The sequence below is a fragment of the Maricaulis sp. D1M11 genome, from assembly GCF_047308265.1.
In the GTDB taxonomy this organism is placed as follows: Bacteria; Pseudomonadota; Alphaproteobacteria; order Caulobacterales; family Maricaulaceae; genus Maricaulis.
Map to the genome: position 1 here is coordinate 167,631 of NZ_JBKQWY010000005.1, position 56,423 is coordinate 224,053.

General features: G+C 60.5%; 56 protein-coding genes (2 of these 56 cut by a window edge). 27 read left to right on the forward strand and 29 right to left on the reverse strand.

Annotated elements, in window-relative coordinates:
- Both fliR and fliQ read right to left on the reverse strand, forming a co-directional pair.
- Positions 1-47, reverse strand: the start of a protein-coding gene (fliR, locus tag RMQ97_RS09925) for a flagellar biosynthetic protein FliR (protein ID WP_413660719.1). The gene continues 706 nt to the left of window position 1, outside the view; the window shows 47 of its 753 coding nt (coding positions 1-47); its start codon is at positions 45-47; its stop codon lies beyond the left edge, outside the window.
- Positions 44-307 (reverse strand): flagellar biosynthesis protein FliQ, encoded by a 264-nt coding sequence (gene fliQ / locus RMQ97_RS09930; RefSeq protein WP_413660720.1) that lies wholly within the window; start codon positions 305-307, stop codon positions 44-46. Before fliQ ends, fliR begins: the two co-directional genes overlap by 4 nt.
- Positions 308-419: 112 nt before the next feature.
- Here fliQ and RMQ97_RS09935 point away from each other — a divergent pair, with 112 nt between their 5' ends.
- The 3 genes from RMQ97_RS09935 (at position 420) to RMQ97_RS09945 (ending at position 6,046) form a co-directional block, all read left to right on the forward strand.
- A complete protein-coding gene (locus RMQ97_RS09935; protein WP_413660721.1) occupies positions 420-2,330 on the forward strand; it encodes a DUF885 domain-containing protein in 1,911 nt (636 codons plus the stop codon).
- Between the two features lie 238 nt (positions 2,331-2,568).
- Positions 2,569-4,467: a DUF885 domain-containing protein gene (locus RMQ97_RS09940; RefSeq protein WP_413660722.1), complete on the forward strand. Its 1,899-nt coding sequence runs from the start codon at positions 2,569-2,571 to the stop codon at positions 4,465-4,467.
- Positions 4,468-4,711: 244 nt separating this feature from the next.
- Positions 4,712-6,046: a hypothetical protein gene (locus tag RMQ97_RS09945; protein ID WP_413660723.1), complete on the forward strand. Its 1,335-nt coding sequence runs from the start codon at positions 4,712-4,714 to the stop codon at positions 6,044-6,046.
- Positions 6,047-6,135: 89 nt separating this feature from the next.
- Here the strand turns inward: RMQ97_RS09945 and RMQ97_RS09950 are convergent, their stop codons facing one another.
- The 4 genes from RMQ97_RS09950 to RMQ97_RS09965 all read right to left on the reverse strand — a co-directional run bounded on the left by RMQ97_RS09950 (position 6,136) and on the right by RMQ97_RS09965 (position 9,226).
- Complete coding sequence (locus RMQ97_RS09950) at positions 6,136-7,929, reverse strand: cytochrome c peroxidase (protein ID WP_413660724.1); 1,794 nt, start codon at positions 7,927-7,929, stop codon at positions 6,136-6,138.
- Positions 7,930-8,069: 140 nt separating this feature from the next.
- Positions 8,070-8,384 carry a flagellar hook-basal body complex protein FliE gene (gene fliE, locus RMQ97_RS09955; RefSeq protein ID WP_413660725.1) on the reverse strand — a complete coding sequence of 105 codons (315 nt, stop codon included), beginning with the start codon at positions 8,382-8,384 and terminating at the stop codon, positions 8,070-8,072.
- A gap of 25 nt (positions 8,385-8,409) precedes the next feature.
- Positions 8,410-8,823, reverse strand: a complete 414-nt coding sequence (flgC, locus tag RMQ97_RS09960) for a flagellar basal body rod protein FlgC (protein ID WP_413660726.1) — start codon at positions 8,821-8,823, stop codon at positions 8,410-8,412.
- Between the two features lie 13 nt (positions 8,824-8,836).
- Positions 8,837-9,226: a flagellar basal body protein gene (locus tag RMQ97_RS09965; RefSeq protein WP_413660727.1), complete on the reverse strand. Its 390-nt coding sequence runs from the start codon at positions 9,224-9,226 to the stop codon at positions 8,837-8,839.
- A gap of 108 nt (positions 9,227-9,334) precedes the next feature.
- On the opposite strand from RMQ97_RS09965, the gene RMQ97_RS09970 reads away from it, so the two are divergent.
- A complete protein-coding gene (locus RMQ97_RS09970) occupies positions 9,335-9,706 on the forward strand; it encodes a flagellar biosynthetic protein FliO (RefSeq protein ID WP_413660728.1) in 372 nt (123 codons plus the stop codon).
- The gene (gene fliP, locus RMQ97_RS09975; protein WP_413660729.1) at positions 9,703-10,458 is read left to right on the forward strand and encodes a flagellar type III secretion system pore protein FliP; all 756 of its coding nucleotides are present in this window, start codon (positions 9,703-9,705) and stop codon (positions 10,456-10,458) included. The genes RMQ97_RS09970 and fliP overlap by 4 nt, the downstream gene beginning before the upstream one ends.
- Positions 10,459-10,488: 30 nt before the next feature.
- On the opposite strand, the gene RMQ97_RS09980 is transcribed toward fliP, so the two are convergent.
- From RMQ97_RS09980 to fliL, 5 genes are read right to left on the reverse strand one after another with little or no spacing between them, the layout of a single operon-like run.
- Positions 10,489-13,782, reverse strand: a complete 3,294-nt coding sequence (locus RMQ97_RS09980) for a tetratricopeptide repeat protein (protein ID WP_413660730.1) — start codon at positions 13,780-13,782, stop codon at positions 10,489-10,491.
- On the reverse strand, positions 13,766-14,488 hold the full coding sequence (locus RMQ97_RS09985; protein ID WP_413660731.1) for a MotE family protein: 723 nt from the start codon (positions 14,486-14,488) through the stop codon (positions 13,766-13,768). Before RMQ97_RS09985 ends, RMQ97_RS09980 begins: the two co-directional genes overlap by 17 nt.
- A gap of 8 nt (positions 14,489-14,496) precedes the next feature.
- Positions 14,497-14,889 carry a DUF6468 domain-containing protein gene (locus tag RMQ97_RS09990; RefSeq protein WP_413660732.1) on the reverse strand — a complete coding sequence of 131 codons (393 nt, stop codon included), beginning with the start codon at positions 14,887-14,889 and terminating at the stop codon, positions 14,497-14,499.
- Entirely contained in the window at positions 14,886-16,019 is a 1,134-nt protein-coding gene (gene fliM / locus RMQ97_RS09995; RefSeq protein WP_413660733.1) for a flagellar motor switch protein FliM, read from the reverse strand. Before fliM ends, RMQ97_RS09990 begins: the two co-directional genes overlap by 4 nt.
- A 9-nt stretch (positions 16,020-16,028) precedes the next feature.
- Positions 16,029-16,610 (reverse strand): flagellar basal body-associated protein FliL, encoded by a 582-nt coding sequence (gene fliL / locus RMQ97_RS10000; protein ID WP_413660734.1) that lies wholly within the window; start codon positions 16,608-16,610, stop codon positions 16,029-16,031.
- A 259-nt stretch (positions 16,611-16,869) separates the two neighbouring features.
- On the opposite strand from fliL, the gene RMQ97_RS10005 reads away from it, so the two are divergent.
- Genes RMQ97_RS10005 through flgH form a run of 4 tightly spaced genes read left to right on the forward strand, consistent with a single transcriptional unit; the run spans position 16,870 to position 20,131 of the window.
- A complete protein-coding gene (locus RMQ97_RS10005) occupies positions 16,870-17,619 on the forward strand; it encodes a flagellar hook-basal body complex protein (RefSeq protein ID WP_413660735.1) in 750 nt (249 codons plus the stop codon).
- Positions 17,620-17,633: 14 nt separating this feature from the next.
- Positions 17,634-18,419, forward strand: a complete 786-nt coding sequence (gene flgG / locus RMQ97_RS10010; protein WP_413660736.1) for a flagellar basal-body rod protein FlgG — start codon at positions 17,634-17,636, stop codon at positions 18,417-18,419.
- Between the two features lie 12 nt (positions 18,420-18,431).
- Positions 18,432-19,370, forward strand: a complete 939-nt coding sequence (flgA, locus tag RMQ97_RS10015) for a flagellar basal body P-ring formation chaperone FlgA (RefSeq protein WP_413660737.1) — start codon at positions 18,432-18,434, stop codon at positions 19,368-19,370.
- A 17-nt stretch (positions 19,371-19,387) separates the two neighbouring features.
- Positions 19,388-20,131, forward strand: a complete 744-nt coding sequence (gene flgH / locus RMQ97_RS10020) for a flagellar basal body L-ring protein FlgH (protein ID WP_413660738.1) — start codon at positions 19,388-19,390, stop codon at positions 20,129-20,131.
- A gap of 90 nt (positions 20,132-20,221) precedes the next feature.
- Here the strand turns inward: flgH and dksA are convergent, their stop codons facing one another.
- Positions 20,222-20,650: an RNA polymerase-binding protein DksA gene (gene dksA / locus RMQ97_RS10025; protein WP_413660739.1), complete on the reverse strand. Its 429-nt coding sequence runs from the start codon at positions 20,648-20,650 to the stop codon at positions 20,222-20,224.
- A gap of 167 nt (positions 20,651-20,817) precedes the next feature.
- Positions 20,818-21,240 (reverse strand): flagellar assembly protein FliX, encoded by a 423-nt coding sequence (locus RMQ97_RS10030; RefSeq protein WP_413660740.1) that lies wholly within the window; start codon positions 21,238-21,240, stop codon positions 20,818-20,820.
- Positions 21,241-21,521: 281 nt separating this feature from the next.
- Here RMQ97_RS10030 and RMQ97_RS10035 point away from each other — a divergent pair, with 281 nt between their 5' ends.
- From RMQ97_RS10035 to RMQ97_RS10045, 3 genes are read left to right on the forward strand one after another with little or no spacing between them, the layout of a single operon-like run.
- Entirely contained in the window at positions 21,522-22,640 is a 1,119-nt protein-coding gene (locus RMQ97_RS10035; RefSeq protein ID WP_413660741.1) for a flagellar basal body P-ring protein FlgI, read from the forward strand.
- A complete protein-coding gene (locus tag RMQ97_RS10040) occupies positions 22,640-22,978 on the forward strand; it encodes a rod-binding protein (RefSeq protein WP_413660742.1) in 339 nt (112 codons plus the stop codon). The genes RMQ97_RS10035 and RMQ97_RS10040 overlap by 1 nt, the downstream gene beginning before the upstream one ends.
- A gap of 11 nt (positions 22,979-22,989) precedes the next feature.
- Complete coding sequence (locus RMQ97_RS10045; protein ID WP_413660743.1) at positions 22,990-23,439, forward strand: flagellar basal-body protein FlbY; 450 nt, start codon at positions 22,990-22,992, stop codon at positions 23,437-23,439.
- A gap of 122 nt (positions 23,440-23,561) precedes the next feature.
- On the opposite strand, the gene RMQ97_RS10050 is transcribed toward RMQ97_RS10045, so the two are convergent.
- Complete coding sequence (locus tag RMQ97_RS10050; protein ID WP_413660744.1) at positions 23,562-26,333, reverse strand: SBBP repeat-containing protein; 2,772 nt, start codon at positions 26,331-26,333, stop codon at positions 23,562-23,564.
- 194 nt (positions 26,334-26,527) lie between these two features.
- Between RMQ97_RS10050 and pseB the strand changes: the two genes are divergently transcribed.
- A complete protein-coding gene (gene pseB, locus RMQ97_RS10055; protein ID WP_413660745.1) occupies positions 26,528-27,601 on the forward strand; it encodes a UDP-N-acetylglucosamine 4,6-dehydratase (inverting) in 1,074 nt (357 codons plus the stop codon).
- Entirely contained in the window at positions 27,601-28,629 is a 1,029-nt protein-coding gene (pseG, locus tag RMQ97_RS10060; protein WP_413660746.1) for a UDP-2,4-diacetamido-2,4,6-trideoxy-beta-L-altropyranose hydrolase, read from the forward strand. Before pseB ends, pseG begins: the two co-directional genes overlap by 1 nt.
- Positions 28,630-28,636: 7 nt before the next feature.
- Here pseG and pseC read toward each other — a convergent pair whose 3' ends face one another.
- The 7 genes from pseC to flbT all read right to left on the reverse strand — a co-directional run bounded on the left by pseC (position 28,637) and on the right by flbT (position 34,385).
- On the reverse strand, positions 28,637-29,809 hold the full coding sequence (pseC, locus tag RMQ97_RS10065) for a UDP-4-amino-4,6-dideoxy-N-acetyl-beta-L-altrosamine transaminase (protein WP_413660747.1): 1,173 nt from the start codon (positions 29,807-29,809) through the stop codon (positions 28,637-28,639).
- A gap of 97 nt (positions 29,810-29,906) precedes the next feature.
- Entirely contained in the window at positions 29,907-30,740 is an 834-nt protein-coding gene (locus RMQ97_RS10070; protein WP_413660748.1) for a flagellin, read from the reverse strand.
- 201 nt (positions 30,741-30,941) lie between these two features.
- A complete protein-coding gene (locus RMQ97_RS10075) occupies positions 30,942-31,310 on the reverse strand; it encodes a flagellar protein FlaG (RefSeq protein ID WP_413660749.1) in 369 nt (122 codons plus the stop codon).
- Between the two features lie 111 nt (positions 31,311-31,421).
- Positions 31,422-32,246, reverse strand: coding sequence for a flagellin (locus tag RMQ97_RS10080; protein ID WP_413660750.1), 825 nt, complete (start codon positions 32,244-32,246; stop codon positions 31,422-31,424).
- Positions 32,247-32,592: 346 nt separating this feature from the next.
- Positions 32,593-33,435, reverse strand: coding sequence for a flagellin (locus RMQ97_RS10085; RefSeq protein WP_413660751.1), 843 nt, complete (start codon positions 33,433-33,435; stop codon positions 32,593-32,595).
- A gap of 194 nt (positions 33,436-33,629) precedes the next feature.
- Positions 33,630-33,998, reverse strand: coding sequence for a flagellar biosynthesis regulator FlaF (gene flaF / locus RMQ97_RS10090; protein WP_413660752.1), 369 nt, complete (start codon positions 33,996-33,998; stop codon positions 33,630-33,632).
- The gene (gene flbT / locus RMQ97_RS10095) at positions 33,999-34,385 is read right to left on the reverse strand and encodes a flagellar biosynthesis repressor FlbT (protein ID WP_413660753.1); all 387 of its coding nucleotides are present in this window, start codon (positions 34,383-34,385) and stop codon (positions 33,999-34,001) included.
- A gap of 165 nt (positions 34,386-34,550) precedes the next feature.
- Here flbT and RMQ97_RS10100 point away from each other — a divergent pair, with 165 nt between their 5' ends.
- The 6 genes from RMQ97_RS10100 (at position 34,551) to RMQ97_RS10125 (ending at position 41,050) form a co-directional block, all read left to right on the forward strand.
- A complete protein-coding gene (locus tag RMQ97_RS10100; protein ID WP_413660754.1) occupies positions 34,551-36,341 on the forward strand; it encodes a tetratricopeptide repeat protein in 1,791 nt (596 codons plus the stop codon).
- On the forward strand, positions 36,342-37,271 hold the full coding sequence (locus RMQ97_RS10105; RefSeq protein WP_413660755.1) for a hypothetical protein: 930 nt from the start codon (positions 36,342-36,344) through the stop codon (positions 37,269-37,271).
- 110 nt (positions 37,272-37,381) lie between these two features.
- Entirely contained in the window at positions 37,382-38,362 is a 981-nt protein-coding gene (locus RMQ97_RS10110; RefSeq protein WP_413660756.1) for a sulfotransferase family protein, read from the forward strand.
- On the forward strand, positions 38,359-39,402 hold the full coding sequence (locus tag RMQ97_RS10115) for a hypothetical protein (protein WP_413660757.1): 1,044 nt from the start codon (positions 38,359-38,361) through the stop codon (positions 39,400-39,402). Before RMQ97_RS10110 ends, RMQ97_RS10115 begins: the two co-directional genes overlap by 4 nt.
- Positions 39,399-40,127, forward strand: coding sequence for a cytidylyltransferase domain-containing protein (locus RMQ97_RS10120; RefSeq protein ID WP_413660758.1), 729 nt, complete (start codon positions 39,399-39,401; stop codon positions 40,125-40,127). The genes RMQ97_RS10115 and RMQ97_RS10120 overlap by 4 nt, the downstream gene beginning before the upstream one ends.
- Positions 40,124-41,050: an N-acetylneuraminate synthase family protein gene (locus RMQ97_RS10125; RefSeq protein ID WP_413660759.1), complete on the forward strand. Its 927-nt coding sequence runs from the start codon at positions 40,124-40,126 to the stop codon at positions 41,048-41,050. Before RMQ97_RS10120 ends, RMQ97_RS10125 begins: the two co-directional genes overlap by 4 nt.
- A 67-nt stretch (positions 41,051-41,117) precedes the next feature.
- Here the strand turns inward: RMQ97_RS10125 and RMQ97_RS10130 are convergent, their stop codons facing one another.
- Positions 41,118-41,831, reverse strand: a complete 714-nt coding sequence (locus RMQ97_RS10130) for a cupin domain-containing protein (protein ID WP_413660760.1) — start codon at positions 41,829-41,831, stop codon at positions 41,118-41,120.
- A gap of 153 nt (positions 41,832-41,984) precedes the next feature.
- On the opposite strand from RMQ97_RS10130, the gene RMQ97_RS10135 reads away from it, so the two are divergent.
- From RMQ97_RS10135 to RMQ97_RS10155, 5 genes are all read left to right on the forward strand, one after another.
- Complete coding sequence (locus RMQ97_RS10135; RefSeq protein ID WP_413660761.1) at positions 41,985-42,893, forward strand: AAA family ATPase; 909 nt, start codon at positions 41,985-41,987, stop codon at positions 42,891-42,893.
- Positions 42,894-43,044: 151 nt separating this feature from the next.
- A complete protein-coding gene (locus RMQ97_RS10140; RefSeq protein ID WP_413660762.1) occupies positions 43,045-43,686 on the forward strand; it encodes a CatB-related O-acetyltransferase in 642 nt (213 codons plus the stop codon).
- Positions 43,687-43,791: 105 nt separating this feature from the next.
- The gene (locus tag RMQ97_RS10145) at positions 43,792-45,810 is read left to right on the forward strand and encodes a TonB-dependent receptor (protein WP_413660763.1); all 2,019 of its coding nucleotides are present in this window, start codon (positions 43,792-43,794) and stop codon (positions 45,808-45,810) included.
- Positions 45,811-46,025: 215 nt separating this feature from the next.
- Positions 46,026-47,258, forward strand: a complete 1,233-nt coding sequence (locus tag RMQ97_RS10150) for a parallel beta-helix domain-containing protein (protein ID WP_413660764.1) — start codon at positions 46,026-46,028, stop codon at positions 47,256-47,258.
- A gap of 5 nt (positions 47,259-47,263) precedes the next feature.
- On the forward strand, positions 47,264-48,412 hold the full coding sequence (locus RMQ97_RS10155) for an SO2930 family diheme c-type cytochrome (protein ID WP_413660765.1): 1,149 nt from the start codon (positions 47,264-47,266) through the stop codon (positions 48,410-48,412).
- Here the strand turns inward: RMQ97_RS10155 and RMQ97_RS10160 are convergent, their stop codons facing one another.
- Positions 48,413-49,054 (reverse strand): TetR/AcrR family transcriptional regulator, encoded by a 642-nt coding sequence (locus RMQ97_RS10160; protein WP_413660766.1) that lies wholly within the window; start codon positions 49,052-49,054, stop codon positions 48,413-48,415. It lies immediately after the preceding gene.
- 161 nt (positions 49,055-49,215) lie between these two features.
- Between RMQ97_RS10160 and RMQ97_RS10165 the strand changes: the two genes are divergently transcribed.
- Positions 49,216-50,391, forward strand: coding sequence for a vWA domain-containing protein (locus tag RMQ97_RS10165; RefSeq protein WP_413660767.1), 1,176 nt, complete (start codon positions 49,216-49,218; stop codon positions 50,389-50,391).
- 6 nt (positions 50,392-50,397) lie between these two features.
- On the opposite strand, the gene RMQ97_RS10170 is transcribed toward RMQ97_RS10165, so the two are convergent.
- Complete coding sequence (locus tag RMQ97_RS10170; RefSeq protein WP_413660768.1) at positions 50,398-50,856, reverse strand: NUDIX domain-containing protein; 459 nt, start codon at positions 50,854-50,856, stop codon at positions 50,398-50,400.
- A 7-nt stretch (positions 50,857-50,863) separates the two neighbouring features.
- Positions 50,864-51,484 (reverse strand): glutathione S-transferase family protein, encoded by a 621-nt coding sequence (locus RMQ97_RS10175; protein WP_413660769.1) that lies wholly within the window; start codon positions 51,482-51,484, stop codon positions 50,864-50,866.
- A gap of 111 nt (positions 51,485-51,595) precedes the next feature.
- Between RMQ97_RS10175 and RMQ97_RS10180 the strand changes: the two genes are divergently transcribed.
- Positions 51,596-51,931 (forward strand): chorismate mutase, encoded by a 336-nt coding sequence (locus RMQ97_RS10180; RefSeq protein ID WP_413660770.1) that lies wholly within the window; start codon positions 51,596-51,598, stop codon positions 51,929-51,931.
- On the opposite strand, the gene RMQ97_RS10185 is transcribed toward RMQ97_RS10180, so the two are convergent.
- The 4 genes from RMQ97_RS10185 to RMQ97_RS10200 all read right to left on the reverse strand — a co-directional run.
- Positions 51,928-52,278 (reverse strand): Hpt domain-containing protein, encoded by a 351-nt coding sequence (locus tag RMQ97_RS10185; RefSeq protein WP_413660771.1) that lies wholly within the window; start codon positions 52,276-52,278, stop codon positions 51,928-51,930. The genes RMQ97_RS10180 and RMQ97_RS10185 overlap by 4 nt on opposite strands.
- 182 nt (positions 52,279-52,460) lie before the next feature.
- Positions 52,461-54,158, reverse strand: a complete 1,698-nt coding sequence (locus RMQ97_RS10190; RefSeq protein WP_413660772.1) for a methyl-accepting chemotaxis protein — start codon at positions 54,156-54,158, stop codon at positions 52,461-52,463.
- A 175-nt stretch (positions 54,159-54,333) separates the two neighbouring features.
- Entirely contained in the window at positions 54,334-56,358 is a 2,025-nt protein-coding gene (locus tag RMQ97_RS10195; RefSeq protein ID WP_413660773.1) for a TonB-dependent receptor plug domain-containing protein, read from the reverse strand.
- 27 nt (positions 56,359-56,385) lie between these two features.
- Positions 56,386-56,423, reverse strand: the final stretch of a protein-coding gene (locus RMQ97_RS10200) for a hypothetical protein (protein WP_413660774.1). 472 nt of this gene lie beyond the right edge of the window; the window shows 38 of its 510 coding nt (coding positions 473-510); its start codon lies beyond the right edge, outside the window — the gene reads right to left on this strand; it ends in the stop codon at positions 56,386-56,388.

Sequence of the window (56,423 nt, forward strand, 5' to 3'; positions counted from 1 at the left end):
AAGACGAGAGCGCCCAGAAACACGTAATCGGGCAGCTCGAAGATCATGGGTTCGCGATCCGGTCCATGACATTGATCATGAAACTGCCCATCAATCCGCCCATCAGGGGCAGGAAAACGAGCAGGGCAATGAAGATGGCGATGATCTTCGGCACAAAGACCAAGGTCATCTCCTGGATCTGCGTTAACGCCTGAAACAGGGCTACGACCACGCCGACCCCGAGGCCGATGAGCATCACAGGGGCGGACATCGCGAGGGCAAGCCAGATGGCATCGCGTGCAAAATCAAGAACTTCTGGTCCAGTCACGGCCTTCTGCCTCTCGGAGCGGACGAATCGCAATTACGGTTAATTATCTTTACGCTTGCCGTGAGCGCATTAAGAAAGAGTCAATTTTGGTAAAGACTGAGGGGAAGACGTCATGACCAATAAACTGCTGCTGGCGAGTGCTAGCCTGCTGGCCTTGCTGGCCGCGTGCACACCTGTTGACGAGACCGCTGAGACTCCGGTCACCGAAACACCCGCCTCCGTCGAGACCCCGGCCGAGACAATCGACACCCAGGCGACCGAGACCGAGCAGACGGAAACTGAGCGCCTGTACGCGTTTTTCCAGGCCGGTTTCGAAGAGGAAATGGCCCTGTCGCCGCTCACCCAGACCTATCTGGGCATGATCGCAGACCTGGAGGCCTATGGTCAGTGGGATGACGTCTCCGAAACGGCCTTCCGCGACGGCCTGGCCCGCGAAGCCGCCCGTATTCGCGAGATGAACGCGACTTTTGATTTCGAGGCCCTGACACCGGAAGCCCAGGTCTCCTGGCGCTTTGCCGAGTTTATCGCTGAGAATAATGCCCAGCTCGCCGAGTTCTGGGATCATAACTATGTCTTCACGCAATTCTTCGGGCCGCACACCCAGATGCCGACCATTCTGATCGGCTATCACCGGATCGAAAACACCGACCATGCCGAGGCCTATATCTCCCGCCTCAACGGCCTGGGCCCGATGATGCGCGAATACACGCTCCAGGCCGAGAACCGGGCTCAGAACGGCGTCCTGCCGCCCGCCTTCGCCTTCCCGATCATCATTGCCACAACCCAGGGCATGATCACCGGCGCCCCCTTCGATGACAGCGAGACGGACAGCCCGCTTCTGGCCGACTTTCGCGCAAAAATCGACGGTCTGGACCTGGACGAGGCTGAGGCCGAGGCCCTGATCGCACGCGCCACCGAAGCACTCACCAATTCGGTTGAGCCGGCCTATCGTGAGCTGATCGCCACCATGCAACGCCATGAGACCCTGGTCGCAGGCCGCAATGACGGTGCCTGGGCCCTGCCGGAAGGCGGCTCCTTCTACGAAAGCCAGCTGCGCAATTACACCACACGCACCGACATGACGGCGGAACAGATCCACCAGACGGGTCTGGCCGAGGTGGAGCGAATTCATGACGAGATGCGCGCCATCATGGCCCAGGTCGGCTTTGAAGGCACGCTGCAGGACTTTTTCGAATTCGTCCGGACCGATCCGCAATTCTACTATCCCAACACCGATGAGGGACGTGATCGTTATCTGAGTGAAAGCGCCGAGATGATCGCCGGCCTGATGGAAGTGGCACCGGACTATTTCGGTCAGCTGCCGCGCGCGGAACTGGATGTGCGTGCCGTTGAGCCCTATCGCATTGAAACGGCCACGGGCGCGTTCTACGAGCCGGGCGCGCTGGATGGATCGCGACCGGGCGCCTATTATGTCAATCTCGCCGAGATGAGCGAGAACCCGACCTATCTGATGGAATCCCTCGCCTATCACGAGGGCGCTCCGGGTCACCACTTCCAGTCCTCGCTGGCGCAGGAACTGGAAAATGCTCCTATGTTCCAGCGCTTTGCCTGGTATTCCGCCTATGGTGAAGGCTGGGCGCTCTATGCCGAGGCCCTGGGCAAGGATATGGGCTTTTTCACCGATCCCTACCAGGATTTCGGACGACTCTCCTATGAAGTCTTCCGGGCGGCCCGCCTGGTCGTCGATACCGGCATCCACCACTATCAATGGACCGAGGAAGAGGCCAATGAGTACATGCTCATGGCCACGCCCATGCCGGCCGGGGATATCGAGAACGAGGTCCGACGTTACATCGTCTGGCCGGGCCAGGCTGTATCCTACAAGGTGGGCATGCTGACCATTCTCGAACTTCGCCAGCGGGCCATGGACGCTCTGGGTGAGGCGTTCGACTATGGCGAATTCCATGATGTGGTTTTGACCAATGGTTCGGTGCCACTGTCACTGCTCGAAGAATTGGTCGACAATTACATCGCCGAAAAACAGGCTGAATCCGCGCAGTAACGCGTAGACAAACGTCGGATCACCACAACGAACGGGTCTCGCACGGGAAGGCGGGACCCGTTTTCACGGGGCAGGACCTGCCTAGGGCAGGCAAGCCTGCAGCAATGTGCAAATCCTGCACGGGTCGGACTTGCACCACAGGACCGACCGGGCAAGGTTTGTCACGAGAGTGGGCAGACACGTCGTCTGTTCATGGGGAAGTCGGACGTCTGGCAACAGGCGTTCGGGGAGAAGAGACATGACATCGATCAAGACTTTGCTGCTGGGCGCATCCGCCCTGGCACTTCTGGCCGCCTGTACACCGGCCAACGACACCTCGACCGAGGCCACGGGGCCGACCGCGCCTGCAACAGACACATCGGCCGCACAGGCTCCGTCCACCACCGAAACAACCGAAACCGAGCAGAGTGAGAGCGCACGCCTCAATGCCTGGTTTGAGGAGGTCTTCCAGGCCGGCATCGCCCGGTCTCCGATGTACCAGACCTATCTGGGCATGAAGACCAATTACGGATCCTGGGATGATGCCAGCCCGGAATTTGACCAGGAAAGCTATGACATCGGCCAGGAAAACTACCAATACATGCTGGCGAATTTCGATTTCGATGCACTCGACGCCTCGACCCAGCTGTCCTGGCGCTTGTTCGAACGCAATGCGCTGCGCGCGCAGGAAGGCCAGCGCTGGACCGATCACGGCTATGTCTTCACGCCGCGATCCGGGCCGCACATGAATGCCCCGACCTTCCTGATCAATAATCACCGTGTCGACACGCTCGAGGATGCCGAGGCCTATATCGCCCGTCTCAACGGTTTTGGCGCCTATATGGACCAGAATATCGCCAATGCCCGGCGCTCCTACGAGATGGGTGTCTATACGCCGCTTTGGACCTATGAGCCGATGATCCAGACGGCGCGCAATGTCACGTCAGGCGCCCCGTTTGATGACAGCGATGAAGACAGTCCGCTGATGGCCGATTTCCGCGCCAAGCTGGCCTCGCTCGACCTGTCCGAAGACGAGACGGCGCGCCTGCTGGCCGAGGCCGAAACCGCACTGACCGGGGTCGTCGCACCGGCCTATGCGCGCGTGATCGCCCTGTTTGAAGACCAGGCCGGCCTTGCCAGCGCGGATGATGGGGTCTGGAAACACCCTGAGGGGGGCGACTACTACAACTATCTGCTGGCCGGCTATACGACGACCGACATGACGGCGCAGGAGATCCACCAGCTGGGCCTGGACGAGGTCGCCCGCATCCATGACGAAATGCGCGCCATCATGGCCCAGGTCGAGTTTGACGGGACGTTGCAGGAATTCTTCGATTTCATGCGCACCGACAGCCAGTTCTACTATGAGAACACGGATGAGGGTCGCCAGCGCTATCTCGACGAAGCCACGGCCATGATCGACACCATGGTCGAAACCCTGCCGCAAATGTTCAACACCTTCCCGCAGGCCGAGCTGGAAGTGCGCCGTGTGGAACCCTTCCGCGAAGCGTCGGCGGGCAAGGCCTTCTACCAGCGCCCTGCAGCCAATGGCTCGCGCCCGGGCGTGTACTACGCCAATCTGCGCGACATGGCCCAGATGCCGACCTATCAGATGGAGGCGCTGGCCTATCACGAGGGTGCGCCCGGTCACCACATGCAGCTGGCCATCATGCAGGAGCTGGAGGGTATTCCGTCCTTCCGCCGGTTTGGCGGTTACACGGCCTACACCGAAGGCTGGGGGCTCTACACCGAATTGATGCCCAAGGAATTCGGCTTCTATTCCGATCCCTATTCCGACTTCGGCCGACTGGCCATGGAATTGTGGCGGGCCTGCCGCCTGGTGGTCGATACCGGTCTGCACGAGATGCAGTGGACCCGTGAAGAGGCTGTCGATTACCTGATCGAAAACACGCCCAACCCGGCCGGCGACAGCCAGAACGCGATTGATCGCTACATCGTCTATCCCGGCCAGGCGACGGCCTACAAGATCGGCATGAACGAGATCCTGCGCCTGCGCACCATGGCCGAAGACGCTCTGGGTGAGGCCTATGACATCCGTGATTTCCACGATGTGGTGCTCACGGAAGGCGCCTTGCCGCTCTCCATTCTGGAAGAACAGGTCAATGCCTATATTGCGCGGACCCAGTCTGCGGAATAAGCCTGATCCCGCTTGCCACTAACGGAAAAGGCCGCTCCCTCCGGAGCGGCCTTTTTTCATGCCCAGACAGTTGTAGTCCCTCGCCAGAAGCGCCCCGGGATTGACCCGAAAAGGGCAAAGTCCGTCCCGATTTCGACTCAATATCGCCACAAAGGACGCTCTACCCTGAATTGCCATACTTGGGGTTGCACGAAAACAGGGCACAGATATCCGGCATGGCCGTCTAGAGCGAGGGGAGTAGACCATGTTTATCACAGCGATCATCAGCACAGCGATCCTGCTGGATCAATCCGTCCAGACTGACACATCTGATGCTGAAACCGATACAAAGGGGGGGGCGAGGTCCGCGCCAGAAATGTGGTCGAACTACACCTCCCGCGGTGATTATGTTTCAGCACTGATATCCCAAACTGTACCCGACGAAATTCCTGCAGCCGCAACGCCGCACTATCTGAGATACAAGAACACGCAAGTCTATAACTTCACAGGGCGATACACCCACGCGCATCGTCTTGCTGCACCCAACTTCTTCACGCCTCCCTCTGGTCTGGACCTGGGTGAAGCAGGCTGGGTCACCCCATCTGAACTCACCAATTATACCCGGACCGATGCGCTGGACTATCTGCGCACCGCTATCGCGGACCGGAATATCGTGATCATCAATGAAGCTCATCAGATGGGGCATCACCGGGCCTTCATGGCCGAGCTCCTGCCTGTCTTGAAGGAGGCCGGCTTCACTCATTTCGGGATGGAAGCGCTCTCACCTGAAGCCGAACACGTCTGGCAGACAACCGGTACTCCGACCGGCGGATCCGGCTACTATTTCAGCGATCCGATGATGGGACATGTCCTGTCTGTCGCGGATCAGCAAGGGTTTGACTGGTTTGCCTACGAGATCCGTGCGGAGCAACGGATCGATTGCGCCGTACAGGAATGCACGCCCGAAACCCGGATTGCCAATCGGGAACAGGCTCAGGCGCAAAACATCCATGAGCGGGTTTTTGTCGACAATCCCAATGCCCGGGTGGCTCTGTATGTTGGCTTCAGTCATCTGGATGAAGGTCATGACGGAAATACCTGGATGGCCGCACGGCTGGCGGAGCTGTCCGGCTTTGATCCGTTGACAATCGACCAAGTCACGGGATCAGGCATCGCGCCGGCAGAGACCGCTGCCCTCGTCCAGAGTATTCATGATGGTTTTGCGATTACCGAACCCAGCATACTCGTCTCGGATGCGGGTACCCCCCTCGCCCCGCCGACTTCGCGATGGGATGCCGATATCACACTGTTTCTCCCGGCCGCACTCAATTCAGACCCTGAAGCCCGACCGGAATGGCTGGCCGCGATCCCCGGTCGCCAGCCCGTCGACATCGATGTTTCGAGCCTTGAAGAGCGTCCCCTGGTCGTCCAGGCATTTTCAACACCGCGCGCCGAACGCGCTGCGCCGGTCGACCAGTTATCCATCCTGGAGGGAGAGGATGTCAGTTCTATCCAGCTTTTCCTGCCTGCGGGGCATTACGAAATTCAGGTTCAAACGCCCTCGGGGATCATAGACCTTCCGGAGCGGGATCTGGACTGAGCGCCACCCTGAGACGTAACCCAGGAAAAGGCCGCTCCCTCCGGAGCGGCCTTTTGAGTACGGCGGACACAGGTCCACCACACACGGGGTCAGTTGGCAAAGGGATCGGAGAAGGCCTCCTCGTCCAGAAAGGCCTCATCCGTCAGGGTGTTCAAAAACGCGACCAGGGCTGCGATCTCGGCCTCGTCCAGATTAAAACGCTGGATCGGGGCCCCGGCATTATTGCCCTGGCGCAGGAGATTGCTGGTCTCGCCATTATCATTGATCCCGGTGGCGTAGAAATTCACCACCTCCTCCAGCGTCTCGAACCGGCCATCATGCATATAAGGAGCGGACACAGAGATATTGCGCAGGCTGGGTGATTTGAAATCATCATCCCCGCTGGCCCCGCCGCCATTCACGGTCGGATCCAGGCCGATATTCTGTGGCGGCCGGTCATAAATCTGGGCACCGGTTTCGTGGCACTGATTACAGCCCATCGACATGACCGGGTCCAGCCCCGCGCGCGCCAGAACCGCCTCATCAACCGGTTGAAACAAGGCCATGCCCTGTAACTCCTCAGGGGTCAGCACATCCACCGGATCTGCACCGGCAATGACCGGATCGAGTGGCGAGCGCGCACTCACCATCGCTCGCTGGAACTGGGCCAGTGCCCGGGCAATCCGGTCGGCGGTGACCGCATCGTCACCAAAGGCCGCTTCGAACAGGGGCGGGTAGAATGTCTGTGCCTCGACGGTCGCCACCAGATTGTCGAGCGTATTGCCCATTTCAACAGGGTTCTGGATCGGTCCCAGGGCCTGGGCTTCCAGGCTGTCGGCCCGCTCGTCCCAGAACATATTGCCCCGCCGGTAAAAGCGCACATTGGCCAGGCTTGGTGCATTGAAAACGGTCTGACCACCCGAAAAGCCGGTACTCACGGCAGACGGCTCACCGAAGTTAAACGTCTGCACATGGCAGCTCGCGCACGAGACCGTGTTGTTGGCGGACAGGCGCGTATCATAGAACAGCACTCGCCCCAGCGTGGCTCCGGCATTGCTCAGCGGATTATTGCCCGGCGTGTTATCCGTCGCCTGGATAGAGTTATTGCCGCCCTGGCGGAAATGCGCGGGTGTGTCCTCCTCCGCAAAGGCCACATAGTCAAACGCCGTGGCAGGCAGATCCGGCGCCCCGGTGGTCGTCGCGCGAACCACGACGATATGAATATCGCGCTCGGCGGGCGCGCCTATTCCATTGCTCGCGGACACGCTCGCCGCATACACGCCCGCGATGGTCGGGCGTCCGGACAGCCTTGTTCCCTGCCGCGTCAGGCCCGGCACCTCGGAGGCCAGGTCCAGGGAAAGTGTCACCCCCGTTCCGCTCGGATCCGTGAAATAGGCCTCCCAGTCCTGGAGGTCGACATTGACGGCCTGACCCACACGAAACCGCAAACCGGCCGGGCCGGATTGCGCCACCACATCCTGATTATCGGTAATGATAATCTGAAATGTGTCACTCGCCGAAGCACCGGAGGGGTCACTCGCCGTGATCACCGCTGTCACGGTCACAGCCCGGTCCGGTATACCGGTGACACGACCCGCCTGGACGTCCAGACCTGTATTGGCCGGGGTCAGGCTCACCGCGTAACTCAGCGCATCTCCATCGGGATCGGTAAACGTGGTGCCGTTCTGTGTCGCGTCATACTCAAAGGCCACACCGGTCTCCCCGGCCTGGTCGAGATTGGCCAGCGTCACCACGGGGGCTGAATTGCCCGGCTCAGTGTCCGCTCCACCGCCTGTACTGGTGGACGATGATCCGCCGCCGCCACAGGCCGCCAGGGCCAGGCCCAGTCCCAGAACGGCAGGCCGCACGGCCCGACCTCCACTCAATAACCAACGCACTTGCATGTTGCACTCCTGTCCCTCCCCGCTCGTGTCCAAGTCCCCAAATCTGCTACGGGGCGACACAGGGCTTTCCGTCGGTCAGATGTGAAAAACCCCGCCTGCAGAACAGACGGGGCTGACATCATGGAGTGTTTCAGGGTCGATCAGATCGGCATGCGGAGGATTTCCTGATAGGCCCGCACCACCTGGTCCCGCACCGAGACCACCGTTTCAAGGGTCAGTTCGGCGGCGGACACGGCCGTCACCACATCCACCAGATCTGCATCCCCGGTCGCACCGGCGGCCATCATCTGTTCGGAATGCTGCATGGTTGCCTCGGTTTCCGCGATCGCATCCGTGACGAGGCCGGCGAAATTCACCCCGCCCGCCTGTGCGGTGTCGTCAGAGCCCCCGGCAATCGAGGTCTGGGCGGTCTGCAATGCCGCCTGATAGGCTTTCAGCCCGGACAGATCAGCCATTCTGGCCTCCCTTCAAGAATACCGACTAGCGGCGCAGAAGATCGAGCGTGCGCTCCATCATCCGGCGCGTATTGTCGATCATGTTCAGATTCGCCTCATAGGTCCGCATGGCCTCGCGCATATCCATCATCTCGACCAGTGTCTGGACGTTGGGATATTTCACATACCCTTCCAGATCCGCGGCCGGATGCCCCGGCTCATAGCGCAGCTGGAAGTCGGACTGGTCCTCGTGCACCTCATTCATCTGCACCAGGTTGAGGCCGGTATACTTGTCCAGCTCGGCGTCAAACACCGGCACCTGGCGACGATAGGGATCCCCGCCGGGCTCGCTCGACACCGACTGGGCGTTGGCGATGTTTTCCGAGATGATGCGCATGCGCGCGCGCTGGGCCGCCAGGCCTGCCGCTGCGATCTCGAGTGTGTCATTGGTATGAGACATCGATTACTCCTGCCTATCCGCCCGGCGTGCGGACTGCCATGCGCAACATGCCCAGGCTCTTCTGGTACAGGCTCAACGCGGTCTCATAGCTCTGCCGGGTCTCGGCCGCCTTGATCATCTGTTCTTCCAGCACGACAGAATTGCCGTTCACGGTCGTTTCCGTGTCCGGGCGATCCTCGGTCTGCCAGGTGCGTCGCTCGCCGCGCGCGGTTTCCAGGGCGGCCGTACCCGAGCGCAATTGCGCCTGCAGCTCGCGATGAAACGCCGCCTGGTCGAGATCCTTGGGCGTGTAGCCCGGCGTATTGGCGTTGGCGACATTATCCGCAATCACGCTTTGACGCTGGTTTTGAAAGCCCAACGTCTCGCGCAGAAGATTAAGAACCGGAACATGATCGGGCCGCATGAGCGAATCCCCTTAAATCAAACTTGGTTAAGCTTGGTTAGGGCCGGTTAACGCCGTCTTAACCGCATCACCTGACAGACGGTATTAGCTTATGAGACAGGCCCGACCATGGATGCGGTGAACCTCTTTCAATACTTTGCAGCCCTCTTGATCCTGGCCGGCATGCTCGGGGCGCTGGGGCTTGTGGCCTATGCGATCCAGCGCGGCTGGATCCTGTCCAATCTGACCGGTCTGCGCATGACCGATCCGCGTCGTCGTCGCCTGGAGATCTCCGAAACCCTGGTGCTGGACCCGCAGCGCCGGGTGATCATCCTGCGCCAGGACGAGCATGAACATGTCCTGCTGCTCGGTCGCAGTGGCGAAACCGTGCTGGCGCGTCAGGACGCGCCTCCGGTTCCGGAACCCGAGACTGCCCCGGAAACCTCCCCCGCCGAAGGTTCAACCAGCCTGCTTGCGCGTCTGAAAGGCCAAGCCCGATGAAAAAGAGTGTCTGGATCTATATCGCCCTGTTCGCGCTGGGCATTCTCGCCATTCTCGGGCTAAGCTCGGGGGCCGAGGCGCAAAGCGTCACGATCGATACCGGCACCGAGGGCGAGCTGACCAATCGTGTCCTCCAGCTCATCGCCCTGCTGACCGTCCTCTCCCTCGCCCCCGGCCTGGTGATGATGACAACAAGCTTTGTGCGTATCGTGGTTGTCTTGTCCCTGCTGCGCACCGCGCTGGGTCTGCAGCAAAGCCCGCCCAATGCCGTGCTGATCAGCCTGGCCCTCTTCCTGACGGCCTTCATCATGACCCCGGTCTTCACCGAGGCCTATAATGAGGGCATCGAACCCTTGCTCAATGAAGAGATCGAACTGACCGAGAGCTTTCAGCGTACATCGGAGCCGGTGAAGATGTTCATGCTCAGCCAGACGCGGGAAAATGATCTGGGCCTGTTTCTCGACATGTCCGGTCAGGCCATTCCCGAAACCCCGGAGGAGACCTCGTTCTGGGTCGTGGCCCCGGCCTTCATGATCTCCGAATTGCGCCGCGCCTTCGAGATCGGCTTTTTGATCTTTATCCCCTTCCTGGTGATCGATCTGGTGGTCGCCTCGATCCTGATGTCGATGGGTATGATGATGCTGCCGCCCATCGTGATCTCGCTCCCCTTCAAGCTGATCTTCTTTGTCCTGGTCGATGGCTGGGGCCTGATCGTCGGCTCGCTGGTGCAGAGTTTCGGCACGATAGGATAGGCAGGCCGGGCACGACCCGGCCGGTTCAACCTAGCTCTCACCACCGCCCTGGAAGCGGGCCCTGAAGGGTTCCATGAAACTGTCAAGCGTATCGATACTGGCGATGTGAGATGCCAGATCCGAGAAGCGCACATCACCCGGTGTATTATCGACACGGGTGAGCACTTCAAACGCTGCGGCCTGTTCGGTGCGCGCCATGGCGGCGCCATAGCGCTGTCCCAGACGCTGGGCGCCTGACAGATCACTATTGAGGGAATAGGCAATCGCCGCACGGATCAGATCGGTCTGTTCGGACGGGGTCAGCGGCGAGGCATCGCGCCAGCGATCATTGAGCAGGGCTTCCAGACGCCGACCGGTCGCCGCCCAGTCCTGACGGTCCCAGGCGATGTCGGCGCGCAAGCGGTTGGCCCCGTCAGAGCGGTCACGCTCGATAATCTCCAGCGCCCCGTCGTAATATCCCAGCTCGGCCCGTGCGCGGGCTTCCAGGAGATAGCGTTCGGCCCGCAGCGCATCGGGCATGCCGGCCACGCGCGAGCCCAAAAGCGTATTGAGCGCGTCTTCATACCGGCGATCCATCAGATAAATCACCGCCAGATCCGTCGCCACACGCGCGCGGGCCACCGGCTCACGCAGGCGGTAATCCACCTGGTGCTGGAGGAGTTCCGACGCCGGGCGCAACAGGTTGAAGGCAATCAAGCGATCGGCCAGACGACGGATCATGCGATCACCATCGGCTCCGATCGGCGTGAGTTCCTGGTATTGATAAAACAGCGCCACCGCTTCGATCGGTGCCATGCGGTCAGCCTGGCCCTGCAGGAAAAGCCGTTCGAACACATTGGCCATTTCATCGCCAATCCGGCGCGCCGCCTCACTCTCGGGATAGCGTGCCCGGGCCGTCGCCATGGTTTCCAGACCCTGGCTGTAGGCCCCGTCCTCGATGTAGAGCTGACCCAGCCGGCGCACGGTTTCCAGCTCGATGGAATCTCCCCGCCAGCGAAACCGCAGGTTTTCCAGCGCATCGATCGCTTCGGTCCGACTAATCAGTCCGGCTTCCATCTGGATGGAGTACATTTCGAGCAGGGCCCGCGCTTCCTGGGGTTCAAACCCGCTGTGCGCAATCTGGTCGAGCCGCTGGATCGCCGTTTCGGTCTGGCCTTCCGCATGCTCCATGCGCGCCTTAACGTATTCGGCGTCGAGCGCGGTTTCCTCGGACATGTCCTCCTGCTCGGCCAACCGCAAATAGGCCGAGGCAGAGCTCAGATCATTGAGTTCCAGCGCCGTACGCGCCTGGGCGACCCGGATATGGCCACGCCAGGGCGAGGTATAGTGGAAAACCGCTTCATCCCCGGCTTCCAGCTGACGACGAGCCTCTTCCCATTTCTCCTGGCGTGCCGAGACCAGGCCTCGCCACATCAACGCGGCCGGATCCATGTTGAGCGTGGGATCGGACAGGTATTCCTCGGCATCTTCCAGCCGGTGCATGCCATAGCTGGCGACCCCGCGCAGGGCCCGGACATGGCTGTCATTGGCCAGTTCCGGCTCGATCTCGATGGCGGTTTCCAACATGCCGAGCGCTTCGGCCGCCAGATCATTCGCCAGCAGGAAACGCGCGAGCGCCATACGACCGTCCGGCCCTTCTTCGATGGCTGTGCGACGTTGCCGCGCCGGCCATTCGCGATTGAACCGGCGATGTCCGGCCCAGGCCTCGAAATCCATGAAGGCCGCCGAGGAGAGATTGGCCACAGACGCCGCCGCGACCTCGCTTGACCCCGCTGCGCCCGGGCTGAGGGTCAGACCGGAGGGCCGTTCCAGGACAGCCCCCTGCCCGATGAGTTCGAGCTGGAGATCATCGACATAGGGGGTTGCGGCCGCACCATGTGCGGACGGTAGCAGGGTCAGTGCCACAAAATCGCGTTGTGATGTCAGCCCCTGGACCGGTCCTCGCGCCGTGATGACCGCGATGCGGTCACCGACCACGGGATCATCCACCCAGCGGGCCGCCTGGGCCCCTTCAAGGTCGAGGACAATACGCCCCTTGCGACCGCGACGCGCATCGCGGCGCACACCCAGCGGCCGGGGCGGTGCCTCGATCCGTTCGGAAAAGACCAGCGTCCATAAATCACCATCCAGACGCGCTTCAGCCTGGATCGACGGGGCCGTGACAATCCGGGCTGCGACAAATCCCTCACCCGTAACGGTCTCGAATGAGCGCACCTGGCCACGCCGGGTCTGGCCCAGCGCATCGAGATTCAGCTCGGCCTCGGCATCAAAAACCGCCCAGATGGCTTCGCCCCGACGGAACACCGCCGCACCGACAGGAGCGGACCAGTTGAACCGGGCGAAGACATCCCCATTGGCTTCGTTGACGGCCACATTGACCACACCGTCTTCCGGCACGGGGTCATCGCGACCCTCCAGCGGGTCGTAGGCAATTGGTTCGGGCTCGTCTTCCGGTTCGTCCGGTGTATTGGCATCGCGATAAGCGCTGGCGAGCTCCTCCAGCATCTGGGTCGCGGGCGTGACGGTGGGGTCAGGCAGATCCACCACAACCCGATTGCCCTCACCCCATACTCGTGCCGCCACACCGGGCGCCAGGTCGAGGGAGAGCACGTATTCATTGCCCTGACGCTCACCCGAGGCGGCATCGAGGAAACGCGGTGGCGATCCGGCCAGCTGGCCCAGAGCGATCTGCGCCGGCAGGGAGAAGGTCACCGTGGCGTCATCATCACTCTGACTGAGCGTGTAATTGACCGGCTCCGCCCAGAGAAACTCGATACGGGTATATTCCGCGCTCTGGCCGATGCGGTAACTCACCGGTACGGGATCAAGCACCACAACCGGGGTTTCGCTGACACGTGCCGCCTGTTCCGCAGCCCGGCGGGCGGCGTCCTGCTCGCGGGCGGCCCGGGGTGAAATGACCGGTTCGGGAGTCGGACTGCCCGGCGGCACAAGATCGATGGCGATCACATTATAGCTGGTGGAAATCACCGGCTCGACACCCGAGCGCATGGCGATGCGCAAACGGCGTCCGTCGGGATCCACCCGGGCCATGGCAGCAATATCGCCGATCTCGTCCACAAGCCCGTCCAGATCCGCCACGATGGGCTGGCTGAACTCCGCAACCACCACATTGGACAGCATTTCCGCCGAGGCCGTCAGGCCATCATCGCCCAGGCTTTCATCATAGGTAATCAGAATACGCGTCGCCGCGCCCTGGCGGTCCACCGACCAGGACACGACAGATTGCGCCCAGGCCGGTGCAGACACACAGACCAGGGCCGAGCTCGCGAGCAATCCGGCAAGATATCTAGCCGTTCGATCCAAGCCGCGCCTCCAGCTCGCCGGCTGTATCCGGCAGGTCATGGCGCTGGGCCAGACGCATGGTCAGATCCGCAGCCTGCGCTGCCGGCATCGCCGCCAAGATCGGCCCCATCAAACGCTCCGCCATCACCGAAGCGACCTGGATCTGGGTTTGCGGGTCCATATTCATAAGAATGGGCGCTGCCTGTTCCGGGTCCATATTGGTCAGCATGGCCACGATACGGGTCATCTCGGCGGCTTCACGCTCGGACAATTCCCCGATCAGCGTGTTGATATCGGTCTCGAGCATGCGCAGCTCCTCGATCCGACGATCGACCCGCTGCTCCATCGCCATGATCAGCGCTTCGCGGGTTTCCAGTTCGGCCGCCTGGTTTTCAATCTCCTGCTGGCGATCGCTCAGCGCTGTCAGGATATCCACCTCATAGGGGCTGACACCGGTCCGCTGGATAAAAGCCGCATTGGCATTTTCCACCGCACACTGATCCGACATCCCGGCCTCGGCCTCAGCGCTCTCGATCGGCTCCGCTTCAGCCTGGCCGCTCTCCTGCAAGGCCGCACTATCACTGTCAGTCCCCGCCTCGATTTCCTGGGCAGCGGCTTCTGCCGTCATGAAATCGAGCACGTCATTGAACAGGGACAGGGATTTTAGCGCAAAAAGGCCGCCCAGAAGGACCGCCAGTAGAGCGAGGAAACGAACCGGTTCACGCATAACAGCCTCTAACGGATATCCTTGAGATCATTCATGACATTCGACCCGGACCCCTGCGGAAAAATCTCCGAGGCCCGGCGACGACCCGTGCGGCGCGTGCTCAGGCTCTCGCCCTTGCGATTGGCCCGGTCAGACACCAGGGACAACTCGTCCGACAAGCTGCGCGCCTCGGTGATGCGCTTTTCCAGGATTTCCGAGGACTGGGTCGTCGCCCGCTCCAGGGCCAGCAAGCTGGCCCGCGCCCGGTCTGTCGCCTCGTTCAGCGCAACCACGCTTTCACGCACGCCATCCTGGCCGTTTTTCAACGCCCGCAAACGGGCATCCACCCGCCAGCACAAAAAGGCTGCCACGATGAGAAGAGCGGCAACCGCCCCCTCAAACATCAAACCCGCCATCGTCATGTGAACCTCATCATTGCTTTCTTGGCGCCGGGCGAAAGCGGTCCGTTCAGCCGCAGCGCAACATTATGTCCGATCCGCCCCATGCGACCGCGCGTCAGCGAGACATTGCCGCAGCGCAATTCCACTTCGCTATGGGGTGAGGCATCGAGGTAAAACGTGTCACCGACCTTGAGGTCTGCCACATCGCCGAGCTTGATTTTCTGCTCGTCGAGCACGGCATGGACTTCCATCTTGGTCGACCACAGCTCGGTGGCCAGGTGGCCTTCCCAGATATTATCCCGGCCGAACTTTTCCCCCATGAATTGCTGCAGGAGCATTTTCCGAATGGGCTCCAGCGTCGCATAGGGCAACAAGAGCTCGATTCGACCCCCGCGGTCTTCCATGTCGATCCGCAGTTTCACAAGGATGGCGGCATTGGCCGGGCGGGCGATCGCAGCAAAACGCGGATTGGTTTCAACGCGTTCCAGATCAAACTCAACTTCTGTCAACGGCTGGAAGGCCTGTTTGGCATCTTGCAGCACGACCTCGATCATGCGCTGCACCAGCATGCGCTCAATCGTGGTGTAGGGACGCCCTTCGATCCGCATGGCCGACGTACCCCGGCGACCGCCCAGTAGAACATCCACGATCGAGTAGATCAGGTTGGAATCGACCGTCAGCAGGCCGTAATTGTCGAGCTGTTTCGCGCGGAAGACGGCCAGGATGGCGGGCAGCGGGATGGAGTTGAGATAATCGCCGAAACGGATCGAGGAGATGTTATCGAGACTGACCTCGACATTGTCAGACGTGAAATTGCGCAGCGAGGTCGTCATCAACCGCACAAGGCGGTCGAACACGATCTCCAGCATGGGCAGGCGCTCATAGGAGACCAGGGCGGAATTGATGATCGCGCGAATGCCCGACTTGTCCGCGCCATCCTCATCGGTCAGCGAGAAGCCGAGCAGGCTGTCAATCTCATCCTGGTTGAGGATACGCTCAGGACCACTGCCTACACTAGGCAGTTCCTCAGCATCATCCTCACCGCCAACCATGGCCTCCCATTCAGAGGCCAGATCAAGATCATCGCCGCCCTCGGCCATGGCCTCCCATTCGGCGGCCAGTTCGTCCTGATCAATATCGTCGTCCGACATGCGTCGTTCCTAGTCCGAAATCAAAAAGCGGAGAATCAGGACCTGATTCACCTCATTGGGGGCAATCGCCAGATTCACCCGGCGCAGCAATTCCAGTTTCAGCCGGTGATTGCCTGCAGACCCGTAGAGATCGTCTTCACGCAGCTCGCGCAGGAAGGTGGTCATCTGATCGATCACGACCGGCATTTGCGCATCCAGCACCTCGACCAGATGCGGATCGGTAATCTCCAGCGACAATTCCAGCTGCATCAAGAGAGGCCGACCGTCCGAACCGCGAATATTCACGATGATCGGATGGCCGCTCTCCTGGCTGATCTCGTAATAATAGAGTTCTTCATGGTGCGCCTCGCCGGAGCCATGACCATCACCATGATCACCTTCGCCATCATGGCCTTCGCCGTGTTCATCCACATGCTCGGCCACGACCTCTTCTTCGCCACCGCCGCTGAGGAACATGAAAGCGCCCACACCGCCCAGCAGAAGGATCAACACCGGCAACCCGATAAACAGGCCCAGCTTCATGATCGACGGCTTGGACTTGGCTTCGCCTTCGCCTTCGCCGTCTTCAATTTCTTCTGCGTCGTCCGACATGAATCAGCTCCAAAAGGGGAATCGTCGAAAATGATTAACGTCGCTGGCGGTTAACGTTCCGTAGCCATCCGTAAAAACTGGGCAAATTTTGCCGCCCAGATGCAGCATGATTCCCCGGCCCTGCCGGGCAGAATCCACCCACCTCAGCGTAAGTCATTGATTTATAAATGCGTTAACCTTGGCACGCCGCGTGCAACTTGGGTCAGCAACCGTCACCAAAGAACGGTGTTTTATAGGCTTCCAGAACGGAACGAGCCCGATGGACAACGCAATGATGATCGGCCTGACCCGCCAGATGACCCTTCGCAGGGCCATGGATGTGGTGGCCAACAATATCGCGAACGCGAATACAGCCGGTTTCAAGGCCGAATCGCTTTTGCACGAATCCCACATTCACCACGGCGCCGAGACCCGTGAGAACTCGGACGATATTCACTATGTGAATGTCCGCGGTCTGGGTCGCGATTTCGGCCAGGGCGAGCTTCAGCTCACCCGACGCCCGCTCGACATGGCCATTGAAGGCGACGGCATGTTCGCCGCCGAAATGGATGATGGTCAGTGGCAATATATGCGCGATGGTCGGTTTCACCTCGACACCCAGGGCACGCTGGTGACCTTTGATGGTCGCCCGGTCATGGATGGCGATACGGGAGCTTCCATCGTTCTCGATCCGGGCATTTCCGATATCCAGATCGTGGATGGCGGTATTGTCATGCAGGACGGCGTGCAGATGGGCCGGATCGGCGTGTTTGACGTCAATAATCTGGGCGGTCTGAGCAAGGCCGGGTCCGGGCGTTACATTCTGGAGGAAACCGATGGCGGTGACCGTCCGGAAAACCTGATCAATCCGGCGGTTCGCCAGGGCTTTGTCGAAGCCTCCAATGTCCAGCCCGTGCTGGAACTGACGCGCATGATGACTGTCTCGCGCACCTATCAATCCGTCACCAAGTTTCTCAACGACGCCAATGAGCTGAGCCGTTCAGCCATTGAGCGCCTGGCCAAAGTCTGATCGGAGGTCACGATATGCGTTCCCTTACCACCGCCGCCACCGGCATGCAGGCCCAGCAGCTCAATGTCGAAGTGATCTCGAACAATCTGGCGAATATGAACACCACCGGGTTCAAGCGCCAGCGGGCCGAATTCCAGGACTTGCTCTACCAGAACATCCAGCAGATGGGTGTCGACAGCTCGGACGCCGGCACCATCGTGCCGACCGGGGTGCAGGTGGGCCTGGGGGTTGAGACCTCCTCCATCTATCGCATCACCGATCAGGGCGCCCTGGAAAACACCGGCAACCGCCTCGACATGGCCATCTCCGGCGCCGGCTATTTCCGCATCCAGATGCCGGACGGCTCGGATGCCTATACACGCGCCGGAAATTTTGCGGTCAGCCCGGACGGGCAGATCGTCACCATGGATGGTTACACCGTGGCACCGGGCATCGCCGTCCCGCAGGGTGCACGCGATATCGCCATCAACCAGCAGGGCCAGGTCCAGGTTCTGGTGGATGGCGCCACAGCGCCGCAAACCATCGGCCAGATGGAAGTTGTGACCTTCTTCAACGAAGCCGGTCTCGATGCCATGGGCGATAATCTCTACCGCGAGAGCGCCGCATCGGGCACGGCCACGGCGGGCACGCCCGGATCACCGGGTTATGGTGTCATCCGCCAGGGTTTTCTTGAGTCCTCCAACGTCAATTCGGTGTCGGAAATCACCGCACTCATCTCTGCCCAGCGGGCCTATGAGATGAATGCCCGGGTGATCTCGGCCGCCGATGAGATGATGCAGGCTTCGGCCAATCTTCGCTAAGGGATGAGACCGATGCTGCGCACCTCCCTCATCGCCCTGACCCTCCTGACCACAGCGGCCCTGCCGGTCGCCCAGGCCCAGGACTCCATCATCCTGCGGTCCAACCTGACGGTTTCGGACGCGGAAATCCGGCTCGGCGACCTGTTCGATATCTATGGTCCCGAGGCCGATATCGTCGTCGCCCGCGCTCCCGCCCCCGGTCAGCGCACCTCACTGGACGTGAATTATGTGCGCCAACTGGCAGCGCGCAATGGTCTGGAATGGGCCAACGCCACCCAGTTGCGGCGCCTGTCCATCGAACGCGAAAGCCGGATCTATACCGCCGACATCATCACCGACATGCTGGCCCGGGAGCTCCAGGCCCAGTTCGGCACGCGGTTCATGGTGCAGCTGACCAATTCCCAGCTCACCCTGCACGCTCCGACCGACAGCATGGGCGGCCCGGAACTGGCCAATCTGAATTACGACACGATGAGCCGCATGCTCACCGCTCAAATTCGTCCCTATGGCGGCGCCCAGCCGGTCCGGGTTACGGCGCGGGCCTATGAAGCGATCGAAGTGCCCGTGCTGGCCCGGCCGTTCTCGGCGGAGGAGATCGTCGAGGCCGGTGATATCGACTGGATTGCCGTACGCGGGGATCGTCTGCGTCCCGATGCCATTCTCGACCCGCAGGACATGATCGGGCGGCAGGCCCGCCGCGCCCTGCGCCCCAATGAGGTGGTGCGGGCCTATGACCTGCAGGCTCCGGTGATGATTAGCCGGGGCGAGATCGTCAATCTGACCTTCACCTCACCGGGCATTGCTCTGTCTGTACGGGCCCGGGCCCTGGACAATTCCGCGACCGGTGAAATGGGCCGGTTCGTTAATCTTCAATCCAACCGCACGGTGGAAGCCTGGGTCGAAGGTCCCGGCGAAGCCACGGTTTCGCTCGCCACCACGCAAGCCTTCTAATCGACAGGACACTGATCATGCTGCGCAAGATTTCCATGCTTCTCGTCGCCGGCCTTGCCGTGTCGGCCTGCTCCGCCACCAGCCGTCTGTCCCAGGTGGGCCAGACACCGCCGATGACACCGATCGAAAACCCGGCCCAGCTTGCCGGTGCCGGTCCGGCACAATTGCCGATGCCGCATTATCCGCCGCAATCGGTTCAGCCCAATTCGGCCAATTCCCTGTGGACCGCCAATTCGCGCACGTTTTTTGGCGATCCGCGGGCCAATGAAATCGGCGATATCCTCACCATCAATATCGACATCACCGATAGTGCCCAGCTGCAGAACTCCACCAGCCGCTCCCGCACAACGGCTGAAGACAGCGATCTGAGCGCCTTCTTCGGTTGGCAGATGTCAGACTTCTTCAATGACGCGATTGACCCGACCAATGTCACCAGCCTGGGATCGACCTCCTCGCTGGACGGGGCCGGCTCGGTCAATCGTAATGAGACGATTTCCATGACCGTGGCCGCGATCATCACCCAGGTTCTGCCGAACGGAAACCTGGTTCTGGCCGGTCGCCAGGAAGTGCGCGTCAATAATGAAATCCGCGAACTGCTGATCACCGGTATCGCTCGTCCCGAAGACATCGCGTCCGACAACACGATCAGCCACACCCAGATCGCCGAAGCCCGCATCTCCTACGGCGGCCGAGGCCATATTTCAGAATATCAGCGTCCGCGCGTTGGCACCGAGATCTATGATCTTTTGATGCCGTTCTAGAATCCCGCCACCATCGGGTACACTGGAAGGCCGTCATGACTTGTCATGACGGCCTATTTTTTGTCCCGGTATACCCAATGCCTGAACGAGTCAGTCGTCGCGGTGAACGCGTTCCTTGCGCTCATGGCGCTCCTGCGCCTCCAGGCTGAGCGTGGCAACCGGACGCGCATCCAGACGGGCGACGCCGATAGGCTCACCGGTCTCTTCGCAATATCCGTAATTGTCTTCCTCGATCCGGCGCAGGGCACTGTCGATCTTGGAGATCAGCTTGCGCTGACGATCACGGGCCCGAAGCTCCAAAGAGCGATCGGTCTCGGTCGACGCGCGGTCAGCCAGATCGGGCAAGGCGCCCATATCCTGCTGCAGATTGCTGATCGTGATTTTGCTCTCCACAAGGATCTCGTCTTTCCAGGCCAGCAGCTTCTGGCGGAAATACTCCTTCTGGAGGTCATTCATAAATGGCTCGGATGCAGAAGGCTTGTAACCGTCCGGCAGCTCGATACGCTCGTCTTGCTTCATCGCTTTCCACTTACACCCTAGGTGGCTTGTACGTGCTCCCCGAAAGCGAGCCGGAGCATATTGAGCATCCCGACCGAGTCAATCACGAGTCGCTGTAAAGCCATTTCAACGCTGCGCAAATACAGGAATAGTTTGAATGAATCGTGTCGGTCACTGCCAACACATCATCACTGGCTGTACTTGGCCAGCTCCACGGCGGCGCGAACCTCGACCTCATCTAGGGCCGCTTCCAGCTGGGCATCGTTCACACCGTCCCGGCGGGTCTGCAAAAGGCTCATCAGTGCCTCCAGCTTGGCCTTGGGAATTCCGCCCTCCAGGAGCGCAATCTTCAGCTCATCAAGCACGTCGAGCAAGCTGAACGCCCGGTGGGTGGCCCGTTGGCGGGCACCGGCGAAATCATCCACACCCTGAAGGGCCAGGATGGCATCGACAGAGCTGACCGCCGAGGTCGCAGACGCCTGGCTCGTCGCCACGGTCTGGCCGCTCTGGGTCGGCATGGAGACGGAAAACCCTTCGCCGCCGGTCTTGGCTGCGCCCTTGCCCTTGGCCGAGGAAACGGAACGGGAGGATTGGGGTCCGGTAATCTTCATCTTGGATCTGCCTTCCAATTGGACGCGACATCAGTGACATCGCCAGCCCACGACATGCGTTAAGGAATCCGCGCGAGCCTTTAACAGACCCTTAACCCTGTTTGCCCGCTCGGCAAAATCTGCCCTCACATCTTACCCGGCGGAGGAGCATGACCTAGCACACCCGCCCCACCAGCCGTCACATCATATTGTAATACAAAGATATTCTTGGTGAATCCCGATCCACCCAACTGGCACGGTCTTCGCAACAGTGTCGGCAGATCTTTATGGAGACCTGCGCCATGCGTCTGCTTGCCGCCCTGATTTTTGCCCTCATCCTCCCGGCCCAGGCCCTCGCCTCGTCGCGAATCAAGGACCTCGTGGACGTGGAAGGCGTGCGGGAAAACTATCTGCTGGGATATGGCCTGGTCTCCGGCCTGGATGGCACGGGCGACAGTCTGAGAAATGCGGCCTTCACCCGCCAGGCGCTGTCGGGAATGCTCGAAGAGTTCAACGTCTATACGCGAGACGCCAATCTCAACACCAATAATGTGGCCGCCGTGATGATCACGGCCAGCCTGCCGGCCTATGCTGCGCCGGGCTCGCGGATCGATGTGACGGTATCCGCCATTGGTGATGCCAACAGCCTGCAGGGCGGTGTGCTGTTGCCCACTCCGCTGATTGCACCCAATGGACAGACCTATGCCGTCGCCCAGGGCTCGATTGCTGTGGGCGGGTTTGAGGCGGGCGGCGACGCGGCCTCCATCACGCGCGGTGTTCCCACCACCGGACGCATTGCCAATGGTGCCACCGTTGAAATGCCGCCCGGGGGCGGCAACCCGGCCGGTCGTTTTGATCTGTCCAGCCAGCTCTCGCTGGATCTGGCCTTGCGCAATCCCGATATTACCACCGCACGCCGCATGGCCGATACGATCAACCGTTATATGGGCGGTTCGGTCGCTCATGTGCCGGATCCGGGCACGGTGATCCTCACCCGCCCGGCCTCGTTTGACGGCGACATGATCGACATGCTGGCCCAGATCGAACAGCTGCGCGTAGAGCCGGATCTGCCGGCCCGCGTCATTATCGATGAAGCCACCGGCACCATCGTCATGGGCGAGCATGTGCGCGTGTCGACGGTTGCCATTGCCCAGGGCAACCTGACCATCACTGTGACCGAGAACCCGATTGCCAGCCAGCCCGCCCCGTTTGCCGATGGCGGCGAGACAGTGGTTCTGCCGCGCACTGATGTCACCGTGGAAGAAGACAATATGCAGCTGGGGGTTCTCGATGGCGGCGTATCACTGCGCGAGCTGGTCGATGGCCTCAACGCGCTGGGGGTCACACCGCGCGACATGATCACCATCCTGCAGGCCATCAAGGCCGCCGGCGCCCTGCAAGCCGAGATCGAGGTGTTGTGATGGATAATCTTCTCAGCCTCCAGATGAACCAGGCGGTCGATTCAGCCCGCGCCAGTCAGGCTCCGCAGCTGGGTGCCGGTCGCACCGAGGCCGAGGCCCAGACAGCAGCCGAGGACTTCGAAGCCTTCCTGCTCTCGCAAATGGTGACCGCCATGTTCGCCGGGACCGGAGAGAACAATCCGTTTGGTGGAGGGCCGGGGGAACAGGCCTTCCGCGGACTTTTGAATGAGGAATACGCCAAGGCGATGGCGCAGTCTGGCGGGCTGGGTCTGTCGGACCGGCTGACGGCGGAAATCCTGCAATACCAGGAAGCCTCGCGGGCTTCCTCGCAAGCTTGAAGGGGATGATGATGAGTGAACTCGCTGCTGGAAACAGTTTTGAACGCGCGCAGGCCTTGCTGCAGCTGACCGAACGCCTGACCTCGCTGATCGAGCGGGAAACGGCGCTGTTCCGGGCCCGCAAACCCCAGGACGCGCTAAGGTTCCAGGATGAGAAATCCCGCTTGGCCAATGTCTATCGTGTCGAGATTGCCAAGGCCGGGCGCGAGCCCCAGCGCCTTGCGGGTATTCCCGCAGCCCTCAAGGATGCGCTGCGCCGGGCGACCCAGGCCTTCCACAAGGCCCTCGCGGAAAACGGCTCCGTGCTCAAGGGGTTGCGCGCCGTGACCGAAGGCATGGTAAAATCGATCGCCACAGAGGCCAACCGCCAGCGCAATCAGACCGGCACGTATGGTCCGGGCGCCACCCAGGCCGCCTCCACCGGACGCCCGCTCGCGGTCGCGGTCAATCAAAGCGCCTGATCGCGTTAAACGAACCGGACCAGCCAGGCCCGTCAGACGGTCTTGTCAAAGGTTTCAGGCAGATAGCCATGAACGCGGGACCCACTCGGTCTCGCGTTTTTCTTTGCGGGTCGATCAGAGGATCAGAGCAACAAGCCGGCTGTCGATGACGGTCCGGAATTGAGGCGGGACAGCCCGGCCTGGTAATTGGCCAGCTGAGCGTTGAGATAGGCCGGCACGGTACCGCCCGTCTGACCACGTTGCGGACCTTCCAGAGCCTCCCGCAGGGCCGGGTCCAGGGTGAGGTCGCGATAGGCGCGCTGGACTTTCGACATCGCCGTTTCCAGAGCTTCGAAGGCAGACTGCGCCTGGTCCTGATCTGTCAGATTCATCAAACGCGGCAAGTCGAGCGAGAACAAGGGCGGCGCATCTGCTGTTGTCTCGTCATCATCGAGCGAACTCGGACGATTGGTAATCGCGCCCGGTTCCAGACCCAGTGCCTTGAGCAGGTCCTGGCCTTCTGTGCCGGAGAAGATCTCGATCGTCTGGTTTTCAGCGGCCGACAGGCGCAATTGATCACCCTCGGACGAGCGCCGCACACTGGCGGTACCGTCCAGCACGAGCACGGCATTGATCTTGAACGTCAAGGAGCGCATGGAATCATCATCATCGATGGTGATCTTCTTGCGGCTTCCGCCATTGACGGACAGATAGAAATGATCGCCATCGCGCGCCGAGGAGCGGTCTGTAACGACTCGGCTGTCGGCATAGACCAGCTCTCCGGCGGGCAGGCCCAGCGCGTTGAGAATACTGTCATCCTGGGCGCCCACCGAGACCGAGAACCCTTCCGATACGCCGCCGCGGCCGGTGATTTGCGTCGTCCAGTTCACGGTACCGGTCGCCCCGTCCACCTGGGAGACAAAGGCATCACGATCACCCAATTGCGTGGCGCCGGACAGCTCGCCGGTCGTCTTGCCGGCCAGATAGACCTGGCCATCATGAACCGTGATATCATTGGCGGTCTCATCACCGCTCGAGCCCAGGAATGTCGTATAGTCCGCCGTGGGCGAGGCGCCATCCGTCATCTTGAGCAGGAAGGCATCGCGCGCATCACCATTATGGGCGGTCAGCGGCGCTGAGGGCGAGAAGCTCGACCCGGCCGATCCGGCGACATAGATATCGGTGCCATCCACCTCGACATCGCCAATCCGACCCGCTTCCATATCACCCAGGCTTTGTTCCCAGATCGCCGCGGCCGTGCCGTCGGCACTGTCGTATTTGCGTACAAGCCCCACACCATCCTCGACCGAGGCGATGACGAGATTATCGCTGTCATCCACGGTGATGGCCGACAGGGTCTCATCGCCTGCACCACCGATCCGGCGGGTGTATTGAGTGGTCCCATTACTGTCGAAGGCGCGCACATATCCATCGGCGGCACCGCCCAGATGAACCTCGCCGCCAAAACCACCGGTCGACTTGCCCGCCACATAAACACTGCCATCGGACGCAACAGCGACACCGGACACGGTATCATCGCCCGTTCCGCCAAAACGCTGGGTCCATTGTTCAACACCGGAATTGTCGAACTTGGTGACGAAGGAATCCACACCGCCGACATCCGTGGTATCGCCCAGAGTGCCGGTCACATTTCCCGCAACAATCACATTCCCGCTGCTGTCCACCGCCACGCTGACCCCTTCGGCATCATCGCCCGCGCCCAGGACCCGGCTCCAGATTTCCTTGCCATTGGAATCATACTTGGCGAGCACCATGTCAGCCTCGCCCTTGATCACCTGTCCGTCGGTCGTGTCCGTGGTGCGACCCACAACAAACACTCCGCCATCGGCCGCTGCGGCGCTGCCAAACAATTCCAGGGCATTGGCCTCGGTGGTGGTGAAGGTTTCTCCATCCTCGCCGCCGGGCAATTCCTTCTCGATTTCGTTGGAATCGGCCTCGATCCGGGTCGACACGCCCACACTCGGCGTTCCGGTATTGACCCCCGTAACCTTGGTGATCTGACCGCCCGCACTGTCACTGATGCCCGAAACACCGGTGACATAGACCGCCGGTTCCGCCGCAGTGGCCGAGAATGTCAGGGCCTCGGTCGAAACCCCCTTGATCAGGAAGCCGTAATCATTACCCGGGACAATCCCGTTCTCGTCTTCCTCACCGATCTTGGAAACCTCGAACCGCGAGACCATACCATTGGCCTCTAGCTGGGTATTGATGTGATCGACAATGTTGGACATCGAACGCGTCGTCGCGCCCATATCGGCCAGATTGATATCGATATCGGTCTGGATGCCGCTCTTGGTGACAGACACCGTGAACTGCACATCGCCTGTCAGGCTGGCCACTTCTGCATCATAATCGCCGGTGTGAAGGGTGCCGGTCTTGTACTGGGACAAGCCGCGCGACACTGCGACTTCACTTTCGATTTTAGAAAGCTCCTCGCCCTTCAGCAGCGTGAGCTCATCCAGCCCCATATCGTCGAAAAACGTGTCGAGCTGGCCCAGCCCGTCCTGGAAGGCATTGTTCAGGAAATCGCGGCGATAGGAGCTGATATTGCGGTCCTGCGCCTCTTCCGCCACGGACAACAGGCGTTTGAGGCCCACATACAGCTCGAATAATTGTTTATGATCGTCCGGCGCTTCGAGGTCGGAGAAGGTGTCATTGGCGTCCCCGAAGAACTCACCCGACGCCAAAACCCGGCGCTGCAATTCTTCCAGGGACTGAGTTACCGAAGTATCCCAAGGCGTTACGACCGGTTCGGACGCCGTGGAGCGGCTCGACGCCCCCGACGGCCCGGAGCCTTGCGCCAGGTTCGTCGTGATCCGGGAATTATACCATCCGGTCAGCAGAGATGAATCGAAACCCACGATGGACACGGCGCCAAACCTTTCTACAGGCATTGAAGTTTGCCCGCCAAAGGCAAACAATGCGTTGAGATATTAGGTCAAATCCCCAGCTGGGACGGGAATTCAAGGGCTAGCTGAGTCGGGGTGCATGAAAGGTTAACTCCACCTCACCCGGTCTAACTCTCCATTAACCCGCGCCGCCCAGCCTGTAAGATAGTGACGAATCACGAGATGGCTTGAAGACGCCCATGTCGAACACAGATGACACCGAACACGCCTTTGAAGGCGCCACCAGCGGACGCACATTTGCCGAGCCGCGCCTGGACCTCAATGGCCAGACCATTCTGGTTACGGGGGGCACAGGCTCGTTCGGACACAAGCTGGTCGACACCATCATATCCCAGTTCAAGCCCAAGAAACTCATCATCTTTTCCCGAGATGAGCTGAAACAGTACGAGATGGCCCAGCGCTTCTCGCCACAGGAACATCCTTTCCTGCGCTATTTCATCGGGGATGTTCGGGACGAAGCCCGACTGGACCAGGCCATGCGCGGCGTGGATGTGGTCATCCATGCAGCCGCGCTCAAACACGTACCGATCGCCGAATACAATCCGTTCGAGTGCATCAAGACGAATGTGCTGGGTGCGGAGAATGTTGTGCGTGCCGCGATCAAGCGCGATGTACGCCATGTCTGTGCCCTGTCCACCGACAAGGCCGCCAATCCGGTCAATCTGTACGGCGCTTCAAAACTGGCCTCGGACAAGATTTTCACGGCCGCCCAGCATATGGGTGGCGAAGGCGGCCCGGTCTTCTCAGTTGTGCGATATGGCAATGTTGTGGGCTCGCGCGGGTCGGTCATCCCCTTCTTCCGAAAGCAGATCGAGGACGGCGCAGACCATCTGCCGATCACGGATCCACGCATGACTCGCTTCTGGATCACGCTGGAACAGGGCGTCAATTTTGTTCTGTCGAGCATGGCCCTGGCCAAGGGCGGCGAGATCTTCGTGCCGAAGATCCCCTCCATGAGCACGGTCGACCTGGCGCGCTCCATGGCCCCGCACCTGCCGCAGAAGATCATCGGTATTCGTCCGGGTGAGAAACTGCACGAAGTGATGATCCCGGCCGATGATTCGCGTACGACATTTGAGCTTGGGGACCGATACGCCATCCTGCCGGCCTATGGCGCCAAGCTGATGGCCCGCTATCTGGGCGATGGGGCGCATCTGGTGCCCGATGGTTTCGCCTACACCTCAGACAATAATCCCGAACAACTGGATGCGGCGGCCCTGCGTCGCCTCATCGGGGATGCGGAAGCGGCCTGATGACGGGCACGGACCGGCCGCAACTCCTGTTCCGGGCGGATGCGCGAGCTGACCTGGGTGGTGGCCATATCATGCGCTGCCTCTCGCTGGCCGATGCCCTGTCCCACCATGAGGTGGACATTGCCTTTTGCACCAATACCGACGCGCCTCTGCACGCCCCGGCCCTCGCCCGGCGCCCCTATCCGGTGTGTGTCACTGAGAGTTTGAGCGATATCACCGTCCCGCCGGACTGGCATCCACGCCCCCATGTGGTGATCGCCGACCTGTATGATCAGACTGCCGCTCATGAACGGGTCTGGCGCGAACAAGCCCGGCGGCTTGTGGTGATCGAGGATCTGCCTGGCCGACGTCACGACTGCGACCTGATCATTGACCCTCAAGACTGCGCCAGCACCCAGGATTATGCCGAACGCGCACCGGGCAGTCGTGTGTGTCTGGGGCCCGACTATGCCCTGCTGCGCCCCGGTTTTGCCGCCGCCCGCCATGACAGCCTGATGCGGGATCGCTCCCGCGTACGCCGGGTCGTCATCAGTATGGGACTGACCGATGTCGGTGCCAGCAGCGCGCGGCTCGCCCGGAGCCTGCTCGACCTGGCCGAGGATATCGAGATCAGCGTTATCCTGGGCCCGCTCGCACCAAGCCGTGCCATCCTCGAGCCGATCGCGGCCACGAACCCGCGGCTGGAACTGGCCATTGATGTGGACGATATGGAGCAACGCCTGGCCGGGTGTGATCTGGTCATCGGCGCCGGTGGCGGATCCGCGCTGGAGCGCTGCGTATTGGGCGTGCCAAGCTTGATTTGTCCGGTCGCAGAGAACCAGTGGCCGCTCACACGGGCGCTCGCCGCACGCAATGCTGTTCGGATTATCGATCCGTTCGAGCCGGAGCGCGCCCTGGCCGAGATTTTCAGAACCCTGGATCAGGCTGCGCTGGCTGAGATGAGCCAGGCGTCCGCCGCCTATTGTGATGGGCTGGGGGCCGAGCGTTGCGCCGAGGCCATCATCGCTCTGGCCCGACGCTCCGCCTAACCTGCATCTAGGTCAGCTCATCGAGAACCGAATTGAGGCTGTCGACGACCCGCTCAACATCGCTCAACTCCATGTCCGAATAGAGCGGCAAAGACAGTGTGTTTGCGTAATAGCGCGCCGCACCGGGCGGGGCCTGTGTGCCAAACGTCTCGGCATAATAGGGCATGTCCGGCACCGGTATGTAGTGGACCTGGCTGCCAATACCCCGGGCCCGCAGGGCTGTCATGACAGCCGTACGGTCCGTACCCAGGTCCGCAAAATCAATCCGGACCGGGTAGAGGTGCAAACAAGTCTGCGCGGCCGGCTGGGTCCGCACCAGTGCACCAATCCGGTTCTGGTCGGCGAGACAAGCGTCATAATGATCCGCCAGCGCCTGACGACGCACCCGGAAAATATCGAGCCGGGCCAGCTGGGACAGGGCCAGCGCGGCATGAATATCGGACAGACGGTAATTCCAGCCCAGGGCCTGCATTTCCTGTCGCCAGGGTTCAGCGGCATTGCCGCGAAAACGGTCCGGCTCCCGCTCGACACCATGCGAACGCAATTGCGACATGCGGCGCGCTAGATCGGGATCGCGTGTGGTGACCATGCCGCCCTCACCCGCCGCAATGGTTTTTACCGGGTGAAAGGAGAAACAGGCGGCATCGCTGTGCGCACACGCACCCACCGGCCTATCGCCCTGCATGGATCCCAGGGCGTGACAGGCATCTTCCACACAAGACGCACCGGCAGCGCGGGCTTGAGCCGCCAGGGCCGCCATGTCCTGGCACTGCCCCGCCAGATGGACCGGCATGACAGCCCGCACCGGACCATCCGCCCGTTCGAGCGCCTCGGCCAGATCCACCGGTCGCATCAAACCGGTCAGTGGGTCGACATCGGCAAACACGACACGAGCTCCGCAATAGAGCGCTGCATTGGCTGTCGCGGCAAAGGTGATGGCGGGCACAATCACCTGATCCCCGGGCCCGATGCCCAATCCGGCAAGGGCGAGGTGAAGCGCGGCCGTGCCATTGGAACAGGATACGGCGTTCGCCCCCTCCAACGTCTGTGAGAACGCGGTTTCAAACCGTTCGACCGCCGGGCCGGTTGTGAGCCAGCCACTGCGCAACACATCCGTCACGGCGTCAATGTCTGCCGGGTCTATCGACTGTCGACCATAGGGGAGAAAACCGGAAGTCATGCGTTATCCCTGCATGTCAGGAGAGAGGGAGCAAGCCCTCAAACAGAAACGGCGCCCCCGAAAGGACGCCGCCCCCGTGGTGGTGGAGCCGTGAAACCTATTGACCGAACAGGCTGAGGATAATCTGCGGTTCGTTATTGGCGATGGAGAGCGCCTGGACCCCGAGTTGCTGCTTCACCTGCAAGGCCTGTAATCGCGCACTCTCGACCGCCATGTCGGCATCCACCAGATCGCCGACCCCGCCTGTGAGCGTGTCCATCAAACGACCCACGAAATTATTGTGGGCCTCGAGCTTTTTCACATCCGAACCCAGATCCGCGAGTGCCTGGTTCACATTATCAAGGCTTGCCTTAACCGCCGTCACGGCAGCCGTGGCCAGGGTGACAGACCCAAGGCTGGCCGTCGCCGCCAGAGTGATGAAGGTCCCGCCAAAACCCAGATCCCGCGCCTTGAGAGTCACGGTACGGGCCGCATCTGCGTCTGCGAGGAATTCGATTCCGCTCGAGACCGAACCATTGAGCAGGTTGGCACCGTCAAATTCAGCGTTCTGGATGATGACCTGAACCTGGTCGATCAGCGCCTTGAAGTCTGCGTCATAGGCGGCGCGAGAAAACTGGTCGAGCGACGGGTCCATGGCGGCTGTGGCCTTCTCACGCATCTGGATCAGAAGGTCAGAGATGGATTCGCCGGCGGCCATGGCAACATCGCCAATCGAAGTTGCCCGGTTCAGACCGATCTGCACGGCGTCCAGCGCACGAATATCTGACCGCATGGACTGAGCGACTGCATAGATCGCGGAATTGTCCTTAGCACGGGAGACTTTCAGACCGGTATTAATCCGGTTCTGGATATCGCCCATTTCATCATTGGTCTTGTTCAGGTTCTGAAGCGCGACCATTGCGGAAGTATTTGTGTGAACGCTCAGCGTCATCGGTAATTCTCCGGACCAGACTTGGCGCCGCTATTTTGCGGCTGTTGGAACGGAGAAGCGCAAGAGGCGTGCCGAACTGGCACAGGCCATATAAATGTTTTAAATCAATTGCTTAATAATTTCACGGACCGTTGGAACGGACCAGGAGGGCAAGACTGCCCGGTCAAAACCGCCGTTTACCGGTCAATTTCTGCCCAGCCGTCAGGCGCGTTCGTCAACAATTCCCGCGCGCTGCGTCTGCAGGAAGTTGAGCAATTCGGATTGCTTTTCGCTGGGCCAGCGACGGACTTCCTCGCCGGTTTCTTCATCAATCATGAGATAGACAAACTGCCCGGAACTCTCGTCCTGCTGGATCTTGAGACGGGAATTGGCCAGGGCCTGGCGCGCCAGACGCTCGATCTCTTCCGAGCGGGCCTGGGCATCATCCCGGGACGTCTCGGTATCTTCTGTGTCAGAGACCGGCTGTATGCGTTGATCATTTTCACGCGGCCGCTCTTCAAACACCTCACGGGTCTCGACGCGTGACGGCACCACCGGCACGGGACGGGATGAAAAGCCTGTTTCAGCCATATGCAATTCGCTGACGCGGAGACGCCAGCGCCTCCAATACTCGTACTATTCCCGGCGTCAACCACGGGAGGGGATGGCGAATCCCGATGGAATTCGCCATCCAGTCCGCGATTAACGGAAGTAACCCAGGATCGTGTTCGGAGCCTGGTTTGCGATCGACAGAGCCTGAACGCCAAGCTGCTGCTTGACCTGCAGGGACTGCAAACGCGCACTTTCTTTCGCCAGATCCGCGTCAACCAGATTACCGATACCCTTCTCGAGAGCATCAGACAGCTTGCCGATGAAGCCTTTGTGGACATCCAGGGATTTGGAACCGGTACCCAGGCGGGCCAGGGACTGGTTCAGGTTGTCCAGAGAGGTTTCGATCGTGGTCACGATGGTCGATGCATCGCCAGCCGTCGCGAAGGACGCGGTTGCTGCGAGCGTGACGACACCGCCACCCAGGCTGAGGTTTTCGTCGGAAATACGGATCGAATTGGAGCCGTCAGCATTGGCCAGGGCGGAGATCGAGGTCACAGAACCGTTGATCAGGTTGGTTCCGTTGAACTCGGCGTTAGACACGATCGTACCGATCTGGTCGCGCAGGGCCTTGAAGTCTTCGTTCAGAGCCGTACGAGATGCCGTATCGAGCGAGGAGTCAGCAGCCGCCAGGGCTTTTTCTTTCATCTCAACGAGCAGGTCGGAGATGGCTTCACCAGCGGCGAGGCCGACATCCGTCGTCGAGGAGGCCAGATCGAGCGAGTTACCAACAGAGGCATAACCTGCCACGTCGGACCGCATTTTCTGGGCAATAGCGTACACACCACCATTGTCCTTGGCAGAGGACACGGCCAGGCCGGTGTTGATGCGGGACTGAACCTGTTCCAGCTGTTTGTTGGTCGAGTTCAGGTTTTGCAGTGCAACCATGGCACCGGCGTTTGTATTGATAGTAGCCATTTCTTGGCCCTTTCCTTTCTAGGTATCAACGAGCGTTTTGCTCGCAGGGTCTTCTGACCCGGTGTGGAAAGAGCAAGTCACAGGCCAGTTTGGGCTTGCCATATAAGGTAAACGCCAGCTTGCCTGATTCGATGGGATGTTTTTGCCGAGTCACCCTTGCCGCGGTAAGAAATGGGTGGGCAAAATCTGCCGCAATAAGCGCGAATTTGCCCTGCACAAATTGCCGGGCGGCATAAATTTCTGATTTCCAAAAGGTTAATGACGGAATTTACGCAGGCTTACGCACCCCCACCGTGAGCAGAAAAAAATTTGGCGGGGCCGCCCGAAGGCGACCCCGACCGACGAATTATCCGAAGAGCGAGGTGATCGTTCCCGGAGCCTGGTTGGCAATCGAAAGTGCCTGTACGCCCAGCTGCTGCTTGACCTGCAGCGCCTGCAAACGCGCGCTTTCTTTCGCCATGTCGGCATCCACAAGGGCACCGATCCCTGTTTCCAGGGCATCTGACAACTTCGTCACGAAGGATTTGTGGACCTCCACCGCCTTGGCACCCGTACCCAGGCGCGCCAGCGACTGGTTGAGGTTGTCCAGGGAGGTTTCGATCGTCGTCACGATGGTCGACGCATCACCTGCCGTCGCAAAGGACGCAGTGGCCGCCAGCGTAACAACACCGCCACCCAGCGACATGTTCTCATCAGAGATGCGCAGGGTGTTGGAACCATCGGAGTTGGCCAGAGCTGTGATCGACGAAACCGAGTTATTGATCAGGTTGGTTCCGTTGAACTCAGCATTGCTGACGATCGTAGCCACCTGGTCACGCAGGGCCTTGAAGTCTTCGTTCAGGGCCGTACGGGACGAGGAGTCCAGAGAAACATCAGCGGCGGCCAGCGCCTTTTCCTTCATTTCGATGAGCAGGTCGGAAATCGCTTCACCAGCCGCAAGGGCCACGTCAGTGATCGACATGCTCATGTCGAGGCTCTGTTGCACGACACCATAGCCGCCCACTTGAGCGCGCATGCGTTGGGCGATGGCGTAGGTACCGCCGTCATCCTTCGCACTTGCGACCTCAAGGCCGGTATTGATGCGTTTTTGAACCTCTTCAAGGTGCATATTCGTCTTGTTCAAGTTCTGCAGTGCGAGCATCGCACCGGTGTTGGTATTGATAGAAAGAGCCATTGTTGCGTCCTCCATTCTGGAAGCATCCAAACCGGCTTTTGCCGGCTGCGGGCGTTTTGCCCGTGGAGGAACTCGCAAGTGGCGTGCCGGGCACGAGACCCATTTCAGTCAATGTTTTCAGACGATTATGATATGAAAAACGCCACCCCGTCGGGGTGGCGCAATAATGGCCGGGCCAAACTTGCCGCCCGGATATTTTCTGCCTGCCCTCAGGCGGCGGAGGTGGAACCCGCTGGTGCCAGGCCCTGCATGATCGTCCGGTTGAGATCGATCAGATCGTCCAGAGCCGTATTGTCCCGCATCGCCACGGTGGTGTGACGCGAGATGAAGATCGACAGCGATATGATGGATGCGCGCAAATTCTCAGGCAACTGATTACCTTCGCTGGCGCAATCCGTCGCGAAATTGGTCCAGACCCGGCGATTCCAGTCCAGCGCATCACCACGCGTGGCTATATCATGCTTGTCCGCCGCCTTGGCGGCCATCAGAGCACGTGTCACCTGGGCAAACAGGCGGTATTCAGTGGAACGCGGGTCTTCGCTGCGGGTCGCCGCAGCCTGGTAGGCTTGAAGGGACATTTACGCCAGCCTCTCAGCTTCATAATCAAGCAGTTTGCGACAGCGCATCAGCGCCTTGTAATATTCTTTAGCCATGACATCGCGCGACACGGCCACACATTCATTCAAGGTCGCCGGGTCAGAGACCACGCCCATGAATTCATTCATCCGGAGCACGAATTCATCGTACAGCCCATCATCGGACTTGGACGACAAATACATCATCATGATCGGGAAATAGATCCGCTTCACCGGCGTATCGACCTGTTCTGACTGGAGAATATCCTTCTCGCGCAGAACAGATGCCCGGTTTTTGAGAACAAGCGTGGCCCGACGATCGCCATTTTCGACAACGGCGCCGTTGAGGACGAATTTCTCGCCAGGTTTGAGCGAGATTTTCAGGGGCATGCCCACACTCCACGAATCTGCGTGCGACTCTAGTCGCGAATCTTTGCCACAAGGTGGACAGTCAGGGTGAAGAAAAGGTTTCCAAGCCCTGACCCGGCCTCTTCGTTAGCGAGTTCTTAAAGCGAATCTCGCGAGCTGATCGAAAGATGACGAAGGATGAATGCCATGTCCGCCCTAGTTCTGGATCTTGAAGCCGAACTCATTGCCGATGCCGAGCTCCAGCAGAATGAAACCCGTGACGCCATTGGGTTTGGCGGCGGGATGAAGCTGGACAGCCAGGTCAAGCGACTGTCGAAAGAGACGCAATCGCGCCTCAAGAAAGTTGTCGCCATGACCAAGCGGGCCATGAAAGCCTCCGAAGAGGGCGATCACGCCCAGGGTGCGCGTCTGGCCCACAAGGCTCTTGAACTGGCACCCGATGTTGCCCTGACCAATCATGTCATGGGGCTGATGCTGTTCCGGCTGGGACGGCTGTCCAAATCCCTGCCCTTCTTCGAACGCGCCTGGCAGCTCGACCCGCAGGACCCGGAAATCTACCAGAAACTCGGCCTGGTCGCCTGGAAGCTGGACATGCTGGACGGGGCGGAAAAATTCTACCGTATCCAGAACCAGCTCGCGCCGGATCGCGTGGATGGTATTATCAATCTGTCCGGTGTTCTGCGCGATCAGGGCAAGTTTGAAGAAGCCATCGAGCTGTTGCGCATCGCTATCTACGCTCACCAGGGTGATTTCGAACTCTGGAACTCGCTGGGCACAGTGATGATGGATTCCGGCGATCCGGAACAGGCAAAGACGTTTTACGAGGAAGCGCTGCGCCTGAAGCCTGAATTCAGCCGGGCTCACAACAATATGGGTAGTGTCTACGAATTGCTGGGTGAGCCGGAAAAAGCTCTGCCGCACTATGAAGAAGCCCTCAAGGCACCGGTGGACGAAACCGATCGCGCCACCATGGAACACGGTAAGGGGCTGTTGCTGCTGGCCGCAGGACGCGTGAAGGAAGGCTGGGACCAGAACGAAGCCCGCCTCAACCCGCATCGTCCGGACGCCACACTCTTTACGCTGGAAAAACCCTATTGGGACGGCACGGACCTCGCCGAGATCAAGGACAAGAATCTGCTATTGATCGGCGAGCAGGGTCTGGGTGATGAAGTCCTCTTCATGAGCATCGTCCCCGATCTGATCGACGCGGTGGGCACCGGCACGCTGACCATTGCCTGCGAATACCGCCTGATGGATCTGGTCAAGCGCTCCTTCCCCGAAGCCGAGGTCTGCCACCACATGTCGGCCGCCCTTGAAGGTCGCGATGTCCGCGTGGCACCGGCCGGGGAAAAGAATGCCGATATCTGGACCCCCATGGCGACACCGCTGCGCAGCCTGCGCCAGTCGCTGGATGACTACCCGCAGGACCGGGTGGGCTTCCTCAAGCCCGATCCCCTGCGCCAGGAGGTTTTCCGACAGCAATTGGCGGGTTTTGGCGAGGGGCTGAAAGTCGGCATTTTGTGGAAATCCCTGCGCATGACCCCGCGGCGCCACCGTTTCTTCTCGGCCTTCGACGCCTGGAAACCGGTGCTCGACCTGCCCGGCGCCCAGTTTATCAATCTCCAGTACGGCGATGTGGACGAGGAATTGGCCCAGGCCAAGGACGAGTTTGGCATTACCATTCACCAGCCCCGCGATATTGATCTGAAAATGGATCTGGACGGCGTCGCCGCCCTCTCCTCAGCGTGCGATCTCATTCTCGGCCCCATGAACGCCACCACAAACCTGGCCGCGGCTTCCGGGGCGGAGGTCTGGTTTATCCACGCACGGCGCACGACCTGGACACTGATGGGCGCAAATCGCTCCTACTGGTACCCGCAGACCCGGTCTTTCTATGGTGACAAATTCCAGGACTGGGACACGACCATGCGCCGCGTCACCGACGCCCTGCGCACGCGTATCGCCGAAACCGGCTAGATGCGGCTCGCCCTGCGTGCTGATGCCGGGCCGGAGATCGGCCTGGGCCATGTCCGGCGGTGCACACCGCTCGTGCGCGCCCTGCGATCATTCGGGGCCGACATGTCCGTCCTGTCGGCCACCCCCGATGAATGGCCGGACGATATTGCGGCCTCGGCCTGGGAGGAGGATGAGCGCGCCCTGGCCACTCAGGGTTTTGATGGTCTGATCGCCGACTGGGCTGTCACCGATCGTGCCACCTGCACTCATTTTCACCAAGCGGGTCTCGCGCTTGTTCTCATCGGCAATTCAACGCCTGATGCACCGGCCCGTCTGACGCTGCGGCAAAGCCTGCGGCCGTGTATCGAGACGGGCGCAGTCCGGTCCGGCGCGGCTTATCTGCTTTTACCGCCCGATCTGGTTCAGGCCCCGCCCCCGCGCACCGGACCCCAGCGTTTGCTGGTCAGCCTCGGCGGCAGCCAGACCGGACGCCTGCCGGACCTGCTTCCCGTGCTCCACGCCTTGCTCGATGGCAGTGACTGCCTGCAATCCATCACCCTGATCACCCCGGAGGCCGTGCCGCTCTTCCATGACCGGCTGGACGTGCGCGCGCCCTGTGATACCTGGCTCTCGCTGAGTGCCGACCATGATGTCGCGCTGCTGGCCGGCGGCATGAGTGCTCTTGAGGCGCTGGCGAGTGGATGGCCCTGCCATCTCCTGCCCCTCAATGACCCCCAGCGCCAGCGGGCCCGCGAACTGGAAGAGCTCGGCCTGGCACGCTGGACGGATCCGGAAGCGCAGGACTGGGCCCAGGACTTGTCCACACAGCTGCGCCGTCTGCTGGGGAAGATCGAGCTCAGGAAACAGCGACACCAGGCGGGCCGGCAACACATCGACACCCGGGGGCCCCATCGCTGCGCACAGGCGATCCTGGATGCCCTGAAGACCTGAAAGATCAGGCGATCCGGCCAATTCAAAACAAATCCTTAACCCTGCCTCGCAACACACTGGGAGGATAGGATCGAACCGATTCGCGGACCGGTCCAGTGGAGCGCTTTTGCATGTCAGCCAGCCAGACCGACATATCGACCCCGCCGGGCGCACAGACCGGTGAGACCTGGCCCAATTTCCTGGTGATTGGCGCCCCGAAATCGGGCACGACATCGCTCTATCACTATCTCAGCCAGCATCCCGATGTTTTCCTGTCTCCCGTGCGCAAGGAGGGTCGGTTTTTCTCGGGCATTGGTGAAGGCGCGGTCTACTGGCCCCGCTATTATCATTTCGACACCGCGCCAGGCGTCGCCGACTATCAATCCCTGTTCGAGACCCATGCCGGTGAGAGCCATATTGGTGATGTCTCCCCGGACTATTATGCCTATGCCGACATCGCGGCGCCACGTGCCCTCAATTACTGCGGGCCGCACACGCGCATTATCGCCCTTTTGCGCAATCCGGTGGAACGCACCTATTCGCACTATCTGCAGAATGTCCGCCGCGATGCCGAATTTGCCAGTTTCGCCCGGGCGCTCGACGATGAACCGCGCCGGATCGCACAGAATTGGGGCTTCCAGTGGCTGTATGCGGACACGTCCTGCTATGCGCGCCGGATCGCGGTCTGGAAGACGCATTTCCCGCACGCCCTGGTCCTGCTTCAGGACGAGCTTGATGCCGACACACCCGGCGTGGTCGCGCGGGTCCAGGACTATCTCGGCCTGACGCCCCACCCGGTTGAAGTCTCCAAACGCTATAACACCGGCGGCATACCCCGCTCGCGCCTGGCCGTTCTGGATGGCCTGTTCGACGCGCGGGCCACCGACCCGTTCGAAGACATCCATGCCCAGTATATCGCACCGCGCGACACGGCCTCCCAGGATGCGCCAACCGCGGATGGCGTCTATCCGCCCCTGGTCGAGGGTGAAATCACCATTCCGCCCATGCCCGAGGCAGTGCGCGACCAGCTGGTGACCCGGTTCGAACCGGAAATCGCTGCGCTGGAACGCCTGCTGGACCGCAATCTCGATATCTGGAGACCCGGCCCATGAGCCGTATGCCGCGCCATATCCTCGTGACCGGTGTGGGAGCCCCGCCAGGCCTCGGCCTGATGCGATCCCTGCGAGACTGTCCGCTGGCGCTCACGCTGACGGGTGCCGATATCAGCCCTTTTGCGGCCGGCCTGCACGAGCCCGGCTGTGCGGCGCTGGTCCTGCCCCGGGCCGACACACCGCACTATGTCGATGCCGTTCTGGAAGCCTGTCGCCTGCACGAGATTGACACGGTCATTCCGTGTTCCGAAGCCGAACTAGATATTCTGGCCCGTGAAAAACCCCGTTTCGCCGCGGCGTCCATACAGTTGCCAATTGCCGATCCCGAGGTGATGGCCTTTGGCATCGACAAGGCTCTGCTGCTCGAACGGGCCGCGGCCACGGGCTTGCCTCACCCGCGCACACTGGCGCCGCAAAGCGAAGCCGAATTGGCCAACTGGAAAGGGCGTTTTCCCTGTGTGATCAAACCGGCGCGCTCGCGCGGGGCACGCGGTGTGAGCTATCCCGCCGATGCGCTGGATCTGCGCAAGGCCTGGCGCCAGACCACGGCCGAACACGGTCCCTGCCTCGTCCAGGACTTTATTCCCGGCGGGGCCGACACGGTCTACACGATCGGCTCACTCTGGCAGGAGGGGCGACTGATCGCCTCCAGCCTGCACCGCAAGTTGGCCACCAATCCCCCCAACGGAGGCGTCGCCATCGCCGGTGAGACTGTGGTTGATCCGGACATATTGGGTGCCGGACTGGCCGTGCTGCATGCGACCGGTCCCTGGCATGGCCTCACTGCGGTGGAAGTGAAATGCCCGGCGCCCGGTGAAGCGGCCCAATTGCTGGAAATCAACCCGCGCATGTGGGGCTTTGGCTATCTGATGACCCTGGCCGGGCTGAACATGCCGGAACTGCTCGTTCGCATGCTGGCCGGTGAATTCGACCAGACCGACCCCGACCCCGATCAACTCCGCTATTCGCCCCTGCGTGTCGTGCGCAGCTGGGAGGACCGTGTCATGCGCCCCGAAAGCGGGCTGGAGAAAGTCTCATGAACCGCACTGTTGCCGTCATCCAGGCCCGCACAGGATCTCATCGCCTGCCCAACAAAGTCCTGGCGACGCTTTATGATGATGTCTCCATTCTGGCTCACCAGTGCCGCATGCTGCGCCACATGGCCGGCGTGGACGAGCTGGTGATTGCCACGACAGACCATCCCAGCGACGACGCCATCGTCCGGCTCGGCGAGGCGGAAGGCATCCGCACACTGCGAGGCTCAGAGGATGATGTGCTGAGCCGATTTGTCCAGGTGGCCGAACGGACCCTGGCAGGCACGATCGTACGCATCACGTCGGACAGCCCCTTTCGCGATCGCAACGTGATCGAGGCCTGTGTGGCCGCTCACACGGCGGCCCGTGCGGAATATACACGTCCGCGACCGGATCACCTGCCCAAGGGCATGCGGGCCGAGGTCGTGGAAACACGTGTCCTGCAAGCCCTGGATGCGGACCCGGCCACATCCCGTCGGGATCGCGAACATGTTACGCTCCACATCCGTGAACACCCCGACCAATACCGTCTGGAATGGGTGGATTTCCCCAAAGCCTGGCATCGCCCGGACTTCGACCTCTCGGTGGATACGCCCGAAGATCTCGCCTTTGTCCGGTCCGTTTGCCAGACCCTGCGCGAACGCGGGGAAACGCTGGAGATCGGCCCCATCTGCTCCATGCTGGAAGAAATGACCGTGATGGGTGGCCTCATTAAGGACCTCGCCCGATGACCGCTGTCACGCTTATTGCCGAAATCGGCTCCAATCACGATGGCGATCTGGACACGGCCAAACGCTATATCGAGGTGGCCGCTCGGTCCGGTGCCCATGTGGCCAAATTCCAGTCGCTGAGCCGCGAAGGTCTCATCGCACCGCGCATCCTCGACCCGCAAACGGGCGAGATTGTCGATAATCCGAAATACGCCGCCTTTGGCAATCAGGGTCTGAGCGAGGCCTGGCATTATGCGCTGAAGGCCTGTTGCGACGAGAATGGGATCGAATTCATGTCGACACCCTTTTCCCTCGACGCTGTGGATTTGCTCGAGGATGTCGGTGTCAACCGATACAAGATTGCCTCGGGGGATATGACGTTTCGCGCCTTGCAAAAACGTGTCGCCGAAACCGGAAAGCCCGTCATCCAGTCCACCGGCGCCAGCTATCTCGACGAGGTCGAGGACACCGTCGGATTTCTGCAGGCGGCCGGGTGTGACGATCTGACGGTCTTGCACTGCACGGCGACCTATCCACCGGCATGGGATGATATGAATCTCAATGCCCTCACGACCTTGAAAGCGCGCTTCCCGGACCTTGTTCTGGGATTGTCCGATCACTCGCCCGGCGCACTTGCCCCCATAGCCGCCGTCACGTTGGGCGCTCGCATGGTCGAAAAACACGTCACCTTTGATCGCACCAGTCCGGGACCGGATCATCCTTTTGCCATGGAGATGGACGAGTTCGCACAACTCGCCGAGGACCTGTCCCATCTGATCCTTGCGCTGGGCTCTGCCGAGAAGACGCCCGCCGCCAGCGAGTTTCACCGTCGTAACAATCTGCGCCGGGGCCTTTACGACGCCCGGACCGGAGAACCGACAGAGGGGCCGGACGGGGTCTGGCTGCGCCCCTCGCGCGGCGAGAATGACGGCCGCACCGAATAAGCTCCAGCCATGCAAGCTCCAACAAAAAAGGCGCCCTGCGGGGCGCCTTTTGCGTCTGTGCCCTGCGTTACTTGGTGCGGATGGCGTCGATCTTGGACGCTGACACGCCGTCAACGATTGTTCGGTTGATCATCGGATGGTTCTCATCCTGGGGACCGAAATCGGAATCGGGATGATAGGCGATCACACGCATCTCACTGCCAAACGTGCGGAATTTGTGATGCCCCTCGAACGGAATGCGAAACATCGCGCCCGGTACCAGCGGAATGATACCCTCCGGGGTCTCGCATTCGCCTTCGCCCGAAAACACCACGCCAATCCGGTCTGAGGGATGGGTGTGGGAGGTCTGGTCAATACCCGGCGGGAAATAGAGCAGGTTCAGGCACGGATCCCCCATCTTGATCGGGGAGATCAGCAGGCTGTCCGTGCAACCATCAATATATTTCAAACGCCCCTTGGCTTCGACCGGACCGCCGATCGAGAAAAAGGCCTGGTGATCGGCACGGGCCATGACAATACCGCGTCCGCCGGACACAGTGAGCGTGTTATTGGCCGAGAAATACATGCCGGTCGTCAGCGTGAACGTGCCGGTCGACGTGGTGATCGTGGCGTCGCCGTCCTGCACAAAGCCGAAAAACGCCGTCTCCGTTTCATCGAGAACCAGCTCATCCCCGTCCCAGGCGTGCAGCGTGGTCGGGAAATTGGGATCACAATCGGCAATCTTGCCAGTGGCCCATTCGAAGCGGAAAAAATTCTGGGTGCGGATCATACCGTCGGCCATAAGGGTCACCTCTAGTCTGAGGCAATACTATCCGCGGGATTCGTCTTACCAGTCACTTAATTTCGTGCATTTACGAGGCTCACGAGACCATCTGACGCAGGTTTTGCGCAGCCGCCCCTACCCTTGCACGCCGGTTCGCGCTAGATCTTGGCGATGCGCTTTGAAGGTACAGACAGTTATGTAGCTGATGCAGAGCTGAGCGCCGCGGTGAATGCGGCTATCGCTCTGGAGCGTCCGCTGCTCGTCAAGGGCGAGCCGGGCACGGGGAAAACCGAACTGGCCAAACAGGTCGCGCGCGCCATGGGCATGCCGCTACTGGAATGGCATATCAAGTCCACGACCAAGGCGCGCCAGGGCCTCTATGAATATGACGCCGTGGCCCGTCTTCGCGACAGCCAGCTGGGCGATGACAAGGTTCACGACATCGACAATTATATCCGCAAGGGCAAGCTGTGGGAGGCGTTTACGGCGCCCGAACGCTCTGTGCTGCTGATTGATGAAATCGACAAGGCAGATATCGAATTTCCCAATGATCTCCTGCAGGAACTCGACAAGATGGAGTTCCATGTCTACGAGACCGGCGAGACGATCAAAGCGCATCAGCGCCCGGTGGTGATCATCACCTCCAACAATGAAAAGGAATTGCCGGACGCCTTCCTGCGCCGCTGTTTCTTCCACTTCATTGCCTTTCCTGATGAAGCCACGATGCGGGCCATTGTCGATGTGCATTATCCCGGTTTGAAGAGCCGCTTGCTCAGCGAGGCGCTCAAGCTGTTTTATGATGTGCGCTCCGTTCCGGGTGTGAAGAAGAAACCCTCGACCTCGGAATTGCTCGACTGGCTGAAACTGCTGATGGTCGAGGATATTGACCCGGCCGTCCTGACAGAGCGCGATCCGCGCAAACTCATCCCGCCGCTCCATGGCGCCCTGCTGAAAAACGAGCAGGATGTGATGCTGTTCGAAAAACTCGCCTTCATGGCCCGCCGCCAGAACGGACCTGGATCGGGTGGCCCCTCGGGTGGACCGACCGGCGGTCCGGCAGGGGGTCCCGGAGCAGCTTGAACATCGGGCAGCCTGAATACCGGGCAGCCTGAATACCGGGCGGCATGAATACTCGAACATATGGCTGAAAGGGCGGGGATTTTGTCCTCGCCCTTTTTGCGGCCCTGACCTAAACCCGCGGCGGTGTAACTGACAATGAACGAGGCCGTCGATGACATCCCCTGCCCTTGATCCGATGACGCGGTTTCCCGTACCTGGTCAGGCCTCCTTGGCCTATCTCAAACCCATTGTGGCCGGTCACCCCAAGATCGAGGCGGGGGAGTTCACCTATATTCACTCCTTCGACGATCCCGAGCGTTTTGCCGATCAGGTGAAATACGCGTTCGATTTTATTGATGACCGTCTGGTGATCGGCAAATTCTGTTCCATCGCCCACGGGGCCAGCTTTGTGCTCAATGGCGGCAATCACTTTACCGACCGATTGTCGAGTTATCCCTTCCCGGTCTTCGGCGCGTGGGGACAGCCCGACCCCGGTCCATGGCCCAACAAGGGCGGCATTACGATTGGCCATGATGTCTGGATCGGCTGGGACGCGGTGATCATGCCGGGCGTCAGCATTGGCCACGGCGCGATCATCGCCACAAAGGCTGTGGTGACGCGGGATGTCGCGCCCTACACGATTGTGGGCGGCAATCCGGCTCAGCCGATCAAGACCCGCCTGCCGGACGACATGATCGCTCGCCTGCTGGACCTGGCTTGGTGGGACTGGCCGGTCGATACGATCAAGGCGGCCAGCCCGGCCTTGATGAGCGGCGACATTGCCGCCCTCGAGGCTGTTGCCTCACACGCCTGAATTGCGGCTGGCAAAATCTAACGGTTGTTTTAATTGATGCGCGACGGGTTTGCGGATATCTGATCGGCAAACGTTATTCTATAACATTTGGGGCAACAGCGTATCATGTCGAAATATCTCCTTGCCGCCAGTCTCACACTCTGTGCCAGCCCGATGGCTGTGGCTCAGTCGGAGACCGCAACCGAGGGCACGACCGAGACCATTCAGGTCTGGGGTCGGGCCTTTGACCAAATTGGTCAGGCACAGTCCGCCACGGAAGGCCTTGTCGGGTATGACGACATCGCGACACGCCCGATTGCCCGCGTTGGTGAACTGGTCGAGGTCATTCCGGGCATGATTGCCACCCAGCACTCCGGAACGGGCAAGGCCAATCAATACTTCCTGCGCGGCTTCAATCTGGATCACGGAACCGATTTCGCGGCCTATATCGACGGTGCGCCGGTCAATATGCGCAGCCATGGTCATGGCCAGGGCTATCTGGACCTCAACCCGATCATCCCGGAAATGGTCGCCGAGATCCGCTATCGCAAAGGCTCCTATCGGGCCGATGACGGCGATTTCTCATTGGCCGGCTCGGCGCGCTTCGATTTCTATGATGTTCTGCCCGAGAATTTCGCGACCCTGGAACTGGGTGAGTATGGACATGTGCGCACGGCAGCCGGCTACAGCCATGAGACCGCGCACGGCGCGTTCACACTGGGCGGCGAACGAGTGACCTATGATGGTCCGTGGAGCGTGGAGGAAGACGCCGAACGCCTGAACCTTCTGGCACGATATTCCGGCACCGCGCTGGGCGGCGACACCTCCCTGACCGTGATGTATTACGATGCGGACTGGCGCGGAGCGGATCAACTGCCCGAACGCGCGATCGGATCGATCGGCCGTTTTGGCGTTGTCGATCCGGATCTGGGCGGTGCGTCAGAACGCCTCTCTCTGACCGGGCGCTGGGAGAATGAGACGGCCTTTGTGGATGCCTATATCCTGCGGTCTGATTTCACCCTCTTCTCCAACTTCACCTATCTCCTGGAAGATCCGGTGAATGGCGACCAGTTCGAACAACGCGATGAACGCTGGGTGATGGGCGCACGCTATGGTCAAACCGCCCCACTGGGTGATCATTTCACGCTGAACTGGGGCGCAGATGTGCGTCATGATGACATTGGCGAGATCGGCCTGTATCGCTCGACAGCCCGTCAGCGCACCGGAACGATCCGCGCCGATGAAATCACTGAAACCAGCCTGTCCGCCTATAGCGAGCTGACCTGGCGCCCGATCGAGACCCTGCGTCTGACCGGTGGTCTGCGGGCCGACTGGATGGATGTCGAGGTCAATGCACTGACCCTGGCGGATAATGGCGGCACGGGCGATGACAGCCTGATCTCGCCCAAGCTGGGTGCAGCCTGGCAGGTCGCGCCGACCATCGAGCTCTACGCCAATTACGGCCGGGGTTTCCACTCCAATGACGCCCGTGGCGTGACAATCCAGCTGGACCCGGTCAGTGGCGATGCGGTGGACGGTGTGCCACTCATCGTCAAAGGCGATGGGGCCGAGCTGGGCGCGCGCTGGGAAACCGACACACTCAACGTCACTGTGGCCGCCTTCTGGCTCGAGCTCGACAGCGAGCTGGTGTTTGTCGGTGATGGCGGAGCCACTGAACCCAATGACGGCACGGAACGTTTCGGTCTGGAAGCCGCACTGTTCTGGCAGGTCAATGACTGGCTGGTCGCAGATGTCGAAGCCGCCTGGACCGATGCAGCTTTCCAAGGCGTAGGCGCTGATGACCAGATCCCCGGGGCCGTGGAAACCGTGCTCAGTGGCGGCCTGGCGGCCAGCTGGAATAATCTCTCTGCATCCGCCCGGGTCCGTCACTTCGGCGAGGCACCGCTGATCGAGGACGGATCTGTGACCTCTGATCCGACGACACTTGTGAATATCGGTGGCGCCTATGCCCTCGGCGACATGGTCCTGGCGGTCGATGTCTTTAACCTGTTCGACAGTGCGGATGCGGACATCACCTATTTCTACGAGAGTCGCCTATCCGGCGAGGCCGCGGGTGTGGAAGACCGCCACCTACGCAGCGTCGAGCCGCGCCAGTTGCGGGCCAGTGTCACCTGGCATTTCTAGGTTGTCTCGGCTCAGTCGCTGACAGGAACAGACGACGGACGGGATTGCGATCCCGTCCGTTGTGCGTTTGACGGTTCGTCTCTCCCATCATGGTGACAGCGAGGAGCCGGGACAGGCTGACTGCGCCAAGCTTAAATCGGAATAGAATTCTGTTTTGGATTGCTCATTTCGGCTGGATGTGAAACTCTGCGAGAAACACAATTGGGGAGTGTCGCATGTATCGGATTTTGCTGAGTGCCGGAGTGGCCATGACGATGGTGGCGTGCAGCCCGTCCGGCCCGGAAAGCCGCGATGTATCGGACGCCGACACCCGCTATCAGGACACGCTTCTGGAACAATTGATCGACGCCCAGCCCGGTGATGTGATCGAGATTCCCGCAGGTATCTATCATTTCGACCGCTCCCTGACCCTCAATGTTGACGGGGTAACCCTGCGGGGCGCGGGCATGGATGAAACCGTGCTGAACTTTCAGGGACAGATCGCCGGAGCCGAGGGCCTGCTGGTCACGGCCAATGATTTCACCCTGGAACATCTCGCCATCGAGGATACGTCCGGTGACGGGCTGAAGGTCAATGGCGGTCGCAATATCATTATCCGCGGTGTGCGGGTGGAATGGACCGGTGGCTATTCCACCGATAACGGGGCGTACGGGCTCTATCCGGTGCAGACCGAAAACGTGTTGATTGAAGACAGTGTTGCCATCGGCGCATCCGATGCGGGAATTTATGTCGGCCAGTCGCGCAATGTGACCGTGCGCAATAACCGCGCCGAGTTCAATGTGGCCGGCATCGAGGTCGAGAACACCATTCGCGCGGACGTTTACGGCAATACGGCCACCGATAACACCGGCGGCATCCTAGTGTTCAACATGCCCAACCTGCCCCAGCCGGGCTATCATACGCGTGTCTACGATAATGATGTCTTCGCCAACAATACCGAGAATTTCGGACATGCCGGGACACCCGTCGCCAGCATTCCCGCAGGCTCGGGCATTGTGATCAACTCCAATGACCAGGTCGAGATTTTCAATAACCGGCTCAGCGATAACCGCACGGCCAACATCATCATCTCCTCCCTTCAATCGACCGATTACGCCGACAGCGCGACACAATCCGATTTCGATCCCTATCCCGAGACCATCTGGATCCACGGCAACCAATATGATGGCGGTGGGCAAAATCCCGATGGTGTCGAACTGACGGCCCTTAAGGTGATGATGTTCGGCCTGACCGGTGCCCTGCCGGATATCCTGTTTGACGGCTATGTGGATGAGGCAAAATTCGTCGACGGTGCCCTGCCCGATGCCCTGCGTATCTGTGTCGACGACCCGGTTGAGGTGCTCAATGCCGACGGTCCCAACGGGTTTTCCAGTCCGCGGGTCCAGACCGAGATGTTCCAGTGTGCTCATGACGGGCTCGAACCAGCCAGCCTGTCCTTCCTGGACTAAGACCGATGAGCCTGCTGTCGCGTTCTGTCTCCGCCTTGGCGGCGCTCCTGGCCAGCGTCGGGTTGTCGGCCTGCCAACCGCAATATCCCGAGCCGGCATTCCACGCCACGGAGAATCCGCCGCTCTTGTCTCAATGGGGGCAGGTGGAACGTCGCGGGGCGCATCTTGTGCTGGGACGGAATGTTCAGCCCTATGACCTCAATTCTGGCCTGTTCACCGATGACGCCTTGAAACTACGCACCGTATGGATGCCAGCGGGGCTCTCAGCCCGGTATCGCACAGAGGATGTGCTGGATTTCCCGGTCGGAACAGTCATCACCAAGACCTTCTACTACACACGGGCAGGACAGGATGATGACCATCATGTCCGGGTAGATGTCGCGGACACCGTCGGCCTTCAGGCGGAAGGGCTGGATCTGTCGGAGGTTCGGCTCCTTGAAACCCGTATCCTGGTTCACCGCGAGACCGGCTGGGCGGCCCTGCCCTATCGCTGGAATGCGGATCAGAGCGAGGCGCGCCTGCACCGGATCGGCGATATCATCCCGCTCACCCTGACCGAGGCCGACGGTACACTGACCGAGTTCCACTATGTCATGCCGGATGCCAATCAGTGCGCCAGCTGTCACGCCCCGGACTCCAATACCCGGATCATCAATCCGATCGGGCCGAAACCGCGCCATCTGAACCGCAACTTCCCGTATCGGGACGGTGTGGCCAATCAACTCTCACACCTGGCTGCGCTTGGCTGGCTGGACGGTCTGCCCGGCGCGTTCGACATGATTCCGCAAAACGCCGTCTGGACAGACACCGGGGCAAGTCTGGAAGACCGGGCCCGGGCCTATCTCGACATCAATTGCTCGCACTGTCACAGCCCGGTCGGACCCGCTGATACATCGGGTCTGTTCCTGACACCGGACACGCCGCACGGACCCAGCCTGGGCCTGTGCAAACTCCCCATCGCTGCAGGTGGTGGAACAGGCAATCGACCCTATGACATCACACCGGGCGAGCCCGACCTGTCCATTCTCGTTTATCGCATGGACAGCATCCATGCCGACGAGATGATGCCGGAGATTGGTCGCTCAACAGTTGATGAGGCCGGTGTAGCGCTGGTGCGGGACTGGATCGAAAGCCTGGACGGCACGTGCGGGTGATCAGTCGAGATAGCTCGACAGATACCGCTCGAGCGCAATCAGCGCTTCCTCGAAATAGGCTTCGGCGGCGGCGGAGGTCTGTCCAAGGTCAAAAACCAACAGCTCAGCTGCGCAGTAAATCTCCACGGCCATGCGAGCCACATGGTGCGGATTTCCACCCGTAAATCCGTCGGCACCATCGACCCAGCGCGCTTCGAGCACCTGTACCAGCCGCCCCTTCCACTCATCGCGGCGGGCCTGCAATTCCGGCGTGGTCAGGGTGATTCGAAACACCCGGGCATAGGAGGGATCGTTCGCGACCACATCACGCAGTCCCAGGATCATCCCACGCAGGCTGTCGCGCCAGGCCATGTCTTCCGGGTCTGCCAGACGGGCCGCAACGATCCGGTCGGTCTCGCTCTGATAATCATCGAGAATGGCCGCAAAGACCGAATAGATGTTGGGAAAATAGCGATAGACCGAACTGACCGGCACGCCGGCCTCCACGGCGACCGAACTCGTGGTGATCGCGTCATCGCTGTTATTCTCAAGCAGGCGTTTGGTGGCATCGACGATCTGCCGGATACGGTCCTGTGACCGTTTTTGTTGCGGCGCTGCACGACGCCCCAGATCTACTTTTGATACCGTTATTCTTTCACTCAACGCGTTAAGCCTCTTATTGGTTTTGTTTGCTCGCACCGGCGCTTCAACATTTCAATCTGGTCTCCCGGAGCGTGTCTGGCAAGGCCAGGCGTCCCATCCATTCACGCCAGAGCGTGCCGCCAGGGCTCGACTTGGCCGACGGGCACTCTATGCTTTGACACATGTTGCACCACTTCTTCACCGAGCTCCGCGCCGCCAAGATTCCCGTCACAACTCGGGAGTATCTGACGCTTCTTGAAGCCTTAGACAAAGGCGTGATCGAACCCGATATCGGTCATTTCTATGCGGTGAGCCGCGCGGCCCTGGTGAAGGATGAGAAGGATTTCGACAAGTTCGATGCTGTCTTCAGCCATGTCTTCCGGGGTGTGGAGACGCTGGGCGCGCTGTTCGAGGAAGAGGACATTCCCTCCGACTGGCTGGAAGCCGTGCTTCAGCGCATGCTGTCGGACGAGGAACGCGAAGCTCTCGAAGCCATGGATTTCGATGAGCTGATGGAGACCCTCAAGGAGCGCCTGGACGAGCAGGAAAAACGCCATGAGGGCGGCAATAAATGGATCGGTACGGGCGGCACATCGCCCTTTGGCAATTCCGGCTATAATCCGGCCGGTGTGCGCATCGGCGGCCAATCCAAGCACAAAAAGGCTGTCAAAGTCTGGGAACAGCGCCGCTACAAGGATCTTGATGGCGAACGCGAACTGGGGACGCGCAATCTGAAAGTCGCGCTGCGACGCCTGCGTAAATTCGCCCGGGACGGCGCGCAGGACGAGCTTGACCTGGGCGGTACCATTGATGCCACCGCCAAACAGGGCTGGCTGGACGTGATCATGCGTCCTGAACGCCGCAATGCCATCAAGGTGCTCGCCTTGTTCGATGTCGGCGGATCCATGGATCCCTATGTGCGCATGTGTGAGGACCTGTTTTCGGCCGCGCGCTCCACGTTCAAGAATCTGGAGTATCTCTACTTCCACAACTGCCCCTATGAAGGGTTGTGGCAATCCAATGTTCGACGCCGGTCTGAAACCGTTCCGACCCTCGACATGATGCATAAATATCCACGCGACTGGAAAGTCATCATCGTGGGTGATGCCGCCATGGCCCCTTATGAAGTCACGCACGCCGGCGGGTCCGTGGAACACTGGAATGAAGAAGCGGGCGCGGTCTGGCTGAACCGGATCGTCGAGACCTGGCCCGATCTGGTGTGGCTCAATCCCCAGCCGGAAAAATGGTGGAGCTATTCCCATTCCACCACGCTCATCCAGGACATTATCGGCAAGCACCGGATGTTCCCGCTCACCCTGGAAGGCGTGGATGACGCCATGCGTGAACTCGGGCGCTAGGCCGGCTCAGGCCCGTTCGAGCCAGCGTGCCAGCACCCAAGCCGTCGCCATGTGACGCATGCGCGCAATGGCCTCATCGGGATCAAGCCAGACCAGTCGATGGTCAGGTTCACAGGAATCGCCGTGATCCCCGATGGGATCGCAGGGATAATAGGCCGCGTGATACAACAAGGTATCGCCATTGGACCGATCAACATACTGACGCGCGCGCAGATAGACCCCCGTCGAACGAACCTCCCAGCCGGTTTCTTCGCGGCATTCGCGCACCACACAGTCTTCGCCGGTCTCACCCAGCTCGCAGCGCCCGCCCGGCAAGTCCCAGCAGATGCCATACGGGCGCTCGATCTCTACGCAGGCAACCGCGCCCTGAGCGTCCGTGAAGAGCGCAAATGCGGCGGCCTGTGATCGATAGATCGCACCGCGCCGGGGCGTGCCAAACCGTGGCCCTTCAAACGCGTCGGGCATTTGCGGCCTATTCGGCGTCAAATCGTCCTTCATCCGGATCCAGCCCCAGCTCCTGGTCGACACGGGCTATCCAGCCCCGCACATTGAGGAATTCATCGAGGTCAAACCCGCCCTCATCCGCCATGCGTGTATAGGCGACAAGCGCGATATCGGCGAGTGTCGGACGGTCGGCGACCAGGAAGTCGCGAGACAGCAAACGCATCTCCATGACCCCCAGCGCACGGCGGCCCCGGGCGAGGAGTTCCGGATCGATCTCATCATCGCCCAGCTGGCGATAGGCTTTCTGGAAACGCCGCACCGCAATATAGGGTTCATGGCTGTATTGTTCCCAGAACATCCACTCGAACATTTTTGCACGGTCAAACGGATCGTTCGGGATCAGATCTGTCCCTTCCGCCAGGAAGGTGATGATGGCATTGGACTGGGCCAGAACCCGGCCGTCTGGTCGGACCAGACAGGGCACCTGGCCGGCTGGATTAATCGCCAAGAACTCCTCCGAGCGGGTTTGTCCGCTCAAGATATCGATGTCACGCCAGGCATAATCCATGTCCAAATAATGCGCTGTCCATTTCACCTTGAGGCAGTTTCCGCTGCGGTGGTCTCCGTAGAGAATGGATGAAGTGCTCATGCGATCGTCTCCTTGGCAGCGTCAGGCCAACCCTGTGACAGTCCGGCCTCTTGGGGCAATCCCCTCCCCCGCCTATAAGAGGGTCTCCTAGTGATTTGCAAGGCTGTTTCCATGGCTGTTCCGACGAATACCCCGCCACTCGCTCCAGAAGACTGCACCAGCATGGCTGAGGTGCGCGAGGGTGTGGACGCTCTTGATCGGCAACTTGTGGCCTTGATCACGACACGCGCGGGCTATATGCGCGCCGCAGCCCGCATCAAACCGGACCGGGGTGCCGTCCGCGATGACTGGCGGATCGAGGATGTGGTGAGCAAGGTCAAGGCGGAAGCCGAGAAGTGCGGACTTCCGGTCACGCTCGCGGAACCGGTCTGGCGCGAGCTGATCGAACAATCCATCCGCTATGAGTTTGAGATCTGGGACTCAACGCGCGAAAGCGCTGACAGCTAGGCCGCGTGGGACTTGCGCCCGGGAAGGCTGGCCTCAGTCTTCAATACGGTTTCACGAATGTGGTGGACCACGGCGGGCCAGGCGGATGGCACAGCCTCTTCGGCCGCTTCACAGATCTCACCCAGGGCAAACGCCCCCACACCACGGGCAGAGCCCTTGAGCGTGTGGGTTGCCGCACGCCAGCTCTCGCTGTCGGTGGCCTGGGCCATCGCCTCCAGACAGGTCTCGGCCTGAATGCGCATGAGTGTCAGGAGTTCATCGCGCAGCTCCTCATCCCCGCCCGTATAGCGGGCCAGATGGTCTGCATCAAAAAGGGGCGCCTCTTGAAAGGTCTGCGTTTCGAACATGGTGTCCTCCCGTAGGCGTGGAGACTGACATAGTTCGAGACGGGATTCACGGCGCTTCTGGATCTATGATTAACGCCGCATAAAAGTGACGACACCCGCATCGAAGCAAACCTGGACACAACGCCAAACGCCCGACCAGAGGCCGGGCGTCGTGACAGTTTCATTCCGTGTGAGGGGCGCTGCTAGCCCGCGGCACGCACGTCACCCAGGAAGGTGGACACTGTGGCGTTCAGGCGATCAGCCCGTTCCGTCACGGTGCGCACGGCCTTGAGCACTTCCTGCGACGCGTCGCCGGTCTGCATCGCCGAGTTGGACACGGCATCCACATTCTCCGACACATTGCGGGCGCTCATGGCGGCCTGTTGAACCGAACCAGAGATTTCGCGCGTCGAGGCACTTTGCTCTTCGGCTGCAGCCGCAATGGCCGAGGAGGCACGGGAGATATTGGCGACGGCCCGTGTCACTTCCTCGATCGATTGCGAGGAGCTTTCGGCGGCATCCTGGATCGCCTGGATCTGGTCGCGAATATCATCGGTGGCCTGCGCTGTCTGGCTGGCCAGGGATTTCACCTCGGCAGCGACCACAGCAAAACCCTTGCCTGCCTCACCGGCACGCGCGGCCTCGATCGTGGCGTTGAGCGCCAGCAGATTGGTCTGCTCGGAGATATCATTGATCAACTGAATGACATGGCCGATTTGCTGGGCTGCATCACCCAGATTGTTCACCACACCATGAACGGCCTGGGAGCGCTCATCCGCCTGGGCGGCCATATCAGACGAGGACTGGATCTGTTGAACGACTTCATGGATCGAGGCCGTCAGCTCCTCCGATGCCGCAGCGACGGATTCCACATTAGCGGAGGCCTCAGCCGCTGACTGCGCCATCTGCCCGCTCATCTCCGAGCCACTGGACGCGGCCTGGGACAGCTGTTCGGACATGCCCATCATACCTTCACAGGCCTGGCTGACCTCGCCGAGCAATTCGGTCACTTCACGATCGAAATCCTGGGCCAGACGGTTCACCGCCTCGGCACGGCGTTCATTGGCTTCAGCCAGGGCGCGTTGATCCGCTTCCAGATCCTCGGCTTTGAGGGCGTTGTCGCGGAATTTACGCAGGCTCTTGACCACAGCACCCAGCTCGTCCGAACGCTCCAGTCCGTCGATGTCGAGATGATAATCACCATCCGCCAGGCGCTCGGTTGCGCCAGCAATCTCGTTGACAGAACGCGCGACATTGCGGCCAAACACACTGGCCAGAGCAAACATGGCCACACCGGCAAACACGGCCAGCCCCACAAAGGTCCAGACAGCCCGCGTCGCAGCCGCCTGGGCTTCCGCCGTCCGGGCCATCGACGCCGCAACTGACGCATGAGCCGCACCTTCAAGGTCAGCGCTCAACTGTTTGAAAACATCATCAAAGGGCGTGAGGAAGGCAACAGAGCTGGCGAAATCCAGTTCCAGCATCTGCCCCACAAAATCCAGAGCATCCTTGTAAAGACCTAGCTGCTCGACAATCGTCGCGAGAGTCGCGTTCAGCTCGGCGTCCTCGGATGCCGCCTGCAGTGCGGACACATCAGCGGACAGGGCCTCAGCATCGGCAATGATGGTGGCAAATCCGCCTGCAACATCCGTCGCCTGGCCCGCAGCCTGGTTTGTAATCAGTTGGAAGGTCTGAGCGTTGATCGTCTCAAGACGGGCACGCAGCGCGGTGAGCTCCACGCTGACTTCCATTGAATCGACGACTTCGGCCTGCGTGGACGATCCGGAATTCAGGGAGATTGCTCCCAATCCGGCCACCAGCGCCAAGGCGAGAACAGCCGCGATCGGCGTCACCGCAAAGGTCTGTGCGATACTCAGTTTAGACATCAGGCCCTTAATCATGACCAACTCTCCCTGGCGCACCACAACCCTTGGTATATTCCGCGCCCATTTCGTACTTTTGCGTTATCTCTCAAAAACTTAGGCAATGCTCAGTGTCTGCCAGACGCCTGAAGTTGTGGTTAACAACACAACAGAGAAAAATGCCCCCGCCCGAAGGCAGGGGCATATCTTGGCCTTAGTAGCGGCCCACCAGGCTCAGCCAATAGCGAGCCTCGTTCTGATGGTGAGTATTCACCATCTCACCGTCGCCATAACTCACATTTTGAGCATTGATACGCACACCAAGGTGTTCATTCACATCATACCCGGCCTGGAAGGACACACCCCAGGCTGCCGGAATGTCCCGCAGCTCAGTGATGCCGAAATCATATTGTCCCGGCATCTGTGTGCCCGAAACATAGTTGACATATCCATTCAGAGAGAGCGGTCCGTCGCTCCAGCCGAGATGTGCATTGATCAAGTGTTCCGGCGTGGCTTCTTCAAAATTCAGCGATGTTTCAACGCTGAAGACTGCCAGGTCATCATCTGCTGACTGGTACGTATAGTTGAGGTCCCAGTCGAAGTTTTCCCGGAAGTCACCTGACAGGCTGACCTCACCCCCATAAATCTCGGTGTCACCGCGATTGTCGAAGAGGATTGTCGGTGCCGGTGCATTCGGCGGCAGGATATCGAAGCCCGATCCGAATGCGCCTTTCACATCTTCTGTCGTCTGGAAGAATACCGCACCGCGGAACTCAATACCGTTGGACAGCGTGCGGTCATAGGCCAGTTCGAGATTGTCGACGATGGACGGTTCGATCGCCGGATTACCCATCAGGGCAATTCCGAAGCCCGGCGCGATGTCGAAATACATGGCAAACCCATAATCAAACATCGTTGGGGCCTGGATGCCACGAGAGGCCATCGCACGAACCGATCCGCCAAATTCGGGACGCCAGACCAGGGCGGCATTGTAGGAAAACTCCTCAATGCTCTGATCATAATCCGCCTGGGAGAAGGCATACAGCGCTGGGTTCGGGCTGCCGTCGCGGCTCCACTCCACGCTGTCGAAACGACCGGCCAGGGTCAGATCGAGACTGTTGGAGAATTTGTGCGACCACATGCCGGAAACGGCGAAGCTCTCATATCCGAAATCGCCCGACGTCGGGTCCGGGAAGGATTGTGCTTCCCCGTCGCGATACTCGACGGACAGACGAACCGTGTCATTGGATCCCAGCTTGAAAAGGTTCTGAGCCCGCAATGTTGTCAGTTCAGAAGACAACGGCCCGAAAGCGTAGCGAATTTCGGACTGGTTCTGATACGCGGTCAGCGTGATAAAACCATAGTCTGTGTCGGCTTCCAGCTCGCCCTTATAGCTTTCAAGCTCATAGTGTGAGCGACCTGCGTAGTAGATCGAGCCCATTTCAGACTGTTCGACATCGGAAAACGTCGCTTCCGCGGACAAGGTGACCTTGTCGGTGAGACCCATGCGGACTTCGAGCGCACCGGTTTCACGCTGGAAATTTCCATCTCCGAGCGCCAGGAGCTCTGCATAGCTGTTACCGTCCACAGGCGTGAACTCATTGCTCTCTGTGGTACCGTAGGAGGCGCGCACAGCGAAGCGCTCACCCAATGCATAACCGGCCGTCAGGGCCACATCTGAATACTCGCTACCGCCTGCATTAACACGCACATTGGCATAGTCACCTTGCTGCGGATTGCGGGTGATGATGTTGATCACACCAGCCACGGCGTTGAAACCGTAGAGCGCGGATTGCGGGCCCTTGACCACTTCGATTTGCTGGATCTCGTCCAGCTGGACCGGCAGGGTCGACCAGGCCGTATAGCCATAGCTATCGAGATAGACGTCACGGCCGTTCACCAGCACCAGAAGGCGCGGCGTATAACCCGTCGCGGCGCCGCGAATGGAAACCTGGCCATCCCCGAAAGCGTAGCGATTGACATTCAGGCCGGCATGGTGACGCAGAACGCCCGGGATGTCGTATTCCGGCGTGCGGGCGATATCGTCCTGGGTGATGATGATCATCGTAGCCGGAACGTCCGAAGAGCGCTGCGGTGCGCCTGTTGCGCCAGCCGTGACCGGCTCGCCGAACAGTTCGCTCATGGCTGTGTAATCAAGCGTCTGGGCCAGTGCGCCGGAGGTCAAAAGCGCTGTTGCGGCCAGGGCGGAGGCGGAGGAGAGGAGAGTGCGAATTGTCATTGTCTTGTCCTGTCTGTCTTTGCGGGACTAGATTTCTTCAATCATCATGGCGAAGGCGGCGGAGA

What these genes read in the sequence shown, in the direction of transcription:
- pseC (WP_413660747.1), bottom strand. Translation starts at nt 29,809, where the DNA reads ATGACTTCCGGTTTTCTCCCCTATGGTCGACAGTCGATAGACCCGGCA.
- RMQ97_RS10175 (WP_413660769.1), bottom strand. Translation starts at nt 51,484, where the DNA reads ATGAGCACTTCATCCATTCTCTACGGAGACCACCGCAGCGGAAACTGC.
- RMQ97_RS10165 (WP_413660767.1), top strand. Translation starts at nt 49,216, where the DNA reads ATGTTGCACCACTTCTTCACCGAGCTCCGCGCCGCCAAGATTCCCGTC.
- RMQ97_RS09970 (WP_413660728.1), top strand. Translation starts at nt 9,335, where the DNA reads ATGGATGCGGTGAACCTCTTTCAATACTTTGCAGCCCTCTTGATCCTG.
- RMQ97_RS10120 (WP_413660758.1), top strand. Translation starts at nt 39,399, where the DNA reads ATGAACCGCACTGTTGCCGTCATCCAGGCCCGCACAGGATCTCATCGC.
- dksA (WP_413660739.1), bottom strand. Translation starts at nt 20,650, where the DNA reads ATGAAGCAAGACGAGCGTATCGAGCTGCCGGACGGTTACAAGCCTTCT.
- RMQ97_RS10155 (WP_413660765.1), top strand. Translation starts at nt 47,264, where the DNA reads ATGAGCCTGCTGTCGCGTTCTGTCTCCGCCTTGGCGGCGCTCCTGGCC.
- RMQ97_RS09940 (WP_413660722.1), top strand. Translation starts at nt 2,569, where the DNA reads ATGACATCGATCAAGACTTTGCTGCTGGGCGCATCCGCCCTGGCACTT.
- RMQ97_RS09935 (WP_413660721.1), top strand. Translation starts at nt 420, where the DNA reads ATGACCAATAAACTGCTGCTGGCGAGTGCTAGCCTGCTGGCCTTGCTG.
- RMQ97_RS10080 (WP_413660750.1), bottom strand. Translation starts at nt 32,246, where the DNA reads ATGGCTACTATCAATACAAACGCCGGTGCCATGGTTGCACTGCAAAAC.
- RMQ97_RS10030 (WP_413660740.1), bottom strand. Translation starts at nt 21,240, where the DNA reads ATGAAGATTACCGGACCCCAATCCTCCCGTTCCGTTTCCTCGGCCAAG.
- fliM (WP_413660733.1), bottom strand. Translation starts at nt 16,019, where the DNA reads ATGTCGGACGACGATATTGATCAGGACGAACTGGCCGCCGAATGGGAG.
- RMQ97_RS10045 (WP_413660743.1), top strand. Translation starts at nt 22,990, where the DNA reads ATGAGTGAACTCGCTGCTGGAAACAGTTTTGAACGCGCGCAGGCCTTG.
- RMQ97_RS09965 (WP_413660727.1), bottom strand. Translation starts at nt 9,226, where the DNA reads ATGCGGCCCGATCATGTTCCGGTTCTTAATCTTCTGCGCGAGACGTTG.
- RMQ97_RS10115 (WP_413660757.1), top strand. Translation starts at nt 38,359, where the DNA reads ATGAGCCGTATGCCGCGCCATATCCTCGTGACCGGTGTGGGAGCCCCG.
- RMQ97_RS09945 (WP_413660723.1), top strand. Translation starts at nt 4,712, where the DNA reads ATGTTTATCACAGCGATCATCAGCACAGCGATCCTGCTGGATCAATCC.
- RMQ97_RS10170 (WP_413660768.1), bottom strand. Translation starts at nt 50,856, where the DNA reads ATGCCCGACGCGTTTGAAGGGCCACGGTTTGGCACGCCCCGGCGCGGT.
- flgA (WP_413660737.1), top strand. Translation starts at nt 18,432, where the DNA reads ATGCTGCGCACCTCCCTCATCGCCCTGACCCTCCTGACCACAGCGGCC.
- RMQ97_RS10150 (WP_413660764.1), top strand. Translation starts at nt 46,026, where the DNA reads ATGTATCGGATTTTGCTGAGTGCCGGAGTGGCCATGACGATGGTGGCG.
- pseG (WP_413660746.1), top strand. Translation starts at nt 27,601, where the DNA reads ATGACGGGCACGGACCGGCCGCAACTCCTGTTCCGGGCGGATGCGCGA.
- RMQ97_RS10005 (WP_413660735.1), top strand. Translation starts at nt 16,870, where the DNA reads ATGGACAACGCAATGATGATCGGCCTGACCCGCCAGATGACCCTTCGC.
- RMQ97_RS10110 (WP_413660756.1), top strand. Translation starts at nt 37,382, where the DNA reads ATGTCAGCCAGCCAGACCGACATATCGACCCCGCCGGGCGCACAGACC.
- RMQ97_RS10195 (WP_413660773.1), bottom strand. Translation starts at nt 56,358, where the DNA reads ATGACAATTCGCACTCTCCTCTCCTCCGCCTCCGCCCTGGCCGCAACA.
- RMQ97_RS10100 (WP_413660754.1), top strand. Translation starts at nt 34,551, where the DNA reads ATGTCCGCCCTAGTTCTGGATCTTGAAGCCGAACTCATTGCCGATGCC.
- RMQ97_RS10130 (WP_413660760.1), bottom strand. Translation starts at nt 41,831, where the DNA reads ATGGCCGACGGTATGATCCGCACCCAGAATTTTTTCCGCTTCGAATGG.
- RMQ97_RS09990 (WP_413660732.1), bottom strand. Translation starts at nt 14,889, where the DNA reads ATGACGATGGCGGGTTTGATGTTTGAGGGGGCGGTTGCCGCTCTTCTC.
- RMQ97_RS10180 (WP_413660770.1), top strand. Translation starts at nt 51,596, where the DNA reads ATGGCTGTTCCGACGAATACCCCGCCACTCGCTCCAGAAGACTGCACC.
- RMQ97_RS10125 (WP_413660759.1), top strand. Translation starts at nt 40,124, where the DNA reads ATGACCGCTGTCACGCTTATTGCCGAAATCGGCTCCAATCACGATGGC.
- RMQ97_RS10140 (WP_413660762.1), top strand. Translation starts at nt 43,045, where the DNA reads ATGACATCCCCTGCCCTTGATCCGATGACGCGGTTTCCCGTACCTGGT.
- fliP (WP_413660729.1), top strand. Translation starts at nt 9,703, where the DNA reads ATGAAAAAGAGTGTCTGGATCTATATCGCCCTGTTCGCGCTGGGCATT.
- flgH (WP_413660738.1), top strand. Translation starts at nt 19,388, where the DNA reads ATGCTGCGCAAGATTTCCATGCTTCTCGTCGCCGGCCTTGCCGTGTCG.
- RMQ97_RS10190 (WP_413660772.1), bottom strand. Translation starts at nt 54,158, where the DNA reads ATGATTAAGGGCCTGATGTCTAAACTGAGTATCGCACAGACCTTTGCG.
- flaF (WP_413660752.1), bottom strand. Translation starts at nt 33,998, where the DNA reads ATGTCCCTTCAAGCCTACCAGGCTGCGGCGACCCGCAGCGAAGACCCG.
- RMQ97_RS10185 (WP_413660771.1), bottom strand. Translation starts at nt 52,278, where the DNA reads ATGTTCGAAACGCAGACCTTTCAAGAGGCGCCCCTTTTTGATGCAGAC.
- RMQ97_RS10075 (WP_413660749.1), bottom strand. Translation starts at nt 31,310, where the DNA reads ATGGCTGAAACAGGCTTTTCATCCCGTCCCGTGCCGGTGGTGCCGTCA.
- RMQ97_RS10145 (WP_413660763.1), top strand. Translation starts at nt 43,792, where the DNA reads ATGTCGAAATATCTCCTTGCCGCCAGTCTCACACTCTGTGCCAGCCCG.
- fliE (WP_413660725.1), bottom strand. Translation starts at nt 8,384, where the DNA reads ATGGCTGATCTGTCCGGGCTGAAAGCCTATCAGGCGGCATTGCAGACC.
- flbT (WP_413660753.1), bottom strand. Translation starts at nt 34,385, where the DNA reads ATGCCCCTGAAAATCTCGCTCAAACCTGGCGAGAAATTCGTCCTCAAC.
- flgC (WP_413660726.1), bottom strand. Translation starts at nt 8,823, where the DNA reads ATGTCTCATACCAATGACACACTCGAGATCGCAGCGGCAGGCCTGGCG.
- flgG (WP_413660736.1), top strand. Translation starts at nt 17,634, where the DNA reads ATGCGTTCCCTTACCACCGCCGCCACCGGCATGCAGGCCCAGCAGCTC.
- RMQ97_RS09950 (WP_413660724.1), bottom strand. Translation starts at nt 7,929, where the DNA reads ATGCAAGTGCGTTGGTTATTGAGTGGAGGTCGGGCCGTGCGGCCTGCC.
- RMQ97_RS09985 (WP_413660731.1), bottom strand. Translation starts at nt 14,488, where the DNA reads ATGCGTGAACCGGTTCGTTTCCTCGCTCTACTGGCGGTCCTTCTGGGC.
- RMQ97_RS10105 (WP_413660755.1), top strand. Translation starts at nt 36,342, where the DNA reads ATGCGGCTCGCCCTGCGTGCTGATGCCGGGCCGGAGATCGGCCTGGGC.
- fliL (WP_413660734.1), bottom strand. Translation starts at nt 16,610, where the DNA reads ATGTCGGACGACGCAGAAGAAATTGAAGACGGCGAAGGCGAAGGCGAA.
- RMQ97_RS10050 (WP_413660744.1), bottom strand. Translation starts at nt 26,333, where the DNA reads ATGCCTGTAGAAAGGTTTGGCGCCGTGTCCATCGTGGGTTTCGATTCA.
- RMQ97_RS10035 (WP_413660741.1), top strand. Translation starts at nt 21,522, where the DNA reads ATGCGTCTGCTTGCCGCCCTGATTTTTGCCCTCATCCTCCCGGCCCAG.
- RMQ97_RS10070 (WP_413660748.1), bottom strand. Translation starts at nt 30,740, where the DNA reads ATGACGCTGAGCGTTCACACAAATACTTCCGCAATGGTCGCGCTTCAG.
- RMQ97_RS10135 (WP_413660761.1), top strand. Translation starts at nt 41,985, where the DNA reads ATGCGCTTTGAAGGTACAGACAGTTATGTAGCTGATGCAGAGCTGAGC.
- RMQ97_RS10040 (WP_413660742.1), top strand. Translation starts at nt 22,640, where the DNA reads ATGGATAATCTTCTCAGCCTCCAGATGAACCAGGCGGTCGATTCAGCC.
- RMQ97_RS10085 (WP_413660751.1), bottom strand. Translation starts at nt 33,435, where the DNA reads ATGGAGGACGCAACAATGGCTCTTTCTATCAATACCAACACCGGTGCG.
- pseB (WP_413660745.1), top strand. Translation starts at nt 26,528, where the DNA reads ATGTCGAACACAGATGACACCGAACACGCCTTTGAAGGCGCCACCAGC.